Origin of the sequence: Solirubrum puertoriconensis (assembly GCF_001483135.1) — a bacterium.
Taxonomy (GTDB): domain Bacteria; phylum Bacteroidota; class Bacteroidia; order Cytophagales; family Hymenobacteraceae; genus Solirubrum; species Solirubrum puertoriconensis.
Map to the genome: position 1 here is coordinate 858,387 of NZ_LNAL01000008.1, position 57,671 is coordinate 916,057.

The 57,671-nt window shown below is 60.0% G+C and carries 48 protein-coding genes (1 of these 48 only partly in view); 32 read left to right on the top strand and 16 right to left on the bottom strand.

The features are described 5' to 3' along the window. On the top strand, positions 1-36 hold the final stretch of the coding sequence (locus ASU33_RS17955; RefSeq protein ID WP_059072201.1) for a murein L,D-transpeptidase catalytic domain family protein. Its footprint begins 804 nt before the window's first position; the window shows 36 of its 840 coding nt (coding positions 805-840); its start codon lies off the left edge, out of view; its stop codon occupies positions 34-36. A 114-nt stretch (positions 37-150) separates the two neighbouring features. Here the strand turns inward: ASU33_RS17955 and ASU33_RS17960 are convergent, their stop codons facing one another. From ASU33_RS17960 to ASU33_RS17970, 3 genes are all read right to left on the bottom strand, one after another. Then, the gene (locus tag ASU33_RS17960) at positions 151-1,212 is read right to left on the bottom strand and encodes an Ldh family oxidoreductase (protein WP_059072202.1); all 1,062 of its coding nucleotides are present in this window, start codon (positions 1,210-1,212) and stop codon (positions 151-153) included. Between the two features lie 70 nt (positions 1,213-1,282). Beyond that, on the bottom strand, positions 1,283-2,248 hold the full coding sequence (locus tag ASU33_RS17965) for a Ppx/GppA phosphatase family protein (protein ID WP_286130645.1): 966 nt from the start codon (positions 2,246-2,248) through the stop codon (positions 1,283-1,285). Positions 2,249-2,365: 117 nt separating this feature from the next. Then, on the bottom strand, positions 2,366-3,259 hold the full coding sequence (locus ASU33_RS17970) for a class I SAM-dependent methyltransferase (protein WP_059072204.1): 894 nt from the start codon (positions 3,257-3,259) through the stop codon (positions 2,366-2,368). A 97-nt stretch (positions 3,260-3,356) separates the two neighbouring features. Between ASU33_RS17970 and ASU33_RS17975 the strand changes: the two genes are divergently transcribed. The 16 genes from ASU33_RS17975 to amaB all read left to right on the top strand — a co-directional run bounded on the left by ASU33_RS17975 (position 3,357) and on the right by amaB (position 21,802). Continuing rightward, a complete protein-coding gene (locus ASU33_RS17975) occupies positions 3,357-3,839 on the top strand; it encodes a DinB family protein (RefSeq protein ID WP_059072205.1) in 483 nt (160 codons plus the stop codon). 18 nt (positions 3,840-3,857) lie between these two features. After that, positions 3,858-4,646, top strand: a complete 789-nt coding sequence (gene dapF, locus ASU33_RS17980) for a diaminopimelate epimerase (protein ID WP_059072206.1) — start codon at positions 3,858-3,860, stop codon at positions 4,644-4,646. Between the two features lie 3 nt (positions 4,647-4,649). After that, positions 4,650-5,177: a GNAT family N-acetyltransferase gene (locus ASU33_RS17985; RefSeq protein ID WP_059072207.1), complete on the top strand. Its 528-nt coding sequence runs from the start codon at positions 4,650-4,652 to the stop codon at positions 5,175-5,177. A 179-nt stretch (positions 5,178-5,356) separates the two neighbouring features. Further along, positions 5,357-6,607, top strand: a complete 1,251-nt coding sequence (locus ASU33_RS17990; protein WP_078063324.1) for a glycosyltransferase family 1 protein — start codon at positions 5,357-5,359, stop codon at positions 6,605-6,607. A gap of 78 nt (positions 6,608-6,685) precedes the next feature. Then, positions 6,686-7,882: a UDP-galactopyranose mutase gene (gene glf, locus ASU33_RS17995; RefSeq protein WP_059072208.1), complete on the top strand. Its 1,197-nt coding sequence runs from the start codon at positions 6,686-6,688 to the stop codon at positions 7,880-7,882. A gap of 75 nt (positions 7,883-7,957) precedes the next feature. Further along, on the top strand, positions 7,958-9,250 hold the full coding sequence (locus tag ASU33_RS21685) for a family 1 glycosylhydrolase (protein ID WP_216818575.1): 1,293 nt from the start codon (positions 7,958-7,960) through the stop codon (positions 9,248-9,250). A gap of 3 nt (positions 9,251-9,253) precedes the next feature. Beyond that, the gene (locus ASU33_RS21690; protein WP_216818576.1) at positions 9,254-10,195 is read left to right on the top strand and encodes an SDR family oxidoreductase; all 942 of its coding nucleotides are present in this window, start codon (positions 9,254-9,256) and stop codon (positions 10,193-10,195) included. A 196-nt stretch (positions 10,196-10,391) separates the two neighbouring features. Beyond that, a complete protein-coding gene (gene secA / locus ASU33_RS18005; protein ID WP_059072209.1) occupies positions 10,392-13,805 on the top strand; it encodes a preprotein translocase subunit SecA in 3,414 nt (1,137 codons plus the stop codon). A 116-nt stretch (positions 13,806-13,921) separates the two neighbouring features. Beyond that, the gene (deoC, locus tag ASU33_RS18010; RefSeq protein ID WP_173664845.1) at positions 13,922-14,620 is read left to right on the top strand and encodes a deoxyribose-phosphate aldolase; all 699 of its coding nucleotides are present in this window, start codon (positions 13,922-13,924) and stop codon (positions 14,618-14,620) included. Further along, complete coding sequence (locus ASU33_RS18015; RefSeq protein WP_149867291.1) at positions 14,601-15,173, top strand: sporulation protein; 573 nt, start codon at positions 14,601-14,603, stop codon at positions 15,171-15,173. The genes deoC and ASU33_RS18015 overlap by 20 nt, the downstream gene beginning before the upstream one ends. Positions 15,174-15,175: 2 nt before the next feature. After that, a complete protein-coding gene (locus tag ASU33_RS18020; protein ID WP_059072211.1) occupies positions 15,176-15,568 on the top strand; it encodes a hypothetical protein in 393 nt (130 codons plus the stop codon). A gap of 57 nt (positions 15,569-15,625) precedes the next feature. Then, positions 15,626-16,816 carry a M20 metallopeptidase family protein gene (locus ASU33_RS18025; protein ID WP_059072212.1) on the top strand — a complete coding sequence of 397 codons (1,191 nt, stop codon included), beginning with the start codon at positions 15,626-15,628 and terminating at the stop codon, positions 16,814-16,816. Positions 16,817-16,852: 36 nt separating this feature from the next. Beyond that, complete coding sequence (locus tag ASU33_RS18030) at positions 16,853-17,632, top strand: hypothetical protein (protein WP_149867292.1); 780 nt, start codon at positions 16,853-16,855, stop codon at positions 17,630-17,632. A gap of 220 nt (positions 17,633-17,852) precedes the next feature. After that, complete coding sequence (locus ASU33_RS18035) at positions 17,853-18,296, top strand: Hsp20/alpha crystallin family protein (RefSeq protein WP_059072214.1); 444 nt, start codon at positions 17,853-17,855, stop codon at positions 18,294-18,296. Positions 18,297-18,497: 201 nt separating this feature from the next. Beyond that, positions 18,498-20,000 carry a Do family serine endopeptidase gene (locus ASU33_RS18040; protein WP_059072215.1) on the top strand — a complete coding sequence of 501 codons (1,503 nt, stop codon included), beginning with the start codon at positions 18,498-18,500 and terminating at the stop codon, positions 19,998-20,000. A 203-nt stretch (positions 20,001-20,203) separates the two neighbouring features. Then, a complete protein-coding gene (gene amaB, locus ASU33_RS18045) occupies positions 20,204-21,802 on the top strand; it encodes an L-piperidine-6-carboxylate dehydrogenase (protein ID WP_078063231.1) in 1,599 nt (532 codons plus the stop codon). Positions 21,803-21,910: 108 nt separating this feature from the next. On the opposite strand, the gene ASU33_RS18050 is transcribed toward amaB, so the two are convergent. Beyond that, positions 21,911-22,471 (bottom strand): hypothetical protein, encoded by a 561-nt coding sequence (locus tag ASU33_RS18050; RefSeq protein ID WP_059072216.1) that lies wholly within the window; start codon positions 22,469-22,471, stop codon positions 21,911-21,913. 471 nt (positions 22,472-22,942) lie between these two features. Here ASU33_RS18050 and ASU33_RS18055 point away from each other — a divergent pair, with 471 nt between their 5' ends. The 4 genes from ASU33_RS18055 to ASU33_RS18070 all read left to right on the top strand — a co-directional run bounded on the left by ASU33_RS18055 (position 22,943) and on the right by ASU33_RS18070 (position 26,262). Continuing rightward, on the top strand, positions 22,943-23,509 hold the full coding sequence (locus ASU33_RS18055; protein ID WP_059072217.1) for an RNA polymerase sigma factor: 567 nt from the start codon (positions 22,943-22,945) through the stop codon (positions 23,507-23,509). 92 nt (positions 23,510-23,601) lie between these two features. Next, complete coding sequence (locus tag ASU33_RS18060; protein ID WP_149867293.1) at positions 23,602-24,351, top strand: anti-sigma factor; 750 nt, start codon at positions 23,602-23,604, stop codon at positions 24,349-24,351. 17 nt (positions 24,352-24,368) lie between these two features. Next, entirely contained in the window at positions 24,369-25,613 is a 1,245-nt protein-coding gene (locus tag ASU33_RS18065; RefSeq protein ID WP_149867294.1) for a hypothetical protein, read from the top strand. Positions 25,614-25,734: 121 nt separating this feature from the next. Next, complete coding sequence (locus ASU33_RS18070; protein ID WP_078063232.1) at positions 25,735-26,262, top strand: PPC domain-containing DNA-binding protein; 528 nt, start codon at positions 25,735-25,737, stop codon at positions 26,260-26,262. Here the strand turns inward: ASU33_RS18070 and ASU33_RS18075 are convergent. After that, positions 26,259-26,903 (bottom strand): hypothetical protein, encoded by a 645-nt coding sequence (locus tag ASU33_RS18075; protein WP_059072220.1) that lies wholly within the window; start codon positions 26,901-26,903, stop codon positions 26,259-26,261. The genes ASU33_RS18070 and ASU33_RS18075 overlap by 4 nt on opposite strands. Positions 26,904-27,055: 152 nt before the next feature. Between ASU33_RS18075 and ASU33_RS18080 the strand changes: the two genes are divergently transcribed. Next, positions 27,056-27,634, top strand: a complete 579-nt coding sequence (locus tag ASU33_RS18080) for a DUF4442 domain-containing protein (RefSeq protein WP_078063233.1) — start codon at positions 27,056-27,058, stop codon at positions 27,632-27,634. Positions 27,635-27,773: 139 nt separating this feature from the next. Here ASU33_RS18080 and ASU33_RS18085 read toward each other — a convergent pair whose 3' ends face one another. Together ASU33_RS18085 and ASU33_RS18090 are read right to left on the bottom strand one after the other, a co-directional pair. Next, a complete protein-coding gene (locus ASU33_RS18085; protein ID WP_059072221.1) occupies positions 27,774-29,315 on the bottom strand; it encodes a diadenylate cyclase in 1,542 nt (513 codons plus the stop codon). An 82-nt stretch (positions 29,316-29,397) separates the two neighbouring features. Next, positions 29,398-30,219: an energy transducer TonB gene (locus ASU33_RS18090; RefSeq protein WP_059072222.1), complete on the bottom strand. Its 822-nt coding sequence runs from the start codon at positions 30,217-30,219 to the stop codon at positions 29,398-29,400. 102 nt (positions 30,220-30,321) lie between these two features. On the opposite strand from ASU33_RS18090, the gene ASU33_RS18095 reads away from it, so the two are divergent. Both ASU33_RS18095 and ASU33_RS18100 read left to right on the top strand, forming a co-directional pair. Further along, positions 30,322-30,762, top strand: a complete 441-nt coding sequence (locus ASU33_RS18095; RefSeq protein ID WP_059072223.1) for a RidA family protein — start codon at positions 30,322-30,324, stop codon at positions 30,760-30,762. Positions 30,763-31,256: 494 nt separating this feature from the next. After that, positions 31,257-32,153, top strand: a complete 897-nt coding sequence (locus ASU33_RS18100; protein ID WP_059072782.1) for a cyanophycinase — start codon at positions 31,257-31,259, stop codon at positions 32,151-32,153. A 93-nt stretch (positions 32,154-32,246) separates the two neighbouring features. On the opposite strand, the gene ASU33_RS18105 is transcribed toward ASU33_RS18100, so the two are convergent. Further along, a complete protein-coding gene (locus tag ASU33_RS18105) occupies positions 32,247-32,546 on the bottom strand; it encodes a KGG domain-containing protein (RefSeq protein WP_149867295.1) in 300 nt (99 codons plus the stop codon). Between the two features lie 184 nt (positions 32,547-32,730). Further along, a complete protein-coding gene (locus ASU33_RS18110; protein WP_059072224.1) occupies positions 32,731-33,081 on the bottom strand; it encodes a hypothetical protein in 351 nt (116 codons plus the stop codon). 278 nt (positions 33,082-33,359) lie between these two features. On the opposite strand from ASU33_RS18110, the gene ASU33_RS18115 reads away from it, so the two are divergent. After that, entirely contained in the window at positions 33,360-34,004 is a 645-nt protein-coding gene (locus ASU33_RS18115; protein ID WP_059072225.1) for a response regulator, read from the top strand. A 111-nt stretch (positions 34,005-34,115) separates the two neighbouring features. On the opposite strand, the gene ASU33_RS18120 is transcribed toward ASU33_RS18115, so the two are convergent. Further along, a complete protein-coding gene (locus tag ASU33_RS18120; protein WP_149867296.1) occupies positions 34,116-35,132 on the bottom strand; it encodes a chemotaxis protein CheB in 1,017 nt (338 codons plus the stop codon). A 210-nt stretch (positions 35,133-35,342) separates the two neighbouring features. Between ASU33_RS18120 and ASU33_RS18125 the strand changes: the two genes are divergently transcribed. From ASU33_RS18125 to ASU33_RS18150, 6 genes are all read left to right on the top strand, one after another. Next, the gene (locus ASU33_RS18125; RefSeq protein ID WP_059072227.1) at positions 35,343-38,429 is read left to right on the top strand and encodes a chemotaxis protein CheB; all 3,087 of its coding nucleotides are present in this window, start codon (positions 35,343-35,345) and stop codon (positions 38,427-38,429) included. 72 nt (positions 38,430-38,501) lie between these two features. Next, entirely contained in the window at positions 38,502-42,017 is a 3,516-nt protein-coding gene (locus tag ASU33_RS18130) for a sensor histidine kinase (protein WP_059072228.1), read from the top strand. 78 nt (positions 42,018-42,095) lie between these two features. Continuing rightward, on the top strand, positions 42,096-43,643 hold the full coding sequence (locus tag ASU33_RS18135; RefSeq protein WP_059072229.1) for an FAD-dependent oxidoreductase: 1,548 nt from the start codon (positions 42,096-42,098) through the stop codon (positions 43,641-43,643). Between the two features lie 330 nt (positions 43,644-43,973). Beyond that, positions 43,974-45,800 (top strand): MutS-related protein, encoded by a 1,827-nt coding sequence (locus tag ASU33_RS18140; protein WP_286130646.1) that lies wholly within the window; start codon positions 43,974-43,976, stop codon positions 45,798-45,800. A gap of 63 nt (positions 45,801-45,863) precedes the next feature. Then, positions 45,864-46,211 carry a hypothetical protein gene (locus ASU33_RS18145; protein ID WP_059072230.1) on the top strand — a complete coding sequence of 116 codons (348 nt, stop codon included), beginning with the start codon at positions 45,864-45,866 and terminating at the stop codon, positions 46,209-46,211. A gap of 497 nt (positions 46,212-46,708) precedes the next feature. Further along, positions 46,709-47,077 (top strand): STAS domain-containing protein, encoded by a 369-nt coding sequence (locus ASU33_RS18150; RefSeq protein WP_059072231.1) that lies wholly within the window; start codon positions 46,709-46,711, stop codon positions 47,075-47,077. A gap of 84 nt (positions 47,078-47,161) precedes the next feature. Here ASU33_RS18150 and ASU33_RS18155 read toward each other — a convergent pair whose 3' ends face one another. The 3 genes from ASU33_RS18155 to ASU33_RS18165 all read right to left on the bottom strand — a co-directional run bounded on the left by ASU33_RS18155 (position 47,162) and on the right by ASU33_RS18165 (position 49,348). Next, complete coding sequence (locus tag ASU33_RS18155) at positions 47,162-47,734, bottom strand: DUF3575 domain-containing protein (protein ID WP_059072232.1); 573 nt, start codon at positions 47,732-47,734, stop codon at positions 47,162-47,164. Positions 47,735-48,017: 283 nt separating this feature from the next. Beyond that, positions 48,018-48,404, bottom strand: a complete 387-nt coding sequence (locus ASU33_RS18160; RefSeq protein ID WP_286130647.1) for a DUF983 domain-containing protein — start codon at positions 48,402-48,404, stop codon at positions 48,018-48,020. Between the two features lie 83 nt (positions 48,405-48,487). Further along, positions 48,488-49,348 carry an AraC family transcriptional regulator gene (locus tag ASU33_RS18165; protein WP_059072233.1) on the bottom strand — a complete coding sequence of 287 codons (861 nt, stop codon included), beginning with the start codon at positions 49,346-49,348 and terminating at the stop codon, positions 48,488-48,490. Between the two features lie 150 nt (positions 49,349-49,498). On the opposite strand from ASU33_RS18165, the gene ASU33_RS18170 reads away from it, so the two are divergent. Continuing rightward, positions 49,499-51,646, top strand: a complete 2,148-nt coding sequence (locus tag ASU33_RS18170) for an FUSC family membrane protein (RefSeq protein ID WP_059072786.1) — start codon at positions 49,499-49,501, stop codon at positions 51,644-51,646. Between the two features lie 3 nt (positions 51,647-51,649). Here ASU33_RS18170 and ASU33_RS18175 read toward each other — a convergent pair whose 3' ends face one another. The 3 genes from ASU33_RS18175 to ASU33_RS18185 all read right to left on the bottom strand — a co-directional run bounded on the left by ASU33_RS18175 (position 51,650) and on the right by ASU33_RS18185 (position 57,665). After that, entirely contained in the window at positions 51,650-52,765 is a 1,116-nt protein-coding gene (locus ASU33_RS18175; RefSeq protein WP_149867297.1) for a hypothetical protein, read from the bottom strand. Between the two features lie 190 nt (positions 52,766-52,955). After that, a complete protein-coding gene (locus ASU33_RS18180; RefSeq protein WP_059072235.1) occupies positions 52,956-55,010 on the bottom strand; it encodes a S9 family peptidase in 2,055 nt (684 codons plus the stop codon). A gap of 171 nt (positions 55,011-55,181) precedes the next feature. Continuing rightward, complete coding sequence (locus tag ASU33_RS18185; RefSeq protein WP_059072236.1) at positions 55,182-57,665, bottom strand: TonB-dependent receptor; 2,484 nt, start codon at positions 57,663-57,665, stop codon at positions 55,182-55,184. Positions 57,666-57,671: the final 6 nt, after the last annotated feature.

A 57,671-nucleotide genomic window follows, 5' to 3' on the forward strand; every position in this document is an offset into this window, starting at 1 on the left:
GAATTTGCATCCGTCGACCTAGGAGAGTCCGTGTAAAGGCCTGTTAGGTTACTAGTTACCGATACAAACGAGTTGTGAGTTAGAGGGGAAAGAAAAGGCGCATGCGGCAATAGCCGCATGCGCCTTTTCGATTTTTAACCTAGGCAATGTTTAGAGCTTCACCCCAAACTTCTCGCCTAAACCGGTGAGGTCGTCGACTACTTTTTGCAGCAGCTGAATGCCTTCGGTCAGGCGCTGTTCCGTCATGCGGCGCTCCGGGTCGCCGGGGATGAGCACCTGCTGATTGGGCACTGCCTTGGCCTGTCGGAACGTTTCGATCCAGTTATCCATGTGCGCCTTGAACTCGGCGGCGGGCCGAAAGGCATCCACGCGCATCACCCCGAAGAAATGCCCAATGCCTTGCCCCACCGGGTCGGCGGGCGGTTGCAGAAACGCCACGAACGGCGGCACCCACGGCCCGTAGTTGGCTCCCGATAGCACCGCCGACAGAATATCAACCGTAGCACCTAAGCCGTAGCCTTTGTGCGAACCGGTTTCGCCGCCCAGCGGAATCAGCGCGCCACCGTTGCGGGTTTCAGTAGGGTTGGTGCTGCCGTTGCCGTCGCGGTCTTGTATCCAGCCGGCGGGAGCGGGTAGGCCTTTGCGCTCCAGTATCTCCATTTTGCCCTGCGCAGCCGTGGTAGTGGCCATATCGAGCACAAACGGCGGCTGCTCGCCGGCCGGGATGGCTACCGAAATGGGGTTGGTGCCCAGCAGGCGCTCGAGCGAGTAAGTGGGGGCTACCAGCGGAGAGGCGTTGGTGAGGGCAATGCCAATCATGTCGTGCGGCAGGGCCAACATAGCGTGGTAACCAGCAATGCCGAAGTGGTTGGAGTTGCGCACGGCTACCCAGCCTGTGCCGGCCACTTGGGCCTTTTCGATGGCTAAGCGCATGGCCCTAGGTGCTACTACCAGGCCCAAGCCAGCATCACCATCAATCACGGCGGTGCTCGGCGTTTCGTGCACTACGCCAATGCGCGGCGTGGCATTAATGCGCTTCGCTTCCCAGAGGCGCACGTAACCGCTCAGGCGCGCCACGCCGTGCGAATCGACGCCGCGCAAATCAGCAGAAAGGAGGGTTTCGGTAGCTTGGCGGGCATCGTCGGCCGAGCAGCCCATGGCGCGGAACACGCCCTCGGCAAAGTGAAACAGGCGGGTGTACTCGAAAGTCACGCGAGAAGCGGAAGAGTGGGGTGAGGGATGTGGCCGCTTTGTGCAGCAGCCCTAGGTGGTGCGAGTTGCGTTAGGCACGCGGCGCGTGCAGCATTTCGTACAGCAGACCTTCTTTGAGTGCATACGCCGAGGCCGTGATGTGCGGCAGGCGGCAGTTCTTCAGCACAAAGTCGATGAGCACGCAGGCCACCACAATCATGTCGGCGCGTAGGGGCGTCATGCCGGGCAGCTGCAGGCGTTCGGCGTGCGTGAGCGAAAGCAGCTGATCGTAGCTGTGGTAAAAGCTATCGAGCGAAATAGCGCGGGCGGGCGGCTGGTGCGAAAAGTCCTCGCCGCTGCGTGCGGCCTGCATATCGCCCAGGGTATCAAAAGTGCCCGATGCGCCAATGAGGCTAACCGGCCTAAAGTGCTCGGCTGCAGCCAGCATAGGTGCTAGCGCGCCGCCAAGAAATTGCTGCTCGGCCTGCACATCGGCGGGCTGCATAGGGTCGTGCCGAAAAAACTGATCCAGCAGCCGCTGCGCCCCAATCTCGAAGCTGTGCTTCCAGAAAATGGTGTCGGCGTTGGCAATGATGAACTCCACCGAACCGCCGCCAATGTCCATCATCAAATGCGGCTCGGCACCTAGGCGCACGGCCTGCCGAATACCCTGGCAAATCAGCTCGGCTTCGCGGGCGCCAGGTATCACCTCCACCCGAATGCCGGTTTGCTCGAAAATGTCTTTTACCAGCTCCGTGCCGTTCCGCGCTACCCGCACGGCGCTGGTGGCCGTGGCGCGTACGTCGGTCACTTGGTGCAACTCTATTTCCTCCTGAAACGCCTGCAGTGTGTGTAGCGCCCGTTGGTATGCCGCGGGCGCAATTTCGCCCTGACTTATGCCACCTTCGCCCAGTTTCACGCCCACTTTGGTGCGTAGCAGCACAGTTGGCTCGCCCGCGGCAGGGTGCTGCGGCAGCTCTACGATAAGCAAGTGAAACGTGTTCGTGCCCATGTCAATCAGGGCCAGGCGCTGGTGGTGTGGGTGATGTTGTGACACGCGGTTAGGTAGTAAGTAGCACGAAGCGGGTTACAAGCGGCAGTACGAACGAACGAAGGCAAGCAACTATAGGCAGCAAGCAGCAGGTTGTAGGTTCAACTTGCTACGCGGGGCCTTCTAGTTGGCAAAGCGGCAGAAAGTACCTAGGGGCAGCTTACGCAGGCCTTGGTCTTGCAGGTATATCTCGCCGATTTCGCGCTGCTTGCCGAAAGGCGCGTAAATCGTGTCCATGAGGTTATCCAGGATCAACGCCGAAAAACCGATGGAGTAAAGGTTGATGACGTAGAAGTGGTCCTCGGGGTCGAGCAGCTCGCGGCACAGCTTCAGCATCTCGTTCAATTGGTCTTCGAGCTGCCACTTTTCGCCGTTCGGTCCGCGGCCGTAAGCGGGCGGATCGAGGATCAGACCTTGGTATTTGTTGCCACGCTTCACCTCGCGCTGCACATACTTAAAGGCATCTTCTACCAGCCACCGCACACCATCGAGGTTAGAGGCTTCCATGTTGTCGCGGGCCCAAAAGTTTACCTGCTTCACCGAGTCGAGGTGCGTTACGTCGGCGCCGGCGGCGCGGGCGGCCAAGGTAGCCGCGCCGGTGTAAGCAAACATATTCAGCACTCGCGGCTTGGCGGCGCGGCGCTTCTGGGTTTGCTCGTAAATGAACTGCCAGTTTGGGTCTTGCTCCGGAAACAGGCCCACGTGCTTAAACGACGACAGCCCTAGGCGGAAACGCAGCTTCAGGCCATCGGGGCGCTCGTAGCTGATTACCCATTGCTCGGCCATGCCGGGCTTCAGCTTCCAAGAGCCGCGTTCGGTAGCGGCGTTGGCGCCTTTCTCGCGGGTAAAAGTAGCGTGGGCGCGCTGCCATTCGCTGGCGGGCAGGTGCGGGTCCCACACGGCCTGGGGCTCGGGGCGGCTCAGCACGTAGCGCCCAAAGCGCTCCAGCTTTTGAAAGTTGCCGCTGTCAATCAGCTCGTAATCGGGCCAGGGACTGGTGGTCAGGAATGAGTACATGCGCTACCTTTGATATACCCCGCAAGCGGGCCGGCAAAGGTACGCTTCCTGATAACAAGCCGGTGCGCAGCGGAACAGCAACCTGTACGTGCACTCCATGAGCGAAGTCCACCGCATCATCGATCAACTCCAACTCGCCTTCGGCGGCGACGCGTGGTCGGGCCCGTCGCTGCAGGCTACTTTGCTAGGTGTTTCGGCTACCCAAGCGGCCATGCATCCGTTGCCGCACGCGCACAGCATTTGGGAGTTGGTGCTGCACCTCACCACGTGGGCCGATACGGTGCATCAGCGCATTGAGCAGCGCCAGAATGTGCCGCCCGTAGCAGCCGATTGGCCCGCTGCGCCAGCTATACCCACCGAGGCCGCATGGCAACAAGCAAACCGCGAACTTTGCCTAGCGCACGAGCGGTTAGTGGCCCAGGCCCAAACCCTGCACGATGCTGACCTAGGGCAAGTGCTTGGTACGGCGCGCGACCGGGCCGATGGTTCGGGCGTTTCGATTTACGTATTGTTGCACGGCACCGCGCAGCACTACTTGTACCACGCGGGCCAAATTGCCTTGCTCCGCAAGCTTCTCTGATTTACTTCTGCTTTCAACATGCGTTTTCACAAATACCAAGGCACCGGCAACGATTTCGTGATGATCGACGACCGGCAGCGCATTTTTCCGGCCGCCGACAACGCCTTGGTACGTCGCCTCTGCGACCGGCGCCGCGGCATCGGGGCCGATGGCCTCATTCTGCTGCGCACCCTATCCGACTACGATTTCGAGATGGTGTACTACAACTCCGATGGGTACGTGGGCTCGATGTGCGGCAACGGCGGCCGTTGCACCGTTGCCTTTGCGCACCGCTTAGGGGTCATTCAGGACAAAGCCCACTTCCTGGCGGCCGATGGCCCGCATGAAGCCAGCATCGATGCCAACGGCATTGTGCGCCTGCGCATGATTGATGTGGCCGGTCAGCAGGACACCCCCGACGGCGTGTTTCTGAATACCGGTTCGCCGCACATCGTACGCTTTCTGCCCACCAGCACACTGGCCGAATACAACGTGTACGCCGAGGGCCGCGCCGTGCGCTTCGGCGATGCATTTCGGGAGCGAGGCGGTACCAACGTCAACTTCGTAGAAGCCCCCGTAATTGACGGACAACCGTGGCAAGTGCGCACCTACGAGCGCGGCGTTGAGGACGAAACGTATTCGTGCGGCACCGGCGTAACGGCCGTGGCCTTGGCTGCTGCCCGCCGTGGCGCCGTGAGCCCGGTGCCGCTGCGCACCATCGGCGGCGATTTATCGGTGTCGTTTGAGTTGCACGCCGATGGCACCTTTACCAACGTGTACCTCAACGGCCCAGCCGAGTTTGTATTCGAGGGCGATATTGCACTATAACCGATGCTGCGCTCCGAAACGGTCTACTTACGGGCCCTCGAAGCCAACGACATAGGATTTCTCTACGAAATAGAAAACGACGCGAGCGTGTGGGGCCTTGCCAGCGACACGCTCACGCCCATTTCGCGCCACAACCTGCGGCAGTATTTGGATAATGCCGCTGCCGACTTTTACGAAGTGCGGCAAATGCGCTTGGTCATTTGTACTAACGCAAACAAAGAAGCTGTTGGCACCGTCGATTTATTCAACTTCGATCCGCACCATCGGCGCGCAGCGGTGGGCATAATGGTGGCAAATACGCACCGCCGCCAAGGCTATGCCGCAGAAGCCTTGCAACTACTACTGAAATACGCCCGCCACACCTTGCACTTGCACCAAGTGTACTGCACTGTGGCGGCTACCAACAAAGCCAGCTTGCGGTTGTTTAAGGCGGCTGAATTTCGGCGGGTTGGCGTTCGTTATCAATGGCTTGCCGATGCCGAAGGGTGGCAAGATGCCGTGGAAATGCAGCGATTATTAGCGGGCCAATAGGCCCGCTTTTTTGTTGCCCCTAGGTGTAGTAGCAGAGTGCAAGTTGCTCCAGGTAGCATCCTTTTTGAGTCGGCTTGCGTATGCTCTTATGCCGTGCTTGGTGAGCGGGTCGTGTTCTCACCGAGCCACTTGACTTCCCACCACGCCGTATCGCCAAAACACTTTTGACGCTCTTTCGCATGTCCTTACTCGATGCCACGGCCCTCGGGTCGTCTTCTGCTACCGAATCCGTTGTTAACACTAACGTTGCCCAATCGACTGACATAGCCACTACTACCAACCAGAGCGCCGATACCAACCAACTACCCGATTTGGTGTGTTTTGCCCACTTGCACTGGGATTTTGTTTGGCAACGGCCTCAGCACCTGCTTTCGCGTTTTGCTAAGCACACGCGGGTGTTTTACGTGGAAGAGCCCTGCACCCACTGGGAAGACCACCAGATGGAGCCTTGGCTCGAAATCAAAGACCGCGAAGAAGGCCGCCTGAAAGTGGTTGTGGTGCACCTGCCCGGCAACTGCGTTGATGCCGCTGCCGACGAAGTGCAGGCCCGCATTCTGACGGAGTACTTCGAAAAGGAAAACATCAAAGATTTTATTGCCTGGTACTACTCGCCCATGTTCCTGGCTAAGTCGCGCCAGCTGAAGCCCGCCCTCACCATATACGACTGCATGGATGAGCTGGCGAACTTCAAAGGCGCGCACCCCGAGCTGCGTAGCCGCGAGCAGGAACTGTTTAAGAAAGCGCAGCTGGTATTTACCGGCGGCCAGAGCTTGTACGAGGCCAAAACCAAGCAGCACCACAGCGCGCACGCTTTCCCGAGCAGCATCGACAAAGCTCATTTTGGCCAGGCCCGCAATCCCGACCTCGCCGAACCCGCCGACCAAGCCGGTATTGCCCACCCGCGGGTAGGTTTCTTCGGGGTGGTAGATGAGCGCCTTGATATTGAGTTGCTGCGCGAGCTAGCCGCTGCGCACCCCGAGTGGCAGTTTATCGTCATCGGTCCGGTAGTGAAGATCGATGCAAGCGTGCTGCCGCAAGGCGCTAACATTCACTACCTAGGCAGCAAGGATTACAAAGAGCTGCCCACCTACCTCAAAGGTTGGGACGTAGCCACCTTGCTCTTCGCCGACAACGAGAGCACCAAATTCATTTCGCCTACTAAAACTCCTGAATACCTCGCTGCGGGCAAACCCGTGGTGAGCACTCCGATCCGCGACGTAGTGCGCCCCTACGGCGAACTTGGTCTGGTGCACATCGCCGCCGATGCCCCCAAATTCGGCAAGGCCATCGAAATGGCTCTGGACGAAGTAGACGACGCTGCTTGGCTGCAGCGCGTAGATGATTACCTGGCCACGATTTCGTGGGACCAAACCTGGCAGCAGATGGTGAACCTGATGCAGGCCGAACTACGGCGCGTAGCCGCCCGCTAACATTTCCCGTACACGGTTCACGCGAACGGTTCATTCATCCTTCTTCTCAACCAATTCACCACCTGCACCTTCTGAGCTATGTTTGATTATCTGATCGTAGGAGCCGGTTTCGCCGGCAGCGTGCTGGCCGAGCGCCTCGCTACCCGGTCCAATAAAAAAGTCCTGATCATCGATAAGCGTAACCACATTGGTGGCAACGCCTACGACCACTACAACGAAGAGGGCGTGCTGGTACACAAGTACGGTCCGCACATCTTCCACACCAACTCCAAGGAGGTATTCGAGTACCTCTCCAACTTCACCGATTGGCGCCCCTACGAGCACTGGGTGCTGGCCTCGGTGGACGGCCAACACGTGCCGATTCCGATCAACCTCGATACCATCAACAAGCTGTATGGTACCAACATGACCAGCTTCGAGGTGGATGCGTTTTTCGAGTCGCAGGCCGAAGAAGTGCCGGTAATCCGCACCTCCGAAGATGTGGTGGTAAGCAAAGTTGGCCGCGAACTGTACGAAAAGTTTTTCCGCAACTACACCCGCAAGCAGTGGGGCCTCGACCCCTCGGAGTTGGACAAGTCGGTGACCTCGCGTGTGCCCACCCGCACCAACCGCGACCGTCGCTACTTTACCGATACCTACCAAGCCATGCCGCTGCACGGCTACACCAAGATGTTCGAGAAGATGCTCGATCACCCGAACATCAAGATCATGCTCAACACCGACTACCACGACATCATCAACGTCATTCCCTTCAAGGAAATGATCTTCACGGGTCCGGTAGATGAGTACTTCGATTTCAAATTCGGCAAGTTGCCGTACCGCTCGCTCGAGTTCAAGCACGAAACCCTGAACAAGGAATGGCACCTGGAGGCTCCGGTAGTAAACTATCCTAACGAGCACCTCTACACGCGCATCACCGAGTTTAAGGCGCTTACGGGCCAGCAGCACCCCAAAACCAGCATCGTGTACGAATTTCCACGCGCTGAAGGCGACCCGTACTACCCGATTCCGAAGCCCGAAAACGCCGAGCTGTACAACAAGTACAAGAAGCTCGCCGACGAAACGCCCAACGTGCATTTCGTAGGCCGCCTGGCTACCTACAAGTACTACAACATGGACCAAGTAGTAGCCCAGGCCCTAACGGTATACAAGAAGCTCACCGAAAAAGAAAAAGAAGAAAAAGGCACGGCAAAACCAGCCAAACCCGCCATTACCGGTTCGGTTTCACTGATGGAAAAGCTCTTGCCCCGCGACCCGGACAAGAAAAAGGCCTAACCTACTCACCCATTTGCGCCGACGTGTAGCTTCAGTTGCCGTGCTGCTACACGTCGCGCTTTTTACACCTACTGCATGGCAACTGTTGAACTGTGGGGCGGTGTGGAATGCACCGTCAACCGCGTCGGCGACGAGTACTACGACCAGTTGGAGATGAGCGGGCACCGCGCCCGCCTCTCCGATTTGGATCTTTTCGCCGAACTGGGGATACGCAAGTTGCGCTACCCCGTGCTCTGGGAGTCGGTGGCTCCCGACAGCCTCGACGCGCCCGATTGGCAGTGGGCTGATGAGCGCCTACCCCGCCTGCGCGACCTAGGCATCGACCCCATTGTGGGGTTGGTACACCACGGCAGCGGCCCCCGGTACACGGCGCTGCACGCCGATAATTTTGTGGCCGGCCTGGCCCGCTACGCCCGCATGGTAGCCGAGCGCTATCCTTGGGTAAACCACTACACTCCTGTAAACGAACCGCTTACCACGGCCCGCTTCAGCGGCTTGTATGGGCTGTGGTACCCCCACAGCACCGACGACCGCGTGTTTGTGCGTATGTTGCTGAACGAGGTGTTGGGTACGCGCGCCGCTATGCTGGCCATCCGGGAGGTGAACCCAAAGGCCAAGTTGGTGCAAACCGAAGACCTAGGGAAGGTACACAGCACCGGCCAAATGGCTTACCAAGCGGAGTTTGAAAACAACCGCCGCTGGCTCACCTTCGATCTGTTGTGCGGACGCATTGATGCCAACCATTACATGTGGCGCTTCTTGCGCGACAACGGTGCCCCCGAAGCCGAACTGCTCGATCTGGTAGCCAACCCGCTGCCGCCCGATATTTTGGGCATTAATTACTACGTTACGAGCGAGCGGTTTCTCGACAACGAGCGGCATCATTATCCCGAGCGCTGCTACAGCCGCAACCACCACGACGAATACGCCGACATAGAAGCCGTACGGGTACTGCCTTTGCAAATGGCCGGCATCAAGCAACTGCTTCGCGAAGCGTGGGAGCGGTACCAGTTACCCATTGCCGTTACCGAATCGCACTTGGGCTGCACGCGCGAAGAGCAGCTGCGCTGGCTGCTGCAAGCCTGGGACGAGGCCAATGCTTTACGGCAGGAGGGGGCCAACATTCGGGCCGTTACGGTTTGGTCGCTCCTAGGTGCTTTCGATTGGGACAGCCTGCTTACCCGCCGCGGCGGTAGCTACGAAAGCGGCGTGTTCGACGTGCGCAGCGGCCAACCTCGGCCTACTGCTTTGTTTAAAATGGTGCAAAGCCTCGCCCGCTCGGGCCGCTACACACACCCGTTGCTGGCCAACCCCGGTTGGTGGCAACGCGCAGATCGTTTCGTTTACCGCACTTCACTGATTGTTTGAGCTATGAGTCGTCAGCTATTCACTCCGGCATCGCAGCCACGCCAGCCCCTGCTTATCACCGGAGCTAACGGTACCCTAGGCAAGGCATTCGCTCGTGTGTGCCAGATTCGAGGCATCGACGCCGTAGCGCTTACCCGGCAAGAGCTCGACATTGCCGACCTAGGAAGCATTGAGCAGGCACTAGAGCAATACAACCCTTGGGCGGTAATCAACACGGCCGGCTACGTGCGCGTCGACGACGCCGAAACAGATGCCGAGCGCTGCTTCCGCGAAAACAGTACTGGTCCGGCCATGCTGGCCACGGTTTGCTCGGCCCACGGCGTGCAACTGCTCACGTTTTCCTCCGATCTGGTGTTCGACGGCTACAAGAGCGACCCGTACGTGGAAAGCGACAAGGCCCGACCGCTTAATGTGTATGGGCAAAGCAAGCAGCGCGCCGAGCGCGAAGTGCTTAAGCGCATGAAAGATGCTTTGGTAGTGCGTACCAGCGCCTTTTTTGGCCCTTGGGATGAGTACAACTTCGTACACTTTGTGCTACGCTCAGCCCGTGAGGGTACGGCCTTCGAGGCTGCCAACGATGTACAAATTGCGCCCACTTATGTGCCGTGCCTCGTCAATAACGCACTCGATTTGCTTATTGATGAGGAGCGTGGCATTTGGCACCTGGCCAACCAGGGGTCGTGCACTTGGGCCGAACTTGCTTGCATGGCCGCCGAGCAGGCGGGCTACAGTTCCGATTTCGTGGTAGGCCGGCCGATGGGTTCTTTCAATTTGCGCGCAGCTCGGCCGTTGCAAAGCGTGCTGAGCAGCGAACAAGGAATACTCTTGCCCCCACTAGAAGCCTCATTGCACCAATACCTGCTCGACATTGGGCACCAGCCCAGCCACGACTTTGGCCTGCTCTCGGCCGGGTGTTCCGACAAGGGCACCAAAGTGCCTAGCTAGTCCTTGGTCTGACGTAGCCGCCGACCGTTGGCGCCGCTACCTGACATCTTAACGTTCTGAACAAACCCCGCACTCTTTTTGAGGCTGCGGGGTTTGTCATTTCTAGGGCGCTTCTAGATGCGGTTAAGGCTTTTCCATCAAACCGCTTATTTTTGAGGTGCGCCCTTGGCGTTTTCAGCAAATTCTTCTACCCAGCATGTTCGATTTTATCGGGAAGGCCGTCACGAAAGTCTTCGGCACCAAGTCGGAGCGAGACTTAAAAGGCATTATCCCTTACGTGGCGACCATCAACGCCGAGTACGCCAAACTGGCAGGCATCTCCGATGACGAGCTGCGCGGCCAGACAGACCAGGTACGGGCCCGCATCAGCGAATATTTGAAGAATATCGACGATCAGATTGCCGCCCTGCACCAGCGTATCGCCGACGAGCCTAACCTCGATATTCAGCAAAAAGAAAACGTATTCGAGCAAATCGATGCGTTGGAAAAGCAGCGCAACACGCAGCTGGAAGAAGTACTGCTGGAAGTGCTACCACAGGCTTTTGCTATTGTTAAGGAAACCGCGCGCCGTTATAAGGAAAACGGCCAGCTGGTGGTAACCGCCAACGACAAGGACCGTGAATATGCCCGTCGGGCGCCGAACGTAACCATTACCCCCGATGGCAAAGCCGTATGGGCCAACCGCTGGATGGCTGCCGGCGCCGAGGTGGTGTGGGACATGGTGCACTACGACGTACAGCTGATTGGTGGCGTAGTGCTGCACCAAGGCAAGATTGCGGAAATGGCCACCGGTGAAGGCAAAACGCTTGTTTCGACCTTACCGGCGTTCCTCAACGCGCTGTCGAAGCGCGGCGTGCACCTAGTAACCGTAAACGACTACCTGGCCAAGCGCGATTCGGAGTGGAATGCGCCGCTGTTCGAGTTTCACGGCATTACCGTGGACTGCATCGACAAGCACCAGCCCAACACCGATGCCCGCCGCCGCGCCTACGCTGCCGATATTACCTACGGCACCAACAACGAATTCGGCTTCGACTACCTGCGCGACAACATGGCGCGCGACCCGGAGGAGCTGGTGCAGCGCAAGCACCACTTCGCCATCGTCGACGAAGTTGACTCCGTACTGATCGACGACGCCCGTACGCCGCTCATCATTTCGGGCCCGGTGCCCAAGGGCGACGTGCACGAGTTTCTGGTGCTGAAGCCGCGCATCCAGCGCCTTGTAGATGAGCAGCGCAAGCTGGTGCAGCAGTACTTGCTCGATGCCAAGCGCCTGATCAAAGAAGGCAATGACGGCGCCAAAGAAGGGGAGGGCGGCCTAGCGCTGTTCCGCGCTTTCCGGGGCCTGCCCAAGAGCAAGCCGCTCATCAAGTTCTTGTCGGAAACCGGCAACCGCGCCATTCTGCAAAAGGTGGAGAACTACTACCTGCAGGACAACTCGCGCCAGATGCCGCAGGCCGACAAGCCGCTGTTCTTCACCATTGATGAGAAGAACAACCAGATTGAGCTGACGGAGCGCGGCATCGACCTGATTACCGGTCAGGGCGAAGACCCGCACTTCTTTATCATGCCCGACATCGGCACCGAGCTGGCGCAGATTGAGAACAACAAGGCCATAAGCGCCGACGAGCGCCTGCACCAGAAAGAACACCTGATGCAGGACTATCAGGAGAAGTCGGAACGCATCCACACCGTAAACCAGCTGCTGAAAGCCTACACCTTGTTCGAGCGCGATGACCAGTACATCGTGACGGAAGACCACAAGGTGAAGATTGTAGACGAGCAGACCGGCCGCGTAATGGAAGGCCGCCGCTACTCCGATGGCCTGCACCAAGCTATTGAGGCGAAGGAAAACGTGCGCATTGAAGACGCCACGCAGACCTACGCCACCGTAACGCTGCAGAACTACTTCCGCATGTACCACAAGCTGGGTGGCATGACGGGTACGGCCGAAACGGAAGCCGGCGAATTCTGGCAGATCTACAAGCTCGACGTGGTGGTAATCCCCACCAATCGCGGCATTGCCCGCAAAGACCAGCACGACAAGGTTTACAAAACCACGCGCGAGAAGTACAACGCCGTGGCCGAGGAAATCCAGGAGCTGGTGAAAGCCGGCCGCCCGGTGCTGGTGGGTACTACTTCGGTTGAGAACTCCGAAATCATCAGCCGCTTGCTGAAGCTGCGCAAGATTCCGCACCAGGTGCTGAACGCGAAGCAGAACCAGCGCGAAGCCGAGATTGTAGCCAACGCCGGTTATCCCGGTACCGTTACCATCGCCACCAACATGGCCGGCCGTGGTACCGACATTAAGCTGAAAGAAACCTCGAAGGAGTCAGGTGGTCTGGCCATTATTGGTACGGAGCGCCACGAGTCTCGCCGCGTCGACCGCCAGCTGCGTGGTCGTGCGGGCCGCCAAGGCGACCCGGGTACGTCGCAGTTCTTTGTTTCGCTCGAAGACAACCTGATGCGCCTGTTCGGCTCGGACCGCATTGCCCGCCTCATGGACCGCATGGGTCTGGAAGAGGGCGAGGTGATTCAGCACTCGATGATTACCTCGTCGATTGAGCGCGCGCAGAAGAAGGTTGAGGAAAACAACTTCGGCATTCGGAAGCGCCTACTCGAGTACGACGATGTGATGAACGCCCAGCGCGAGGTAGTATACCGCCGCCGCCGCAACGCGTTGTTCGGTGAGCGTTTGGAGCTCGACGTGTGGAACATGGTCTACGACGTATCGGAAGACATCGTGGCTGGTCATAAGATATCGGGCGACTACGCCGACTTCCAATTGGCCATTATCCGCGTATTCGGCTACGACACGCACATTACTGCCGCCGAGTTTGCTGCTCAGCAGCCGGCGCAGCTCACGCAGCGCCTCTACGAGGAGGCCCTAGGTTACTACCACTCGAAGAACGAGGTGATTGGCGAGTCGGCGCTGCCGCTCATCAACGACCTGATCGAGCAGAACGCTCCGTTCGAGAACATTGCCGTGCCGTTCTCCGATCAGCGCAAGCAAGTAACGGCTGTAGCTAACCTGCGTAAGGCGCAGGCCAGCAACGGCCAGGAGTTGATGCGCGCCATGGAGAAAGTGGTGGTGCTGTCGCTGATCGACGACGCCTGGACGCAGCACCTGCGCCAGATGGACGACCTGAAGCAGGTGGTACAGAACGCCGTGTACGAGCAGAAAGACCCCCTGTTGGTGTACAAGTTCGAATCGTTCGAGCTGTTCAAGCGCATGATCAGCAAGGTGAACGAGGACACCGTAACCTTCCTGTTCCACGCCGATATTCCGGCGACGCAGGTAAGCGCTACGGCCGAGCCGGAAATCATGTTTGAGGAAGCGGTGGCGGCACCGCGTGCGCCGCAGCCTCGCCTGAAGGCCGAGAAGGAAGTGTCGACGTCGTCGTTGGGTGCAGGCCCCGAGGACCTGGACCAGGCCCACGACCTAGGCCTGGAGCCGCTCGAAAAGCAGCAGCCCGTACGCTCGCAGAAGGTTGCCAACCGCAACGACAAAGTGAGCGTGCAGTACATGGACGGCCGCATCGTGCGCGACGTGAAGTTCAAGAGCGTGGAAGAAGACGTGCTGAACAACCGCGCGGTTATCATCGATTAATACGCTGGCTAACACAAGCCCCGTACAACCGCCCCGGCCCTAGGTCAGGGCGGTTTTGTTTGGAGCAGACAGCAAGGCCCAAGAGCCTACTGTACCAGCTTCGTTACCTTTGCGCCATGCTGACCTCCGATCAATTAGCTGCCCGCATCGACCATACCTTGCTGAGGCAGGACTGCACGCACGAGCAAATCCAAAAGCTGTGCGCCGAAGCCCGCGAGCATGGCTTCGCCAGCGTGTGCGTACCGCCGTACTTTGTGCCGGTTGCGGCCGAGGCATTGCTGGGCTCCAGCGTGGCTGTGTGTACGGTTATCGGGTTTCCTTTGGGTTACAGCACCACTGCCATTAAGGTGGCTGAGGCTAACGAGGCTTTGGCCATGGGTGCTATTGAGCTGGATATGGTGATGAACGCAGCGGCGCTAAAATCGGGCGAGGAGGCAGCCGCGCAGCACGATATCCGGGCACTGGCCGAGCTGTGCCACAGCCACCAAGCCATTCTGAAGGTGATTATTGAAACGGCGGTGTTGTCGAGTGAGGAAATTCGGCGGGCTTGCGACTTGTGCGCAACGGCTGGTGCGGATTTTGTGAAAACCTCGACGGGCTTTGCCAGCCGCGGGGCCTCGGTAGAGGATGTACGCCTGATGCGCGACCAACTGCCGAGCAACATCCGTATTAAGGCTGCCGGCGGTATCCGCACGCATGCGCAAGCCGTGGCGCTGGTGCTGGCCGGTGCCGACCGCCTAGGTGCCTCCGCCGGTGTGGCCTTGCTCACCCCTCCTCAGGACGACAACTCCGCCCATGAAACGTCTGCTTACTAACGTGCTTTCGATTACCGCTTTGTTTGCGCTGGTTAGCTGTGCCGCTTCGGGGCCGGCCGCCACCACTTCCGCTCCCGATTCTTCGCGTACTACATCGGCAACGGCTGTGGGTTCTGCCACCAAAGGCAAGGGCAAAGCTGCGCCGGCTGAGGACCTAAGCAAGTACCGCCCTAAGTTTACGCCGCCGCCCGCACCTAAAGCCCTAGGTGCCAAAGCCTACGTAGCGCCTGCCAACCACGTAAACGTGCAAATAGACCAGCGCCTGCGCGACCAAGCCTACACCAACCAGAACGTGAAATACACCAGCGGTTGGCGCATTTTGGCTTACGTGGGGCTGGAGCGCGACCAAGCCATGGCTATTCGCCGCTCGGTTATCAGCCGCTACCCCGACGAGACGGATTACGTCACGTTTAAGCAACCCATTTACCGGCTGTTTATCGGCGACTACACCACCCGCCTCGATGCCGAGCGCGCTATGCTGCGCATTCGCCCATTGGCACCCAAGGCCGAGCTGCAGCCCACGCAGGTGCTCATCAACAAAACGCGCTTCTAGCTATGCCGCTCATTCGTCAGCTGCAGTGGGATGAGCTCGACCTGTTGCAGGGTCTGGAGGTGATACCCACGGAGTACGACGACGGCGCCGGCGTGCAGTACCGCGTGGAGAAGCAAGGTTTGGTGCTGCTCATCTCGCTCTGGCCGGCCACCGGCGTAGTCGATGTAACCCTGACGCACCCGGCCGCCAATGCCATTATGCTCGATTTACGCGTGGCCGTGCGGGGCACTGTGCGTTATAACAACGACAAGCGCGGCGAATACCTCGAGTTTCCCGACTGCGTGCTGGTAAGCCGCCTAGGTTTAGGCGAAGAGGAAGCCGCCTTCAGCCCCAACTTGGCTGGCCGCTCCATGTTGGTAGCGGTGCGGCCGCACGTGAGTATCTTCTTAGAGTAAGCCCTAGGTGCCGGGCTGCAGTAGCAGGGCAGGCAGCTGGGTTGTACCTTGCGGGTTATGCAGCAATTGCTTTCTCGCATTCAGGAACTAGCCGCCGCTCAGGCCACCGACGTGGTAGGGCTGCGCCACCATTTGCACGCTCATCCGGAGCTTTCGTTCAAAGAGTACCAAACGGCCGCGTTCGTAGCCGACGAGCTGCGCAAGCTCGGCCTCGAGCCGCAGCCGATTGCCAATACCGGCCTCGTGGCCCTTATCGAAGGTCGCAACCCTGGCCGCCGCACCGTGGCCCTGCGCGCCGACATGGACGCGTTGCCCATTCAGGAGCAAAACGATGTGCCATACCGCTCGCAGAATCCGGGCGTGATGCACGCCTGCGGCCACGACGTGCACACCTCCTCGTTGTTAGGAGTAGCCCGCATTTTGGTGCAACTCCGCGACGAGTTCGAGGGCACCGTGAAGCTCATGTTTCAGCCCGGCGAGGAGGTAGTGCCCGGCGGGGCATCCATCATGATTAAGGAGGGCGTGCTCGACAACCCTGCGCCGCAGACGGTGCTCGGGCAGCACGTGTTTCCGCAACTGCCGGCCGGCAAGGTGGGCATTCACGCGGGGCGCTACATGGCCTCGGCCGACGAGCTGTACCTGACCATCCGCGGCAAGGGCGGCCACGGCGCCATGCCCGATCTGAATATCGACACCGTGCTGGTAGCGGCCAACCTGATTGTGGCGGCTCAGCAGCTGGTAAGCCGCCGCGCCAATCCCAAAATTCCTTCGGTGCTGTCCTTCGGCAAAGTCATTGCCCAAGGCGCCACCAACGTCATTCCGAACGAAGTTTATATCGAAGGCACCTTCCGCACCATGGATGAACAGTGGCGCGAGCAAGCCCACGGGCACCTGCGCCAGCTTTGCGAAGGGTTGGCCACTTCGATGGGGGCAAGCTGCGAGCTGGAAATACGCCGCGGCTATCCTTGCCTCGACAACGATGTGACCGTGACACAACGGGTGCGAGCCGCCATGGTCGAATATCTCGGCGAAGAAAATGTCGTTGACATTGATCAGTGGATGGCATCCGAAGACTTCGCTTTCTTCTCGCAGGCTGCGCCGTCGTGCTTTTACCGCCTCGGCACCCGCGCCCTCGACGGTCGGTACGCCGCTTCCGTACACACGCCTACCTTCGACATCGAAGCCCACGCCCTCACGGTTGGGCCCGGCCTGATGGCCTGGCTTGCCCTGAACGAGCTGCAGGCCTAGGTGCCGCAAGGCGTAGTTGCTACGAAGAGCTAACCTATGAGTGTAAAGAAATTACTCTGCATGGCGGGGTTGTTGGTGCTGCCGGGCTTGGCCCTAGGTCAGCGGCGCATCCACAACCCCACGCAGCTGTGGCCCGAGCTGCAAGGCGAGCTGGCCCTGCAAAACAACTCGTATTTGTGGCTGAGCGCGCAAAATCAGCGGGCCGCCGAAAGCCGCTACAACAACGGCACCTTCGACTATGTGCTGCGTGCCGGCTACGAACGCTTTTGGAGCGAGCAGTGGAGCTGGGGCATAACCGGCCGCTACGCCGCCACCTCGGCCGGCGATAGTTTCACGCCCGAACTACTCCTGCGCCACCGCAGCCGCTTGCTGGGGCTTACCCTAGGGCAGCGCCTCAGCCTGGAGTACGCCTTGCAAGGGGGAGTAGCCCGCAACCTAGGTGCCACGCGCCTGCGCCTCGATGCCGAACGCATTATAACCGTTGGCAATATTGCGCTGCGGCCGCGCGTGGCTTGGGAAGGCGGCCTCAACCTTCGGTTGCAACCACCCGACGACCAGCCCGAAGAGCGAACTATCGATCAGGGCCGATTGCGAGCAGAAGTAGGTATCCGTTTGTCCGACCACTTCGACCTAACACCCTACTTCGCACGGCAGACCGATTTCACCGTCACGCAATTTCAGTTCGACGCCGATGGGAACATCACTTCGGGCGGTCGTACCAACATCGTTTCGCCCATTATAGGGCTCGATGTTCGCTTTACCTTGTTTCAGGACAAGCAACCTTTCGAACGGATACAGTTGCCTACACAGCACTAATAATGACTTTATGTCATTGCATGTGTCAAGGCGAAATCTGCATTTCAGACGATATGGTTAACTAAAGAGTAGAGTTGTGCATACCTGTTCGCAAAAGAGTAATGTGTATATAAGACATTTTGTCTGGTAGATGCGAGTGGTACGGAATTTACAATAGGAGAGACGTCCAGCACGATGCAGGACACCTTCCCACTCGAACTCAGACTACCTCCTTACAACCATGGCAACCATGTTTAATTCGCTTCCAGCGGTTCGCAATGCTCGCAGCTTCGACTCGATCGTGAACCAGCTACTGAACGATACGCTGCCGGGCTTCACCACTACCGGCACCAGCTTTATGCCGGCTGCCGATGTGCTCGAAACCGCCAACGGGTTTGAACTGCTGCTTACCCTGCCCGGCGTACCCAAAGACGCCCTGCAGATCGACGTACTCGAAGGCACGCTCACGGTAAGCGGCGAGCGTAAGGCTCCGGCTACCGAAGGCGAAAACGCCCCCAAAGTGCGCCGCATCGAGTCGAGCTACGGCACCTTCACCCGCAAGTTCCGCCTGCCCGACACTGTAAACGCCGAAGCTATTGAAGCCGAACTGACCGACGGCGTACTGCGCTTGGTGCTTCCCTTCGACACGGTTAAAACCACCAAGCGTCAGATTGAGGTGCGCTAATTGCTAGCCCGTCTGCAAAAAAGGCACCCTTTGGCGGTGCCTTTTTTGTTGGCTCAAGTGTTGTTAGTATAGCAATGCAGATGCAACCCTGTACGAAGGCTGCTGTATCTTACGTTAAAGCCTCAGGCAAGCTTTTGAAGTTCACGAAAGCTTTCGTACTTTAACTTCAGACTCTCAACTTACTCAATACCTATCTTACCCATGCAAGCCAAACAAATGATGCTCGGCCTCATGGCCTCCGCCGTACTAGGTGGGAGCGTGGCCGTGGGCGGGTACAAGCTGCTGGAACCGGACCGCTCAACGGAGCCCCAATCGGTAGCTTCTGACCCAAACGTGCGCTACACCAGCGCCCTGCGGAATTCAACTTATAACGTGCCCGAGGGCCTAAACTTTGTAGCGGCCGCTTCGGCCGTTACACCTGCCGTAGTACACGTAATGACCGAGTACGCCCCGAAGGTGGCCCAGAACGATGCCATTCGTATGGACCCGTTCCTGCGTCAGTTCTTCGGCGACGATTTTAACGGTTACCACTCGCCGCAACGTGGTCCGCAGGTAGGCTCGGGTTCGGGAGTAATCATTGCGGCCAACGGCTACATCGTTACCAACAACCACGTAATCGACAAAGCCGACAAGATTGAGGTAGTGCTCGACGACAAGCGCAAGTACAGCGCTACGCTCGTAGGTACCGACCCCACCACCGACTTGGCTCTGCTGAAAGTAAATGCCGACAACCTGCCCTACGTGCGTTACGGCAACTCCGACCAAGTGAAGGTAGGGGAGTGGGTGCTGGCTGTGGGCAACCCCTTCAACCTGAACTCAACCGTTACGGCGGGTATCATTTCGGCCAAAGGACGCAACATCAACATCCTGAGCCGCGAAGACCGCATGGGTATTGAGTCGTTCCTGCAAACCGACGCCGTGGTAAATCCCGGCAACTCGGGCGGTGCGCTCGTAAACCTGAACGGCGACCTGATCGGCATCAACTCGGCCATTGCTTCGCGCACGGGCTCGTTCGAGGGCTACTCGTTTGCCGTGCCTAGCTCCATCGTTAGCAAGGTGGTTGATGACCTGCTGAAGTATAAAGTGGTGCAGCGCGCTTTGCTGGGTGTGAACATCCGCGAGGTAGACGCCACCTTGGCTTCGGAGAAAAAGCTGAAGTCGCTCGACGGCGTGTATGTGGTGGGCCTGAGTAAGGGCAGCGCCGCTGCTGATGCCGGCCTACGCGAAGGCGACATCATCACCGAAATCAACGGTGTGAAGGTGAACACCTCGTCGCAGCTGCAAGAGCAGGTAGCCCGCTTCCGCCCTGGCGACAAGATCAAGGTTACCTACGTGCGCGGCGACGACCGCAAGACCACCAACGCTACCTTACGCAACTCGGCCGGTACTACCGACATCGTGCGCGAGGAAACCGCTGCTACCGTGGAGTATGAAGGCGCCAAGTTCTCGCCGCTAAGCCGGCAGGAAATGAGCCGCCTCGACCTTGAAGGCGGTGCTAAAATCAGCGGCGTGCGTGGCTCCAACTTCCGCGAAACCGGCATCGGCGACGGGTTCATCATCACCCGCATCGACAAGAACAAGGTGAGTAAGCCGCAGGATGTGAAGCGCTTCCTCGAAGCCGCTAAGGACAACCAAGGCGCGCTGGTGGAGGGCGTGTACCCCGACGGCCGCAAAGCTTACTACCCCATTGGGCAAGTAGATTAACTGCCTGCCTCGCATGCTAAAAGCCCCCGCCACCTAGGCGGGGGCTTTTTTGTTAGCTTTGTTTCGACACCAAAACCCGCATTATGCTTCGCCTGGCCGGGAGCTTGCCACCCGTTTGTTCCTAGGTGTGTGGCCTGCCACCCCGCAGGAGGAGCCACCACCAGCTGGCGCAGCACAACTGCCGAACCATCACAATCCCACCCATGAAACTCGCCATCGAAGAAGCCACCGCAACCGGCACCGACGTGCAAGACCACGACCACCACGGCATTCGTCAGGTGCTCCGCGAACTAGGTATTCAAGAAATCAACGCTGCCTACAGCACCGGCCTGCAATGGGGCGGCGAAGGCAACGAGCAAGTACGCAGCATTAGCTCGCCCACCGATGGTAAACTCATCGGCAAGGTGCGCATGGCCACTGCTCAGGACTACGAGCAGGTGGTGCTGCAAGCCCAGGAAGCGTTTAAAACCTGGCGCGAGGTACCGGCCCCGAAGCGCGGCGAAGTAGTGCGGCAAATCGGCAACAAGCTACGGCAGTACAAAGAGCCCCTAGGTAAGCTGGTGAGCTACGAGATGGGCAAGATTTTGCAGGAAGGCTTGGGCGAGGTGCAGGAGATGATTGACATCTGCGACTTTGCCGTGGGTCTCTCGCGCCAGCTGCACGGCCTCACCATGCACTCGGAGCGCCCCGCCCACCGCATGTACGAGCAGTATCACCCCCTAGGTGTTGTGGGCATCATTTCGGCCTTCAACTTCCCGGTAGCGGTGTGGAGCTGGAATGCCATGCTCGCGGCCGTGTGCGGCGACGTGTGCATCTGGAAACCTTCCGAAAAAACGCCGCTGGTAGCCGTGGCGGTGCAGCACATCCTGCACGAAGTGCTGCAGGAAAACGAACTGCCCGAAGGCATCTTCAACCTGATAGTAGGCGACGCTGAAATTGGCGCGCTGATGGCGGCCGACGAGCGTGTGCCACTGCTATCGGCTACGGGCTCTACCCGCATGGGCAAGAAAGTAGGAGCCGTAGTGGGTGCCCGCCTAGGCAAGGCGCTGCTCGAGCTAGGCGGCAACAACGCCATTATCCTCACCGCCAACGCCGACCTCGACATTGCCATCCGGGCGGTGCTGTTTGGCGCCGTGGGCACGGCCGGCCAGCGTTGCACCACCACGCGCCGCCTCATCATCCACGACTCGATTTACGACGATGTAAAGCAGCGCCTGCTGGCCGCTTACCCCAAGCTGCCCGTAGGCCACCCGCTGCAAGAGGGCAACCTCGTGGGTCCGCTGATCGACCAGGACGCCGTGCGTGGCTTTACGGAGGCCCTAAGTCGGGTGCAGCAGGAGGGCGGCAAGCTGCTCACGGGCGGCGAGGTACTCAGCGGTGCTGGCTACGAAACCGGCACCTACGTGCAGCCCGCGCTGGTAGAAGCCGAAAACCACTACCACACGGTGCAGGAAGAAACCTTTGCGCCCATTCTGTACCTCATCCGCTACTCCGGCGACGTGCAGAACGCCATCGAGCTACAAAACGGCGTACGCCAGGGCTTGTCGTCTTCGATCTTCTCGCTGAACATGCGCGAAACCGAGGCTTTCCTGGCAGCCACCGGCTCCGACTGCGGTATCGCCAACGTGAACATCGGCACCTCGGGTGCCGAAATCGGCGGGGCATTCGGGGGCGAAAAGGAAACCGGCGGCGGCCGCGAATCGGGTTCCGATGCTTGGAAAATTTACATGCGTCGCCAAACCAACACCATCAACTACAGCACGCAGCTGCCGTTGGCGCAGGGTATCAAGTTCGATATCTAAGCTGCCCGCAACGCGCCGCCACCGCTAAAAAACAAAGGGCTGCCCCGTATTGGGGCAGCCTTTGTTTTTTAGCGGTGGCGCACCTAGGATACTGGGCTTTGCGGCCATTTATTTGGCCAGCTCCACATCGCCGTGGCCTTTGCAGAGGTAGCCCAGTGCGCCGGAGTGCTCCTCGTTGTACATCACGTAGTACAGGCGGTAGGTTTTCCCTTTGTCGAGCTTGGGCGCGTCAAGCACCAGTGCGAAATCGAGCAGCAGGCCGGCGGCACCCGACACGGAGTTTTCGGAGCGCAGCGTGCCGGTTTGCATCACGCGGTAGCGCTTATCCACGAGCACGTAGCGGATGCGCGGCCGCACGGGGCCATTAGGCTGAAAATCGGCAGCGAAGTTGGCGAACTTGGGAGCCGGGTTGGGGTAGAGTACAAACCGCGCGTTGCTGAGCCGCGGACTGTTGGGGCCATCAATGGCGAAAGACAAATCTTTGAACAGCTCCCGCTCCTGCTTATCCCAACTCAGGTCGGTGGTCCACTCGCTGCTGTCGGTGCGGCCCGTGGTGCGGCCTTGGGCGTCGGTGCGCGTAATGCCGCCGTCGTCGCCAAAATCCAGTTTTTCGCAGCCAGCCAACGGCAAGGCCAGCAAGAGCAGGTATCCGAAAAAGCGAGTGCGCATACGCCGGTGCGGTTACAGGTGAAACAAGCCGCCGGCCTAGTCGGCGGCAAACACAGCCGCAACTTACCCCGAGTTTGGCAACGTGCAAACACCCCCTAGGGCCAGCGTACAGGCTCCGTGTGGCGGGCACGCAGGAAAAGCTATTAACAACTGATCTTACATGTCGCCGTGGCCTTTGAGGTGCAGTTGGTTCTTGGCGTCGGACACCACTTAGTACAAGCGGTAAAGCTTTCCTAGCTAATGGGTTCATAAAATCAGATCTACAAAACGCTGCTTGCTGATGCGGTGAGCTCCGCAGAACAAATATGGTCGGCGGTACCTAGGGAACTTTCAAGCTCCGTGCAACCTCAAGTTAGGTGCAGGGTCTTTGGAGTGCTGATGATCAGGAGAGTGGAAAATATCCCGACGATGTCCGACCTTTATCATCCACCTTCCGCCATTAGCGAACCTCCGCAACCAACTGCTGCGCCTATGGAAGCTGTTGCCTACGTTGATATTAATGCTCCCCTTGTGGAGCGCTGCCGCCTCGGCGACCGGCGCGCCCAAGCCGAGATTTACAAGCGCTACGCCAAAGCCATGTTCAACGCCTCGTTGCGCATAACCGGCGATTATGCCGAGGCCGAAGACGTGCTGCAAGAGTCGTTTTTGAGCGCGTTTCGCGAGCTACACACCTACAAGGGCGACTCGTCGTTCGGCTCGTGGCTGAAGCGCATTGTTATCAACAAAAGCATCAACTGTTTGCGCAACCGCCGCCTGCAGTTGGTGCCCCTAGCCGAGCAGCACGATGGTGTAGGTTCGGAGGAGGCCGTAACTCCGGGCGAGGTAGACGACGTACAGTGGCGGGCCGATGTGCTGCGCCGCTGCATACAGGAGCTGCCCGATGGCTACCGCCTCGTGCTGACGCTGTACCTGCTCGAAGGCTACGACCACGGCGAAATCGCCACCATTCTGGACATTACCGAGTCTACTTCCAAGTCGCAATACAGCCGCGCCCGTAAAAAGCTTTTGGAGCTGGCGCGCGAACACGGCTTGTCTTAATTGTTTCACTGAACAGCGGCCAGTAGGGCGCCCACCCAACCTCAACAGCGCCCCCGGCCGCGGGGAGCCACGTGCGAAAGACCATGACTGTCATGAAACCTAACTCCGGACTAGAAGGCTTTGTGGAGCGGCACCGCGCCGACTTCGACAACTTCGAGCCGCGTGCCGACTTGTGGGACGCCATCGAAGCACGCCTGGATGAGCCGGCCGACGAGGACGAAACGCCCACCCACGTTTTGCCCCTCAACCCGACTGTTTCACCCACCCACCTCGATACTCCTGCCGCTACTACGCCCTCGTTTGCGTGGCAGCGCTACGTAGCCGCCGCGGCGGTTGCCATTACGCTGCTGGCCGGCGGCTACGGCCTGCGCCGTGCCGATGAGCTGAGCTCGTCGTCGGCCACGCTTGCCAGTGCTGCCGATGTACTGCCCGCCATGGAGCAACAGCCCAGTGCTGTGGCCGAGGTAGTAGGAGCCCCCGAGCCCATGGCTGTATCGGCTGGCCAACCGGCCGAGCAACGCCTGGCTTCGTCGGTGCGCCGCATGGAGGCTTACTACGCTTCGCAGATTCTGGAAAAGCAACACGAGTTGCGCCAGCTCGACGAAAGCGCTGCGCCAGGCACCATGCCCCAGGCCGCCGACTGGATACACGAGCTGACGGCACTGGACTCGACCTACCGGCAACTGCGCACCGAGCTGTACCGCAACCCCGACCCGGATGCGGTGCTCGAGGCCATGAACCGCAACCTGCAAATCCGGCTGGATATCCTGAACCAGCAACTCCGTACCCGCGAGCAAATTCGCCAGTACCACGACGAGTCATACGCCGAGGTATCCAAATAATCCCGCTTACCCACGCCATGCGTTCTTTGCTCCGACCTTCTTCGCGCTGGGCGCTGCCGTTGCTGGCTGCCCTGGCCGCCTTTGCCGCCCCGGCGGCAGCTCAGGTGCGGGCGTCGGCACTGGTAGGCGGCTTTGTGCAGCCTTGCCCCGAGGTCCGCTATTGGGATCAGCCCACGCCCGACGCGTTTTTTCAGCAGGTACAACAAAACGGCGCTCAGCCCGATCCGGCCGCGGCTCCACTGCCCGCCTTCGAGAAGAGCCGCAAAATCAGCCGCACGTTTAAAGCTGTTCCGGGCCGTCAGTTTACGCTCGATACCCGTTACGGCCGCGTGCAGGTGAATACCTGGAGCCGTAACGAGATCAAGACGGAGGTTGACATCATTGCCCGCGCCGAGGAAGAAGCCAAAGCGCAGCAACTGCTCGATATGATTCAGGTGCTGATGCAGGAGCAGCCCGGCCCCGAAGGCGGGGTGGTGGTACAAACCCGCTTAGGCGAAATGCCGCGCGAGTGCTACAGCCGCCAGCGTCTCTACGAAATCAACTACACGGTTTGGATGCCGAAGAACACGCCTTTGAAAGTGCGCAACAGCTTCGGCGACGTAAGCCTGACCGGCGACCTTACCGGCCCTGCCGACCTAAGCGTATGCTACGGCAGTCTGCGCACGGCCCGGCTCGATGGGCCACGTAATAGTGTCCGCATCAACAACGGCGCCGCCGCGGTGCAATATGCGCGCCAAGCTACCCTCGAGGCCAACCACTCTCGCCTGCGCCTTGAAGAAGGCCAAGTGGTGGATTTGCGCAACAACGGTTCCGACATCGACATTGGAACCGTGGAAAGCTTGGCAGTGCACAGCAAGTACGGCGACGTGAACCTAGGCACCGTGCGCTCGTTGCAGGGCACCACCGGCTACTCGCGCTTCAGTGTGTATAAGGTTTCTGAGCAGCTCGACATGAAGGTGCAATACTGCCCTGCTTTTGAGGTGCGCACCACCGGCCCCAACTTCCGCCGCATCAACGTAGATGGCGGTTACAGCACCATCTTGTTGAACTTCCCCGACAACGCCGGCTTCGTGTTCGATGTAAATTCCGAAAACGGCAAGGTGCAGATGGACAAGCGCTTCGTGAAAGTAAGAACCGAGGAGAATAGCTCGTCGCTAACGGAGGTGCAAGGCCAGTACGGCGTGGTGCAAGCCCGCCCAACCCGCCCCGCGAGCAGCGTCAACATCAAAACCCGCTACAGCAACGTTAGCTTCAACCGCTAGGCCATGGCCCTAGGTGGGCTACGTAGCAACCGAACCAAGAGCCGGCACCCGCCGGCTCTTGGTTTTTTTAGCTCTTGCTATTTGCGCCGCGGCGCATGAGCTTAGGCAGTAGCTTTGCTGCATGCGCTTATTCCTGCCGTTGCTTTGCCTGATGCTAGCTTTCGTAGCCGGGCACGCCCAAACCACTGCTGCCATGCAAAGCCCAACCGTTACCAAGTCGAGCATGCATACGCTAACGCTGCGCCTGCGGCCGGGCCAAGACCTCAGGCAGCAGCTCACGGCTTTGGTAAAGGCCGAAGGGATTAAGGCCGGAGCGATGCTGACGTGCGTGGGGAGCCTTACGCAGGTAACCTTGCGCTTGGCCAACCAAGAAGTCCCAACGGAGTACCGCGGGCACTTCGAGATTGTGTCGTTGGTAGGTACGTTGGCCGAAAGCGGCAGCCATTTGCACCTATCGGTGGCCGACTCCACGGGGCGCACCAGTGGTGGCCACCTGCTCGACGGTAACCTTGTCTACACCACCGCCGAGATTGTGGTAGGAGTGCTCGACGACGTAGAGTTCCGGCGCGAAGAAGACCCAATTTTCGGCTATAAGGAGCTCACCGTACGGCCTAGGGCACACCGCAAAGCTGGTAAGCGCAAGCCTTAGTTGAGCGTGTAGCGCTCCAGTTCCAGCTTACGGTCGAGCATGTTCGAGTCGCGCTGGTAAATGTCGGTGCGCACCATCCCGATGTTGGGCTCTACGTACTCGTCGCGCTTGATAACCTGGGGCGTGGGGTTACCGGGGTATTCGTACTGGTATTCCATGCCGAACCGGCGCGCCTGGTACGTGGTGCCGTTGCAGGCTACCGGTTGCAGTGCTTCGGCGCGCGTGGTAAACACCCACAGCTTAAAAGTGGGGTATTGGTAACCAACGCCTGCGCGAATGTTGTTGTACTGAGCGCCAGGGTAGATAATTACACTACCGTTATCAGCTTTGTTGAAGTACACGTAACCGTTGGCGTGGTTTTGCACGATGGATCGGTCGCTGAGGATAAACCACTGGCTTTTGTTAATGGTGGTGTCTTTCACAACCGAGCGCACGTAGCGGGCCTCGCGGTACACGTCGCCGTTGCCGTCGTAATACGATACTTTGTACACCCATTCGTTGCCTACAGCTAGGGGCATGATTTGCTCTACGGGCGCAGGGTCGCGGTCTTTGTTGCAGGCCAGGGTACCTAGGGAAAGCAGCGCAAAAGCGGGTAAACGAAGCGAAGTAGGCGAGAATAGAGAACGTGCGGATGGTAGCATTTGCAAGCTGAATGAAGTAAGTAGAAGTGAATAGTGCCTCAAGGATACCCACTGCCGAGCTTTGGTTGCAAGTGGCTGCTGCTACTTAGGCCGCGAGTTTTTACCTAGGCTATGCAAATGCCGCTTACCTTGGGTTATCATCCGTTACGCTCATGAGCTCATCCGTACCTGCCGCTCCGGCGCCGCTCACCGATACCCCCCAATTGGCTGCATTTCGGCGTCGGCTGCTCAGCCCTGTTAAGCAGCGCCTGTTCATGCTCTCGCAGCTACCAGCGGCGGGTATTGCGGGCGTACGCGTCGAGCGCATCAGCCTTGAGGCAGCTGCCGTTTCGGTGCCGTTTACCTACTTCACCAAGAATCCTTTTCGCAGCATTTACTTCGCGTGCCAAAGCATGGCGGCCGAAATGGCCTCGGGTGTATTAGCCATGATGCACGCTACCAGCGGCACACCGGTATCGATGTTGGTGGTAGGCATGGAGGCGGAATTCCACAAAAAAGCTACCTCGCGCATTGTGTTCGAGTCGGTTGATGGGGCCGCAATTGCGCAAGCCGTGGCCGAGAGCCGCCAAACCGGCGAAGGGCGCACCGTGAGAACTGCGAGCACCGGCCGCGATGCAGCCGGAGATGTGGTGGCGGTGTTCTACATCACTTGGTCGTTTAGAGCTAAAAGGCGCTCATTTCGGGAAATAAAGCAGTTCGCTGTCAACTATTTTGGCTCATTTTCAGCCTAAGTACAACTAAGTTTATTGTGAGTATAAAATAGTATTCAATCCATCTAATGTTGTTGATGAGCTTGAGCAGAAATAACCATAAAAAAAGCCCCTTGCTGCTGCAGCAAGGGGCTTTTTTGTAAATATTAGAGAAACTAAATCAATGCCGTTCGGGCAGGTTATCTTTGGTGAGTATATCCACCAGACCATCTTCGCTTACCACAATGGCCATGCACGGATACGGACTGCTTTCCACGTAGCGAAGAGCTGAGTTGTAGCGGGCACCGCGCGTACTGGAGCCCCGGCCCGAAGCTTTGCCATCCAGAATAACGCCGATGGAGTAGCAATACGCCTCGGGGTCGATGAGCACAGCGCCATCAATGGCCGTTATCAGCCGCGTGATAAGTGGCGTGAGCGGTACGGGTTCGATTAGGGTGCATTGCAGCTTCAAGCGGTCAGCTTCGGCTAGGGCTTCGGTGGTAATTACCACCAAGGTACCCGATTGCTGCCGGCTGGCCTCTACGAGTACATCCCACAGGCGCTCTACTTTGGCTGGATCAGTAAGGCCAAACGTTTGGCGCAAGCCCTGCCGAAACTCGGAACGGCTAAGGCGGGTTTGCGGCAAGCTTGGCTGCCCGTACGACGAGCGCATGATAACCTGGCCGCCGTGCCGGAACTCCCACACGTAGTGGTGCAGAAAGCTGATGACGAACAAATCCTCGCGGCTGCTGTCGTAGTTGCCCACGTGCCTACCTAGGGCATACACGTTTTCGCCATCGGAGAGCAGGCTTACGTCGTTGCTCGTCATCTGCAGCAGCTTGCGCACGGCCCGATAGTCGGAGAGCGGCGTGGGGCAGGTAAGGGCGAAAATCTCCTGCACGTTGGGGTGGCCGCGGCGCGCGAGCAGCACCTGGCCCACACCTGCCGTGCCCTCGTAACGCAACGACGACACCGTGTTCAGGGTGTTGAACAGCTTGGCGGCGGCGGGGTCCATACCCAGGGCCTGGGCAGGCGTATCCATCAGCAGCTTACCGGCCGAGCGCACTACTTCGTCGGTATCGCGCGGGCGCAACAGCAGGCCGGCGCCGGGGTCGGGCTCGGTGAGCGACTTGATGCACTCTTCGTGGAAGCGCCGAACGGCCGCCTCAATCAGCGACGAGGCCAACGGGCGACCATCGGTGTAAAAGCGGTTGGGCTGCAACGCCGGGTGCGCCTTCAAAAACTTGCGGCGCACGCGCAGAATCGTAACGACGAAGAACTCCCCAATCAGCACGGGCCAGCCCGCAAACGAGCGCAGCGCCGAGTTTTTCTTTTCGAGCTCATCCAGCACCTCCTGCACGGCCAGGCGCAGCCCCATTCCCTCGAAGCGCCGCGTCATCATCTCGGTGGTGTAGCCTTCTGCCAGTGGCATGCTGGCCTCCTTGGCGCGGCGCAAAAACTGGCCGCGGGTCATCACCTCGCTGAACGCCTCGGCAGGCAAGCCGCATTGCTCGGGCTCGAGGCACACGGCCGGGCCGCCATCGTTCGGGATGCCCAACAGCATTACTTCGGGCTGCAAGTCCTGGTCGAGGTCGTCGAAGATACCATCGGCCATTACCTGCGCCGCCTGCTGAAAGCGGTGCTGATAGGGCCAGATGCTATATTCTAAAGCAGCAGGCACAATAATAGCCTGCGGCGAAACCACAGTGAGCGGACTAAACATGAGCGCGAGAGAAGGGGAGGGGTAAAGCTATAGTACCCGCCAAGCTAGGAATTGTTTGGTGGCCTACCGATGAGGCTAGGAGTTACAGCTGAAACACAATGGGCAGCACCATCCTTTGCCGAATGGGTTGGCCTTTGTACTTGGCCGGCTCCCATTTGGGCGCCGTTTTGATAAGCCGAATGGCTTCTTCGTCGCAGCCCGAACCTAGGCGCTTCACGGGCTTGATATTGCTGAGCGTGCCGTCTTTCTCCACGGTAAACTCCATGGTTACCCGGCCCTCCACCTTGCGCTGACGGGCTTGCGCGGGATACTTCAGGTTTTGCTGCACCCACTCGAAAAAGGCATCGGTGCCGTTCACGGGGCGCGCGGGCTCGTCGGGCGTAATAGTTTCGAAGCCGCCGTTTGGGGCCGCCGCGCTGGTGGCTGGTGTGGCCTGCGGTTGAGCGGGGGCGCCGGCAGCTTGGGCCGTAGCGCCGGCGCCGGCCGGAATCTGAAACGTGATGGGCACCGTTACGCGCTGCCGCACCACGCCGCCGCGGTGCTGGGCGGGTTTCCACCTAGGGCCGGCCTTAATTAGGCGCAGGGCTTCGGCATCGCACTCGGGCGAAAGGCTTTTGGTAACCTGCCACCCCGAGGTGTAGCCGGTTTTCTCCACCACAAACGTTACCTCGGCGGTGCCCTGTACGCCCGCCTGCAGCGCCGCCGTGGGGTAAGTAAGCTTATCGCCGAGGTAGCGACCGTAGGCCTCCACGCCACCTAGGGGCTCGGCGGGTTTTTCTACCGCGTCGTAAATGTCGGTGGGCGAGGCTTTGGGGTACTTTAGCTTTTGCTGAGCCAAGGCCGATGTTGCCGGGGCGGCACCTAGGCAAGCGAGCAGCAAAGCAAGGCGGAGCGTTTGAATCATAGCGGGGAGGATAAGGAATAGGCTGGGCTGTTGGGCTGAACAACGGTACCAGCCCCCCAGTGGGTTCAGGTGAAGCTAGGAAAAAGCCATTATTTTGGGGCCATGAGCCTGCCCGCAACCGATCCTTCCGCCCACAATTCGTCGCGCGCCCCCGAGCCGGTGGGGCTGTACCCACACGCCCGCCGCGTGGGCAATTTGCTATTCTTGTCGGGGGTGGGGCCGCGGCAGCGCGGGCAAAAGCACGTGCCCGGCGTGGAGCTTGACGAAGACGGCAACATCCTGCGCTACGATTTCGAGAGCCAGTGCCACGCCGTGTTCCAGAACGTGCGCTACATCGTGGAAGAAGCCGGTGCTAGCTGGGAAGACATCGTGGACGTAACCGTGTTCCTGACGAACATGCGCGACGATTTTCATACCTATAACCGGCTCTACGCGCAGTACTTTGGCACCAGCCAGCCCTGCCGCACCACCGTCGAGATAAACCGCCTGCCCACGCCCATTGCCATCGAGCTGAAGTGCATTGCCTGGGTAGGCGAGCGGTAGCCGCACCTAGGACGCAAAAACAACAAAACAGGGCCGCCGGAGCGCATCCGGGGCCCTGTTGCGCATTAACTGCTGGGTACAGCAAATGCAGTGCGACGGTAAAACCAGCCGAAGCAAATGCTCAACCGGCATATAGCCGCGTACCCGTAGCAAGTACCATATACCCCGTCGCGTGCTGAACGCTGGGCCGCAAGCTCACCTAATTAAACGAACAGAGTGGTGCAGGGCGTGCTGTGATTTATACGGGAATTTTGCCGGGTAAAACACGTAATATTTCTATTGCAAAGGCCTGTTGTACTACTTGCCAGCGGGGTGCGGCAAGCTCAAAAGGCCTTTCGCTGTGCTACTTGAAGCCCCAACGCCCTAGGTGCCGGCGGGGTAATTCCGGGCAGGGAGGCATCTGGGTTAAGTGAAAGCGCGGCGTTTGGTAAACCTTTGCCTGTGGCTTGGGCGTAAGAAATAACGCTCCACCAACGCTATGGAACAACGAAAACATGCCAACCAGCAAAAAAAAGCCAACTAATCACAACTCGGGCGCCAGCTGCCCAGCGCCCAAGGGTATTCTGATAGCCATTGGCGGGCACGAGCAAAAGGGCGGTAACGGCAGCGAAAAAGCAACTGCCGCTGAGCACGAAGATTTTGTTTCCGACAGCATTTTGCAGCGCTTTGTGGATGAGTTGCGCGGCGACGGCCCGGTGGTTGTTATTCCAACGGCTTCGGAAGAGCCCGAGGCAGCGGGGCAGGATTACGTGAAGGTGTTTACCGACCTAGGCGTGAAACGCGTGGAGGTGCTCGATATCCGCTCGCGCGACGAAGTGGACACCGAAGAAAACATGCGCCTGATAGCCGAGGCGGCGGGCGTGATGTTCACCGGCGGCGACCAGCTTCGCCTAACGGCCATTTACGGCGGTACCGAGCTGCTCATCCGCATCAAGGAGCGCTACACCAAAAGCCACTTTGTAATTGCAGGCACCAGCGCCGGCGCAGCTGCCATGTCCACGCCCATGCTCTACCAGGGCCGCAACGACGCCGGCTACCTCAAAGACGAGATACACGTGACCACGGGCCTGCAGTTTCTGCACGATGTGGCCATCGACACGCACTTTGTGGCGCGCGGGCGTATTGTGCGTATGGCCCAGGTTATTGCCACCAACCCCTGCTGTGTGGGCCTGGGCCTTGAAGAGGACACCGCCGTGGTAGTAACCGACGGTACCGAGCTGGAGGTAATCGGCAACGGCATTATCGTGGTAGTTGATGGCCGCCAGTGCAACGGCAACACCATTCACCTGGTAAAGCCGGGCGAGGTGTTTTCGGTGCGCGACCTGCACGTGCACCTGCTGGCCCGCGGCGAGCGGTACACCCTGCCCATTGATGCGCACATGTACCGCTAAAGACTGCCACACCACCTAAGGCACATAAAAAGCGGCCCCCGGAAACATCCGGGGGCCGCTTGGCATTCACAGCTCAGATAAGGCTAGCGGTAGTTACTGTTGCTTGTTGCGATTGGAGCCGCTTGCCTGCCCGCCTTTACGACCAGCCGCTCGCGCCTCCTCAGAGGTCCATTCGTGCCCACGCCCGCTGGCGTGCGATGCTTTGCCCCCTTCGGAGGCAATGCGCCGTTGTTGTTCGGGGTCCATGGAGGCAAAACCACGATTGCTGCTGCCCGACTTCTGGGTGCTGCTTTGGGTGCTGCTCTGCGTGCTGCGGGCTTCGCCGCCCATCTTACCAGCTTTCGAGTGCTGCTCCGACGAGCCGCCGCGCATGTTTTGGTTGTTCGTTGCCATAGCTTGGGCAGTTTTGAGGGTTGGGTAATAGGTCAGGAAAATCTAGAGTCCTTAAACGGCGTCTATCCGCTTAAGGCCGAGTCTAGATGGGATTAAAATTTTGTTGACTGGGATTTTACCGGTTTTTACGCAGTTTGCATCCGTAAAAACCCCGATGAGCTTGGCCGCAAGAGGCTCTAATGGCCTAAGCAGCAGGTTGGAGCTCGGGCACGCGCAGCACGGGTACGTGCCGGTCGATGTCGAAAAGAGCGTGCAGCTTAAGCAGCTGCAGCAGGCGGTGCAGGTGGCGGCTTACGTTGCGCAGGCGCACGGGCACGCCGGCCCGCCGAATGTGCAACAGCCCCGTTACGAAATGGCCTACGCCATGCGTGCGCAGGCAGCGCAGGCTTTGGCAATCGACCTCAATGCAAAGCGGAATGCTGGGAATGTCGCGGTCCTGGGCCAGCGAACGAGCCAGCTGAACCGGATCAACCGTGTTTAAATCAACCGAAAGAATGCGGACGTGGGGTAAGCGCTGAGAGGGGAAACCAAGCATACTTTGGTGAGCTAGGGTGATACATGAGCGGCGGAGAAGAAAAAGAGACCGACACGCACCCCGGCGGAAGAAAGGGCGCTAGTTCAAGAGTAAGATCAAAATTATCTGGTTTACGTGCAAGGGGACTACGTGTAAATAACCATTTTACTTGTCGCGTTTGCCGCAGCGCGGTCCGTAGTACTGCTGAATCTGCACCGCAAGGCAGCATTTTTCTGGCGGTTGGCGTTAATGTTGTGTCGCATCTGCCCCAGCCCAAAGTTTATCTTTCCTTGCCTGCCATGACACGTCTTATTCTTGCCGACGACCATGCCGTTATCCGCGACGGCATCAAAGCCTTACTAGCCGACGTGCCCGATTTTGAGGTAGTGGGGCTGGTAAGCAACGGGCAGGAACTGCTCGACCGCTTGGCCGACACACCCGCCGATATAGTGCTCATGGACTTGAACATGCCCGTATTGAGCGGCTTCGATACACTGCCCCTGCTGCGCGAGCGTTTTCCGGAGGTGCGGGTGCTCGTGCTGTCGATGCTCGACCACGAAAAGTACGTGCACCAAGTGTTGGAGGCCGGGGCTATGGGCTATGTACTCAAAAACGCCGGCAAAGATGAGATTGTGTACGCCATTCGTACCGCAGCAGCCGGGCGGCAGTTTTTGTGCACCGAGTTGGGCATAGGTTTGTTGCACAAGCTGGTGCAAAACCCCAGCAGCACCCCAGCCGGCAAAAAAGCCACCGACCTTTCGAACCGCGAAACCGAGGTGCTGCGCCTGATTGCCGAGGGCATGACCAACGCCGAAATTGCCGACAAGCTGTTTACCAGCAAGCGCACCATCGAAACGCACCGGCAAAACATCATCGAGAAAACCAACGCCAAAAACACGGCGGCCCTCATCAAATACGCCATGGAAAACGGCCTGCTTGCCTAACGCGCAGCGGCCCTAGGTGCCAAGCCCCGACAACCTACGCTGGCCTGTGCGGCCAAGCCAGGTTGCCGGGGCTTGCGGCGTTGGTAGGCCCTAGGTCGCCTAGGTTGTTACCTACGACGATACCTGCATGTCGCCGTGCTCGGCGGGGCGGCCGGCGGCGCCGTTCAGCAAAAACTGCCGCAACCGGTTGATGTGCACCTTTAGCTCCTCAATCCGCTCCTCCTGTTGTTTAGAGCTGAAGCCTTCGTTGCGGCGCGACATGCTGGCCAGCAGGTTTTTGCGCTCCTCGAGCATGCGTACGGCTACCCACATGCTTTCCTCGAGGCTTTCTTGGGTTACGCGCATCAGGCTATCGGCCGTAAACGCGTGGCCGGTGTGGCAGCGGTAGCGCAGCACCTCGCCGTGCTGCATTTCCCACAGGCTGCCGCCGCAATCGGGGCAGGTAAGCGGTACCTGGCGCCCTAGCTTTTCTACATCATCGGTGCTTCCTACCACGCGTTCGGCAATTTGAGCTTCCAGTAAAATATCGGGCGGTATGGCCACTTGCTGCGGGGCGGGGGCCTGCGTAAGCTGTTGCAACAGCGGCCCCATGCTGCTTAGGGGCACCACGTGGTCGATTTGCACATTGCTGAGGGCGCTTTCGGGCATGCTCGAAAACTCGGCCTCTTGGGGATCTTGCACCACGGTAATGCCGCCGGCGCGCTTAATAAACTCGAGCCCGGCCGTGCCATCGTGCAGCATGCCCGTGAGTACCACCCCAATGGTGCGCGCCCCGTACACCGCCGCCGCCGAGCGAAACAGCGCATCCACGGCGGGCCGGTAGTGGTTTTCGCGCGGCCCTTTGGTGATGAACACGTGCCCATCCTTCACGAGCATGTGCCTATCGGCGGGGGCTAAGTACAGGTGCCCGGCGTGCAGGTGCTGCCCATGCGCCCCTAGGTGGCACACCAGCTCGGTTTGCTTGGCCAGCCGATCGACGAGGATTTGACCTAGGGAATCGGGGGCTAGGTGCTGCACCACCAGCACGGCCGCTTCGAGGCTGGCGGGGAGTTGCGCTACCAAACGGCCGAGGGCTGGCATGCCGCCGGCAGAAGTTCCGATTACAATAAGGCGCGGGGGTTGATGCACAGGCTAATGAGCTAAACCAGCCCGGCACGGTGGCAACTGGGCTAGTAGGTGTCAGGAAAGAAGACGGGGTGCAGCAACGATTTGTATACGCAAGCCTGCGTAAAAGGACAATGGCACGCCACCCAAAAACGGGTACATTTGGCCGCCGCTTCCTCTTCTGTTTTCTCATTGCTGGTGCCCATGCGGCCACTGGCTTAGGCAGCCGCACGCATGCAACCCGATTCTTCTGGCGGTAACACCCCGCAGGCGCCTGCGCAAGGCACCAACCCACCCGAAGCGCCTTCGGCCGAACCCATAGCCGAGGAAATGGCCCCGGTGGTATCGGACGACGACGATGCCGACGACGCCGGACCCGACTCGGCGGAGGCAGCGCCTGCCGCCGGCGTACGGGCGCCCGCCGAAGCGGCCGAGCGTTTTCCGGTGGTAGCCCTAGGTGGCTCGGCCGGCTCTATGGAGGCGCTGGAAGAATTTTTCCGGCACTTGCCAGCCACTACCGGCGCCGCCTACGTGGTGGTTGTGCACCTAGCCCCCGATGCCGAAAGCCACCTGCCCAGCATTTTGCAGCAGCAAACCCCCATGCCCGTGCTGGAGGTAGAGGACGGCATGCGCATTCGGCCGAACCACGTGTTCGTGATACCGCCCGCCCACGACATGTGCCTCACGCACGGCGTGTTTGGGCTGCTCGAGCCCACGCAGCCGCGCGGCCACCGCTTGCCCATCGACCATTTTTTGCAGAGCCTGGCCAAAGATGTGCGCGCCCGCGCCGTGTGCATCATCCTCTCGGGCATGGGCTCCGATGGCACCATTGGCCTGAAAATGGTGATGGAAAACTTCGGGACGGTGATGGTGCAGTCGCCCGAAACCACCGCCTACGACGCCATGCCGCGCTCGGCCATTGCCACCGAGTTTGTGGATTACGTGCTGCCGCCCGCGCAGCTGGCCAACCAAGTGGTGGAGTACCTGCAGCAGCCGCTGGTGCGGCGCCCCCGCCGCGACGAGCCCGTGCCCACGGCCGCCCAGCCCAGCCACGCCCTGCAGAAGATCTTCCTGCTGATTCGCTCGCGCACCGGCCACGATTTTTCGCTGTACAAGCGCAATACCATTTTTCGGCGCATCGAGCGGCGCATGAACGCGCACCAAATCAGCGAGTTTACGCAGTACGTGCGCTACCTGCAGGACACCCCCCACGAGGTGGATTTGCTGTTCAAGGAGCTGCTCATTGGCGTTACCAAGTTCTTCCGCGACCACGAAGCCTTTGCCGCCCTGCGCCGGCACCTAGGGCCCCTGCTGCGCAGCAAAGCCCCCGATAGCACCGTGCGGGTGTGGGCCCCGGGCTGCTCTACCGGCGAAGAGGCCTACTCCTTGGCCATGGTGTTGCAGGAGTGCCTCGATGAGCTGCCCGAAAAGTACCTCAAGCTGCAGGTATTCGCCACCGACATCAACCCCGAGGCCGTGGAGTATGCCCGGGTAGGGGTGTACCCCGAAAACATTGTGGCCGATGTGAGCGAGGGGCAACTGCGGCGCTTCTTTCAGAAGCTCGACGGCAGCTACCAAGTACGCAAAGACCTGCGCGACACGGTGATTTTTGCCGTGCACGACATCAACAAGGATGCGCCCTTCATCAAGCTCGACTTGCTCTGCTGCCGCAACCTGCTCATTTACTTATCGGCCGAGCTGCAGAAAAACCTGCTGCCGGTGTTTCACTACGCCCTCAACACCGGGGGGCTGTTGTTTTTAGGTCCTTCGGAAAACCTCACGGGCTTTCAGGATTTGTTTACGCCCTTGGAGGTGAAGTGGAAGGTTTCGCGCCGCAACGATGTGCCGTATTCCATGGCGCGCATCGTCAACTTTCCGTTCTCGCTTTCGCGCCAAGCGGCGGCCTCTATCAGCACTACCACCATGAATGCTCCTGCCCGGAAGGAAGGTCCGTTTGCCACGCTTGTCCAAAAAGCGCTGCTGCGCACATTTGCGCCGCCCGCCGTGGTTATCAATACCAAGGGCGAAATCCTGTTCGTGAACGGGCGCACCGGCAAGTACCTCGAGCCGGCGCCCGGCCTGGGTGCCATGAACGTGTTCGACATGGCCCGCGAAGAGCTGGGCTTTGAGATTAGCAGCGCCGTGCACCGGGCCAGCACCCAGCGCGAAGACGTGGTGGTGGAAAACGTGCGCCTGAAAACCGACAACGGTTACCAGCTGCTGCGCCTCGCCGTGAAGTACCTCGACCAACCCGAGCCGCTGGCCGGGCTGATGCTGGTGGTGTTCGAGGAGGTGGCCCCGCCCCGCAAGCTGCGCCGCCGCCCCGCCCACCCCGACGACCTAGGCGCCGATACCATGGTGCAGGCCCTCGAGAAAGAGCTGCAATACACCAAGCAGCGCCTGCAAACCACCATCGAGGAAATGGAGTCGTCGTTGGAGGAGCTGAAGAGCACCAACGAGGAGCTGCAAAGCACCAACGAAGAGGCCATGACGAACAAGGAAGAAATGCAGAGCCTCAACGAGGAGCTGATGACCCTGAACGTGCAGTACCTCAACAAAACGGAGGAGCTGTCGCAGGCGGCCAACGACATGAAAAACTTGCTCGATGCCACGGAAATTGCCACCATTTTCCTGAACCACGACCTGGTCATCACCCGCTTCACGCCTTCGGTAAGCCGCATTATTCCGCTGCTGCCCACCGATGTGGGCCGCCCCATTACGCACTTTGCCCACAACCTACGCCGCGAAACCCTCGCCCAGGACGTGCAGCAGGTGCTCGATCGGCTTACCCCGCTCGATACCTCCATCCAAACCCACGGCGGCGAGTGGTTTGCCATGCGCATTATGCCCTACCGCACGCTCGATAACTACATCAGCGGAGCGGTAATCACCTTCACCGACATTACCCTGATTAAGCGCATGGAGCAGCGCATGCAAACCAGCGCTGCCTTTGCCGAAAGCATCGTGGAAACTCTGCGCGACCCGCTGCTGGTGCTCGACGACGAGCTGCACGTGCTGATGGTGAGCCGGCGCTTCGGCGAGGCGTTTCAGGTGGAAAACCACCTCTGCCGCGGCCGCCGCCTCGATGAGCTGCACCAAGGCGCCTGGCGCATGCCGGGCCTGCAAACTGCCCTAGAGCAACTGCTGCGCACCGGCGAAGGCTTCGACGACTTGCCGCTGGAGGGGCACTTTGCCGGCCTAGGGCCCGTGCGCATGCTGCTTTACGGCCGGCGCATTACCAGCAAAGGCGCCGATACCGGCCAGTTGCTGCTGGGTATTAGCGAGCTGCACCTAGGCGCCAGCCACACCAGCCAGGTTTAATTTGGTATATTATAGTAGCATGGCACGAGGCCGCACTCCGTCCATGGTTTCTTCGATTACTACGCCCATCCGATGGAGCCGAATCACGAACACCAGGCCGAAATGCAGCGGCGCCACCAAGAGCTGCGCGCCCGCGCCGAAAAACGGCGCAGCATAACCTCGGCCATCGTAAGCGAGCATACCCCCAGCGAAACCAGGCGGCTGGTGCAAGAGCTGCAAACGCACCAGATAGAGCTGGAAATGCAGTACGAAGAGCTGCTGCTGGCGCAGGAAGAATCGGAACGCATGCGCCAGCAGTACACCGATTTGTACGACTTTGCCCCGGTAGGCTACTGCACGCTCAGTGCGCGCGGCACCATACAGCAGCTAAACCTTCGTGCCAGTACCCTGCTGGGCTACGAGCGCGCAACCCTCAGGGGGCACGCCTTTCCGCTGTGCGTAAGCCCGGCCGAGCGGCCCAAGTTCTACGAGTTTCTGCAGCGCATGCTGCATCAGGAGGCCACCCAGCACACCGAGCTGCAAGTGCAGCGGCCCGATGGCCGCACCCTGTACGTGCGCATCGAGGGGAGCCGCTTGCTCAGCGAAGACCAGGAGCCGCTGTTCCGGCTGGCTTTGTTTGATGACACCAAGCGGCACAACGCCATTCAACAAGTATCGGCCAGCGAGGCCCGCTTTCGTAAGCTCTTCGAGAAGTCGCGCGATGCCGTGTGCCTGGTAAAAGGCAGCACCTACATCGACTGCAACGAGGCCGCCGTACGCCTGCTAGGTGCCGAGCACAAAAACCAGATTGTGGGGCAGCCCATTGGCCTGCTTACGCCCGAGTACCAGCCCAACGGCCAGCGCTCCGCCGAGCTGCAACAAAACATACTAACCCAGTTGCAGTGGCAGGGCTCGTACCGCGGTGCGTGGTTGCGCCACCGCTTTTCGGGCGAGCCGATTTGGCTGGAGGTAGTCCTGACGCGCATCGAGCTCGACGGCGAGCCGCTCATCCACGTGGTGTGGCGCGACGAAACCCAGCGCAAAAAAGCCGAGCAAGCCCTGGCCGCCAGCGAAGCGCGCTTCCGTACCTTGTTCGAGCGCAGCAACGACGGCATGCTGCTGCTGCAAAGCGGCCGCTACATCGATTGCAACGAGGCCGCTTTGCGCCTTATTGGCGCCACCAGCCGCGAGCAAATAGTAGGGCAGGTGGCTTCGGCTTTCACGCCCGAGGTGCAGCCCAACGGCCGCCGCACAGCCGAGTGGTTTGCCGAAAACGTGGCGCGCGCCATGCAAGAGGGCTCGTTGCGCTGCGAGGCCCAAATGTTTAAGCCCACCGACGAGGAAATTTGGATTGAGGCGGTGCTTACGCCCGTGCGCATTCCGGAGCATGAGCCCATCATTCACGTGGTGTGGCGCGATGTAACGCAGCGCCGCCGCAACGAGCAGCGCCTGCAAGAGGGCGAGCAGCGCCTGAAAACGGCCGTGCGGGCCGCCAACATGGGCATTGGCACCTGGGATTTTGCCACCGAGCGCTTTCATCTGGATGAGCGCGGCTGCCAGATGTTTGGCTTGCCGCTGCCCAGCGCCGACCTCACGCTGGCCGAGCTGATGCAGCCCGTGCACCCCGACGACGTGGAGCGGGCCACCGCCGAACTGCTCAAAGCGGCCGAGATCGGTAGCCTGGATGTGCAAGTGCGCGTGGTGCACCCCAGCGGCGAGGTACGTTACGTGGTAGCCACGGGCCAGGTAATCCGTAACCTGCACGGCACCCCCGAGCGCATGAGCGGCGTGCTGCGCGATATTACCGAGCGCTACCTGGCCAACCTGCGCCTGCGCGAAAGCGAGGAGCGCCTGCAATTGGCCCTCAAAGCCTCGCATGCTGGCCTCTGCCACCTCGAGCTGGCCACGGGCGTGCTGCACCTCGATGAGCAGGCCAACCGCATTTACGGCCGCCCCGCCGATGCCGGCCCCACCACTTGGGAGGACCTAAGCCAGCGCGTGCACCCCGACGACCTGGCCCGCGTGAACGCCGCCAAGCAGCGCAGCACCGAAACCCAGGAGCCCTTTAGCGAGGAGCACCGCGTGGTGTGGCCCGATGGTACCCTGCGCTACGTTGAAACCACCGGCAACGTGCAGCTCGATGGGCAAGGCCGCCAAGTGCGCCTGATTGGCTTGCTGCGCGACGTAACCACCCGCCGCGAAACGCAGCAGCAGCTCAATTTCAAGAACCGCCTGCTCGAGCACATTTTGCACAACATGCCCGTGGTGCTCACGCGCATCGCCGCCGATGGCGAGTTGCTCGAGGTGGCGGGAGCGGGGCTGCGCCGCCTAGGTGTGGCCGACAACGTCCTGAACGGGCGCAACGTGTACGAGGCCTATCCCATGCTTACCAACTCGATAAACAAGCTGCTAAGTGGCAACGAGGTGCGCTTTTTGGGCATGCCGCCGCGCCGCGAAGGCCAGGAGCAGATTTACTTTCAGAACTACGGCTTCTTCGATCGGGAGCAAAACGCCGGGGTGCTCTTCGCCATCGACGTAACGGATACCCAGCAGGCCAACGTGCAACTGAAGGCCGAGCGCGACTTTGTGAAAAGCCTGCTCGACCACAGCGGCGACGCCATCATGGTGTTCGACCGCAACTTCTACATCACCGAGTGGAACCAGCGCGCCGCCGAGCTGACCCAGATACCGGCCGAAGACGTGCTGGGCAAGCGCATTTTCAGCGACATCCCGGCGTTTGATCGGCTGGAGTTCCGGCGCATTGCCGAGCGCGTGCTGGCTGGCACCACCGTAACGGAGTACAACATTCCGTTTAAGCGGCGCCACGGCGCCTACGATGCCACCTTTGTGCCGCTTGCCGATGCCGAAGACCGCGTAGCCAACGTGCTGGGCGTGGTGCGCGATGTAACCGAGCGCAACCGCCTGATGGAGGAAGCTACCCGGCTGCGCCTCCAGCGCGAAAAGGAGGTGTTGAGCGCCATTATGCACACCCAGGAAGATGAGCGCAAGCGCATTGCCGAGGCCCTGCACAACGGCGTGGGCCAGCTGCTCTACGCCAGCAAGCTCCACCTCGACTCGACGCCCGTCGACGAAACCCACCGCACCGCCGCCATTGGCCTGCTCAACGAGGCCATTAAGGCCACGCGCACCATTTCGTTTGAGCTTACGCCCAACGTGCTCGAGGATTTCGGCCTGAAATCGGCCCTCGAAGAGCTGTGCAAGCGCATACCCAAGCACAACCTGCACGTGCACCTAAGCGTGGGCGAGCTGCCGCCGGCCATACCGCGCCTCGTGGAAACCGCGGCCTACCGCATTGCGCAGGAGTTGCTCAACAACGTCATCAAGCACGCCCACGCCCGCGAGGCATTTGTATACGTGGAGCTGCAAGGCAACAAGCTGCACCTGAGCGTGGAAGACGACGGCTGCGGCTTTGATGTGGAAAAAGCGCGCGAGAAGCGCGGGGGTATTGGGCTTTCGGGCATTCGCAACCGGGTGGGGCTGCTCGGCGGCGAGCTTACCATTCGCTCGCGGCAGGGCCTGGGTACTACCATCACGGTAGAGCTGCCCCTAGGTGAGGAAGTGAAGAAACGCAAAAACAGCAAGCCGTAAGCTCGGCACCACGAACCCAGCAGTGCGGCCAGGCGTAAGCGAATAACATCCGTTATACGCTAACACCTGAGCCGCCCTATGCTGAAACCCGACCAAACCTCCGGCGCCAACACCACCTCGTGGCTTGCCACGGCCAACCGCCCAACGTTTGAACCGCTGAAGCGCAACCAAACCGCCGATGTGGTGGTGGTAGGGGCCGGCATAGCGGGCCTCACCAGCGCCTACCTGCTGGCCCGCGAAGGCAAAACTGTGGTGGTGCTCGACGACGGCGAAATTGCCTCGGGCGAAACCGGCCGCACCACGGCCCATCTTTCCAACGCCCTCGACGACCGGTACTCCAACCTCGAGAGCTTGTTTGGCGAGGAAGGCGCCCGCCTAGCCGCCGACAGCCACGGCTCGGCCATCGACCGCATCGAGAGCATTGTGCGCGAGGAGAAAATCGATTGCGACTTTTCGCGCCTCGATGGCTACCTGTTTTTGCCGGCCAAAGGCACCGTAAAGGAGCTCGACGATGAGCTGGAAGCTGCCCACCGCGCCGGTCTAACGGGCGTAACCCGCCTGAAAGATGCCCGCGTGAAAGGTTTTAAAACCGGCGAGTGCCTGCGCTTTCCCAACCAAGGGCAATTTCATATTGTGCAGTATATCAACGGGCTGGCCAAGGCCATAACCCAGCGCGGCAGCCGCATTTTCACGCATACCCGCGTGCTGGAGGTGCACGGCGGCGACGATGCCCGCGTGGTAACGGCCGATGGCCAGGAAGTGCGCGCCAAGCACATCGTGGTGGCCACCAACACGCCCTTCAACGACCGCGTGGTGATGCACACCAAGCAGGCACCGTACCGCACCTACGTGGTTACGTTCCGGGTGCCCAAGGGCAGCATCACCAAGGCGTTGTACTGGGATACCGCCGACCCGTACCACTACATCCGCCTGCAAGAGCTAACCGACTCCGACACGCACGAGCTGCTGGTGGTGGGCGGCGAAGACCACAAAACCGGCCAGGAGAGCAACTACGAAGAGCGTTTCCGATGCCTGGAGGAATGGACGCGCGAAAACTACCCCAGCGTGCAGGAGGTGGAGTTTCGCTGGTCGGGGCAAGTGATGGAGCCCGTGGATAGTTTGGGCTACGCCGGCCGCAACCCCGTCGACAACGACAACGTGTTCATCATCACCGGCGACTCGGGCCACGGCATGACGCACAGCACCCTAGGTGCCATGATTGTGACAGACCTGATTCAGGAGCGCGAAAACCCCTGGGCCAAGCTCTACGACCCCGGCCGCGTAACGCTGAAGCCGAGCTCGATAAAGGAGTTCGTGATGGAAAACGTGAACGTAGCGGCCGAGTACACCGATTTGCTTACCGGCGGCGACGTATCGAAGGAAGAAGAAATACAGCCCGGCTCGGGCGCCGTGATTGGCCGCGGCCCGCTAAAAGTAGCCGTGTACCGCGACGAAAAAGGCAAAACCCACGAGTGCTCGGCCATTTGCCCGCACTTGCACTGCGTGGTGCACTGGAACAGCACCGAGAAAAGCTGGGACTGCCCCTGCCACGGTTCGCGCTTCGACCCCTACGGCGTGCTGCTCAACGGCCCCGCCGCCACCGATTTGCCGAAAGTGGAAGGGTAGGAGTCCCGCCGCTTCGCTTTGCCAGCGCCACCTGCCTGCCGGTAGGTGGCGTTGCTTTTCCGGACCTAGGGCAGCTTGTCATGTCGAGCGTGAGCGAGACATCAGGGGTAGGAATGCAGCGCCATCCGGAAAGCCTCAATCATTTGGTCGAAATCCAACCTCCGAAAGCCGCCTTGATGCCCTAAGTGCCGGACCCGCAAAGCCCAACGGGACGATGCGCATTCACAAGCCACTCAGATGTCTCGCTTCACTCGACATGACAAAAGGAGGTCCACAGCCGGCATCCCGACCTAGGCGTGTATTTTCGGGCTTGCACTCCACGCTTTTTCTGTGCCTGTATCTTCCGCCACCCGCCCGCTGCGCGTTTCGCCTGCCGAGGTATTTGCCGATAACCTTACCACCTACGCCGCCGAGGAGCAGCACTTTGCCACGCGGCACCGTGCCGTAGGTTGGCTGCGGGTGTTCTTGTTTGTGGCAGGCGCGGGCGGCACGTGGTGGCTGTTTGAGCAGGGGCAGAATGCCGTGGCGGTAGGCTGGCTGGTGGTGGCGTACCTGCTGTTTTTGCTGGTGATGCGCTGGCACAGCCGCATCGGCTACCAGCTGCGCCAACGCCTGCTGCTGCGCCTCATCAACCAAGAGGAGCTCGACCGCCTAGGTGGCAAGCTCGCCGGTTTCGACGAGGGGCAGCGCTACGCCGATACGGCGCACCCTTACACCGCCGACCTCGACGTGTTTGGCCCGCACTCGTTGTTTCAGTTGGTAAGCCGCACTACCTCGCGCTTGGGCCAGGATGCGCTGGCCAGTTGGCTGCAAGCGCCCGCACCGCTCGAGCAGCTGTGGCTGCGCCAGCAAGCCGTAGCCGAACTTGCGCCCGATGTAGTGTGGCGGCAGCACTGGCAGGCCCGCGCCCGGCACTTTCCGAAGCAGTCCGACGACCCACGGCCTTTTTTGCAGTGGATGCACGCCCCCGATTTCTACGCTAACCGCGGTTGGCTGCTGGGTTTGCTGCTGGTACTGCCGCCGCTGGCGCTGTTGGGCTCGGCGCTGTGGCTCACGGGGTGGTCGGGTTGGTTGGCGGGTGTGCCTTTCCTGATGATGTACGCGCTCAACTACCGCTTTCGGCAGGAGCGCGACGCCGTGTTCGAGCGTAGCATGGATATGTACGACGTGCTGCGCGCCTACCGCGACCAACTGCTGCACCTCGAGGACCGCCCTTGCACCACGCCTTACTTAACCAGCCTGCGCAACCGCCTGCTCGAGCGCGGCGCCCCGGCCTCGGGCTACGTGGCGCGGTTGGCGCGTATTGCCCAAAACTTTTCGCTGCGCTGGAGCACCCTGGCGGGCTTCTTTGCCAACAACCTGCTCATGTGGGACTTCTTTTGGATGTGGCGCCTCGAGCGGTGGAAGCACCAATTAGGCGGCGCGCTCGAGCCTTGGCTGGAGGTAGTAGCCGAAGTGGAAGCCTTGGCCAGCCTGGCCGCCACCCAATACGCCAACCCCGAGTGGGCCGTGCCCGAGGTGATGGAGGCGCCGCTAACGTTCGAGAGCGAAGCCTTGGCGCATCCGCTCATCTTCAGCCCCGAGCGCGTGGCCAACAACTTTGGCACTGTGGGCGCCGGCCGCACCGCCCTCATCACGGGTTCCAACATGTCAGGCAAAACCACGTTTCTGCGCACGGTGGGCGTAAACCTGGTATTGGCTTTGGCCGGCGGCCCGGTGTGCGCCCGCAGCCTGCGTTGCGGGCCGGCGCAGCTTTTCACGGCCATGCGCACGCAGGATAACCTGGCCGAAAGCACCTCCTCATTCTACGCCGAGCTAAAGCGCTTGCGCCAGCTGCTCGACCTCACCGAGCAAGGCCAGCCGGTGTTCTTCCTGCTCGATGAAATCCTGAAAGGCACCAACTCGCGCGACCGGCACGACGGCGCCCGCGGCCTCATCCGGCAGTTGCACCGCCGCCCCGCCAGCGGCTTCGTGAGCACCCACGATCTGGAGCTCGGTGACCTGGAGCAGGAGCTGCCGGGCTTCGTAACCAACTACAGCTTCAACAGCGAAATCATTGGCGACGACATCCGGTTCGACTATCGCCTCACGCCGGGGCTGTGCCGCGAGTTCAACGCCAGCAAGCTGATGGAGCTGATGGGTATCGGCACAAACTAGCACGGCATGCAACGCCGGCAGGGTGGGGTGGCTCTTGCCATAAACCACCAACCTATTGCCGCTATGAAAACAACTGCTGTACTCGGCCGCCTGCTCGGGAGCTTGCTGCTACTCGCTCCCCTAGGTGCCTGCGAGAAAGATGACGACGCCAAAGCCAATGTGGGGGTAGCCTACGCGCAAACCTATTGCCTCGATTGGTGGGGAGGCGCTGCCTCCCCCGAAGAGCTGGTAGCCAAAGCCACCTCGTACCTGCAGCAGCGCGGCATCAGCTTAACCAATGCCCGGGCTGCTACCGAGCGCCCCGCCGAAGTTTGCAATGCCTGCTCGTGCAAGTCGGGCGTAATCCTGCGCGGCAGCGTGCGCGAGCAAGATGTACCGGCCCTCTTGGAACTGGGCTTCGAGCGTCAGTAGCTTAAGCTCTACCGCCGTTAATCAGCTTGAGTTACCTAGGGCCAGCCACCTTTCTAGCGTAGCCAAACCCGGTGCTTTTGCCTGTCATTTTGTAAATGCCTCGCTTGGCGTGCAGCCACGGCGGGGCATTTGTGTATGTAGCAACATCCGTACTCGCCTAGGTGCTACAATATCGGGCGTAAGTACTTAACCTTCTGCCGCATCGTAGCAAATACGTAATCTGCGGATTTCAAATGGTTTAGGTTATATAACTCTGGAACTATCCTTTTAACTTTAAAGTATGCATTGGAAATACACAGATGAGGGCAGCCTCAGCTGGTACTGGGCACGTTGAGTCGGTTTGAAGACAGAGAAGGAGGAAACTTCACGAGCCACTTACGCCTACCCTTACGTATAACAGTGGGCTCTGCGCCAGCCGGGCCCTGGACCGCGCGCCACGTTACCTCCACCAATCTGCCAACAACCGCTAATCTGCACCTACGCCAATTCTTTCACCCATGGAGGTTTACCGCGAAATATTGCCCGAAAGCTACTTGCTCATCCTCGCCGACGATATACCTGCCTCCGTGGATGACGAGGATGCCTTGGACCGTGCCCTGCGCCGAGCCAGCCGCAGCGGAAAGTCGAGCGTGTGGGTTGATTGCAGCCACTTGCACCACCTACCCCCCGATGCCGCCGAGCTGCTGGGTTATTACTACCAGCGCTTGGCCAAGCACGGCATGAGCTTAGTGCTGTGCCACCTGAATGCCGAAGTGCGCGCCGAGCTGGAGGTGCTAAGCGCTACGCCGCTGCCCATCGTTGAAACCTTGCTCGACGCCGAAAAATACTGTCACCAAGAGCTGCAAAACCGGCGCTTATCGGCCTGATTGGTTTTGCTGAGCCACCCCTCCAATACGCGCAAAGCCCGGCCAATTGGCCGGGCTTTGGTGTGTTTAGTGAGCCAGGTAGGCTTAGAAGGCAATACCTACCGTAAAGCCGGGGCGCAGGCCAAAACCGCTGAAGGTGCCGGCGTCGAGCTGATCTTCGTTGGAACCATCCTCAGCCTTGGCCGAACCACCGTTGTAGCCCAGGCCCAGGTACGGGTCGATGGTGATGCGGTCTTTAAACATCCACTGGCGGCCAACTGCCACGCCGGCACCAAACGTGGTGAGCCTGCCTTTGGCTTCGCGCTCCACGGTGGTGTCGGTAACGTAGTCGTAGTCTTCGTAGGTAGTCGACAGCGACATGCTTTGGAAGCGCAGGTACGGGCCTACGTAAAAGCCGTTCATCGACGTGCCAGAGAGGTAAAAGCGGTACTCCGGAGTAAGGATAATACCCGAAAGCTTGCTGTCGCCGGGCGTCCAGCTTGTAAAGGCAAAGCCAAGTTGTGCCGAGCTGGTTTCGGATACTTTGCGCTCGTAGAAGAACGAGCCGGTTTTTACAAGCGGACTAAAGATGTTGGCTTTGAAAGCGTTGCTGCTTTGGGCCGAGGCCGCAGTAGCGCTGGCAGCCAGTACTGCAAGGCTGAGGAGAGCCTTCTTCATAACGGTATAGGTTGTTGAGGGAGAACGGACGCGAAAACCTTTTCGCGGCAACAACGTTACAAAGAGATTTATCTATATCTAAGGATAATGTTATACAAATGATGTGATTGACATTGCCGACTTTTTTGCCTTTCGTGGCCCTTTCGAAAGCAGCCACTGAAGCTTGGCGGTAGCAAGCGTAAGGGACAGCGGCCCCTGGTACAATGCACAAAGCCCGGCCCTGCAGCACCTAAGCGCTACGGGGCCGGGCTTCGCACCTGACACCAAAAGCCAGAAAGCCGACCTAGGCTACCGGCGGCCGCGATTCGACACCGCCAAACAAGTAGAGCATAAGGGCCCGCGAGTAACGAAATACCAGCGGGGTGGAGAGCAGCGCCGCGCCGCCCACCACCGAGATGTATACCCACAGCGGCGGATCGTTGGCGAGGTAATAGAGCAACACGCCCGATATCACGAAGATGGCCACCGTGAAACCGTAGCTGAAGTACATAGCGCCCCAGTAAAAGCCCGGTTCGGGTTCGTAGGCTTGCCCGCACACGGGGCAGGCCTCGGGCATATCGGCGAATTTGGAGAGGTTGAAGGCAGAACGCGAGAACAGCGGCCCCTCGTGGCAGCGCGGGCACCGAAGCCGCAGCAAAGCCCAAGTGGCCGACGATGCAGAATTAGCCATAGCAAAGCAGAATGTAACCGTGGCAAAGGTACCGAAGCCTTATACGGGGAGTACTGCCTATTTCGGGGTAGTTACAGGACAAATCAACGGCGGCCCCGGAAGGCCTCGGGCGTGAGGCCCGCGTATTTGCGGAAATACCGCGAGAAGTAGGAGGCGTCGTCGAAGCCTAGGTTGTAGGCTACCTCGGCTACCGAAAGGGCCGAATGGTGCAGCAGGCGCTTGGCTTCTACCACCACGCGCTCGTGTATCAGGTTGCTGGCGGTTTTGGCGAGCAGGCGGCGGCACAAGGCGTTGAGGTGGTTGGGCGTGAGGTGCAGCCACTCGGCGTAGTCGCGCACGGCTTTGTGCGTGCGGAAACGCTCGTTCAGCAACCGTTCGAAGGCCCGTAGCTGGTGCAGGCCGGGCTGCTGCCCCGCCGTGGGCTCGGGTTGGTGCTGCCGGGCCGCTAGCTCGAGCACCAAGTGCAGGTAAGAACGCAGCACCTCCTGTTGGTTGAGGCTGGGCATGGCGTGTTCCTGCTCCATGCGCCACAGCAGCGGGCCAATTAGCGGCTCATCGGGCGGCAGGTACAGCACCGGTTGCCCATGCGGCCCGAAGAAGGGGTAGGAGTAGAGGCGCTCGGCAGGGTGGCGCAGCAGGTAAAACGCCGGCGTAAAGAATATATCGATGCCGCGGGTGTCGTCCGACAACGACCAGCTGTGCACCTGCCCCGGTGTCAGGAAAAACAGCGCGCCCGGCCGTACCTCGTAGGTTACAAAGTCGATGGTGTGGGTGCCGTGGCCGTGGGTAAAGTAGAGCAGCACGTAGAAATCGTGGGCGTGCGGCTCGTTTACATCAGCAAAACTGGCGCGTAACTCCTCGAGCCGCTGCAACCGAAACGGCGCTTGGGGCGGCGTCTGCGGAAAGGCATCAATGCACAATACCGGTACGGCGGCGGGCTTCATGAGAGGGGTAACTACGGCGGCTCCGACAAAATACGGCAAAGCCCTCGGCTCAACAGGTATTATTTGCTTGCGTATGGCTACGTTGGCAAGGCCAAGCTGCCGGGCCCGGCTACCGCGCCTGCTACGCGGTGCCCGCCTCCGATTTCCACCATGCGCAAACACGAACGCACGCTTCAGTACTTTTTCTTCGGGCAAGACTTCGCCGACGGCCTGCGCGTGGCGCTCAGTATTCTGCTGCCCGGCCTCACATTGGCCCAGCTCGGGCACTTCGACCTAGGCCTTACCGTGTCGTTGGGGGCGGTGTGTGCCAGCATCCCCGATGTGCCCGGCCCCATTGCCCACAAGCGCAACGGGCTGCTCGTTTGCAACCTGCTGGTGTTTGCGGTGGCCTTGCTCACGGGCGTGGCCCGTATGCACGTGCTTGCCCTAGGTGCCGAAATCGTGGCGCTAAGCTTCTTCTTCACGCTGGTATCGGTGTACGGGGTGCGGGCGGGTGCCATCGGCTCGGCCGGGCTGCTGATCTTGATTTTGACCATGGACCGCGACCTGACGCCCGCGCAGCTGTTGCAGTACAGCTTGCTGGTGCTGGCCGGTGGCTTGTGGTACACGCTGGTGGCCCTGTTGGCCTACCACGTGCAACCCTACCGCCCCGCGCAGCGAGCCTTGGGCGAATGCATTCATGCCATTGCCGAGTATTTTAGGCTGAAAGCCGAGTTCTACGACCCCGAAACCAGCCTCGAGAAGGATTACCGCCAGTTGCTGAAGCAGCAAGTGGTGGTAACCGAAAAGCAGGACGCCGCCCGCGAAATGCTGTTCAAAACCCGCCAGATTGTGCAGGATACCACCGGCTCCGGCCGGCGTTTGGTGCTCACGTTTGTAGATGCCATGGACCTGTACGAGCAAGTAGTAGCCGCTTACTACGACTACTCCTCGCTGCGCCAACGCTTCAACCACACCGGGGTGCTGGCCGATGTGGCCCGCCTGATCCGGCGCATGGCCGCCGAGCTCGACCACCTAGGGCTGGCCATCCAAAGCAACCGCCCTTATGCCCACCACACCGACCGCACCACCGAGCTGGAGCAGCTAAAAGCCCGCATCGACCGCATTGGCGAGCAAGAGCCCGGCAGCAACTTGGTGCTGCGCAAACTGCTCGTGAACCTGCGCAACCTGCACCAGCGCCTCGCCGACATCACCCGTTACGCCGACCCCGAGTACCGGGCCCCGCTGGCACCTAGGGCCGGCGAGTCGGACTACTCGCGGTTTGTGTCGCGGCAGTCGCTAAGCCCGGCCCTGCTCCGCGACAACCTCACCATCAACTCGGCTACTTTTCGGCACGCGCTGCGCGTAACGGTGGCTGCGCTCGTGAGCTTTGTGGTGGCCAAGCTGCTGAATTACGGCCACCACGGCTACTGGATTATGCTCACGGCCGTGTACATGCTCAAGCCCGGCTTCAGCCTCACCAAAGAGCGCAACCTGCAGCGCGTGTCGGGCACCTTGCTGGGCGGGGTGCTCGGCGTGGCTGTTCTGTACCTGGTGCCCAGCGAGGTGCTGCAGTTTGGTTTTTTGCTGGTGTTTATGATTGTGGCCTACAGCTTTCAGCGGCGCAGCTACATGGTAATGGTGCTGTTTCTGACGCCCTACGTGCTCATCCTGTTCCACTTCCTGGGTATCCAGTACGTCAGCGCTGCCGAGGAGCGCGTGGTTGACACGCTGATTGGCTGCGCCATTGCGCTTACCACCGGCTACCTGCTGCTGCCGCGCTGGGAGTCGGAGCAATTGGGCAACTACATGCGCGATGTGCTGCGGGCCAACCGCAACTACCTGCATCGCCTGGCCGATTACCTGGCCGGCGGCAGCCTCAGCGCCATGGACTACAAGCTGGCCCGCAAGGAGGTGTACGTTAGCTCCTCCAACTTGGCAGCGGCCTTTCAGCGCATGCTATCAGAGCCCAAGCACAAGCAGCGCCACGAGGCCGAGGTGCACCAGTTTGTGGTGCTCAACCTCATCTTATCGTCCAACATTGCCACGCTGGCTTCGGCGGCCCGCTCCAATGCCTTGCCGGCCATACCGCCCGAGGGCCTAAAACCCTTGCGACAATCGTTAACGCTGCTTTCGGAAAGCCTGCGCAAAGTAAGCCCCGACACTCTTTTGCCCGAGCTGCCGCCGTTGCCCAACTTCCTAGGTACCGAGGTTAAATCGGCCCCAACAGCCGAGGAAAAGCTATTGCTCGAGCAACTGGATTTTGTGCAGAAAGTAAGCGCCGATATTCGGAAAGTAACCGATCTGGTAGCCGCCTAGGTGCTAGCGGTAGTACTCGTACTGGTAACGGAAGAGTGTGGGTGCGCCGGTAAGCCCAGTGGTAGTCTCACCTTTAATTAGTCCTTCGGGTAGGTAGGCATACACGGTGTAGCTCGTGCGCGGGGGTATGCGTACAGATGAAACTGTTTCGCGGCGCCCGATCAGTTGGCCCAGGGCGTTGTAGGTATACAGGATTTCGGTGTGCAGTATTTGCGGCTCGGCGCCGTTGCCAATGCGGGTATTGGTTTGTTCTTGCAGCAGGCGTTGCTGCGCGTCGTAGCGCCAGCGGTGCAGTAGATCCAGGTTTTGCCCACGGCGCACGGCGTCCAGCAACGGCTCAAAAGCCACAGCCATGCTCTGGGCGGGGTTGGTGGCCAGGCGGCGGGCGGGTTTCAGGGCAGCGCGGGCAGCAATGCGGCCCTGCTCGGTGGGGCGCCCCTGGTGCAATACCCGGTACCGCGCCGACGAAAAATTGAGCTTGCTCGACGTGCCCACCGAGCTGTATTGTAGGTATATTACCGTATCGGGGTGGGGCGTGTAGGTGAAGCGGTGGTAGAAACCGTTGCCGCCCCGGTCGCTGCGCATGGGCACCTGCTCGTAGCTAAGCAGTGTGCTTTCGGGCGGCGCAGGGGCCGGAGCCACTGAGGCAGCGGGTGCCGTCGTGGCAGGTTGGGCAAAACTGCCACTCACGGAAGAATATCGAACAACCTGATGCGTGCCCATGGGCACGCTATGAATTCCCACCAAGCCAGCCAGTGCGCGTGTGTTCAGCTCGCTGTCCGTCCAGGCCCGTAACAGCTGGCCCTGCTGATCGAACTCCTGGTAAGCCACGGTATCGCCGAGTTGCCCCTCGTCGTCAATACTAACCTTTGCAATTCGCTTCACTTGTTTGCTCGCCAGCAGGCGTTGGTAAGCCGAATCGGGTACGGGCAAGGCAGGCCGCACCGTTCTGATGTAGGTAGTAGTGGTTCTGCCGGCCGGCAACGAGTTATCGTAGTACAACCAGCGCGGCTCGGGTACGCCACGTCTATTATAAGTCTGTTGTATTTGGGCCGTGGCAGTACGGGCACCTAGTGCAGCCACTGCAACAAGAACACAAATGATTAAAAACGAACGCATACTCGATTAATTAGGGTAGTTGTGAATATAAAAAGCAACCCTTGCATCGGGCAACAAAATAAGTCAGCAAAATCTAAGCCGCGCTATATATGGAAAGCCTGCCGTATAGGGCAGATGTTCCAAAATGACACAGCCGCAAGCGCCTAGGTGCTTGCGGCTGTGTGGCTTAACAAAAGCTCATCAATTGATGCTATTTCGAAGCTTGCCCGTTGGGCTTCAGGTAGCGCCCCAGCCAATCGAAAAACACCCGATTCCAGAGCACCGAGTTTTGTGGTTTCTGAATCCAGTGGCCTTCGTTGGGGAAGTACAAGAAGCGGCTCGGAATGCCGCGCAGCTGCGCCGCCCCAAACGCTTCCATGCCTTGGTTTTCGGGTACCCGGAAGTCCTTGCCGCCGTGAATAACCAGCATGGGCGTATCCCACTGGCCCACAAACTTCTGCGGATCGAACTCTTGGTAGCTGCGGGCTAGCTGCTTATCCCACGGCGCGCCTTTCATTTCGTACTGCGCGAAAAAGGTCTCCTCGGTGGTAGGGTACCAACTGGCCAAATCGTAGAGGCCGGCGTGCGAGATGAACGTTTTGAAACGGCCCTGGTGATGCCCGGCCAGGTAGTACACCGAGTAGCCACCGTAGGAAGCGCCTACGCAGCCGCGGCGGTCTTTATCCACATAGGGTTCTTTGCTGATTGCGTCGATAGCCGAGAGGTAGTCGCGGATGGGCTGGCCGCCCCAGTCGCCGCTGATGGCATCGTTCCACTCGCGGCCAAAGCCGGGTAAACCGCGGCGGTTGGGCGCTACCACAATGTAGCCTTGCGCGGCCATGAGCGGGAAGTTCCAGCGGTACGAGAAGCTCTGCGTGATGGGGCTTTGCGGGCCGCCCTGGCAGTACAGCAGCGTTGGATACTTTTTGTTCGGGTCGAAATCGGGCGGGTAGATGACGTACACCTGCATCTGCTTGCCATCGGTGGTGGCCACGCGACGGTTTTCCACTTTGCCCAGCTTCACCGCGCCCATGATGTCCTGGTTGAGCTGTGTCAGCGGGGTTTCCTTGCCGTTCTTTAAGCTTACGCGGACCACCTCGGCGGGGCTTTGCATGGTGGTGCGGTTGCAAATGGCTACATCGGCGCCGGCTAGCTCAAAGGCATTGTAGTTCTGCAGCCCCTTGGTGATTTGCCGAATCTTGCCGCCCTTACTCGGCACCGAAAACAGCTGCTCGGCGCCTTCTGCCACCGCCACGAAGTAAATCGTTTTGCCATCGGCCGACCAGCGCACGTTTCCGGCGCTCAGCTCCGAACCCTTGGTAACGTCTTCGTGCCGGCCGGTTTTCAGATCGTGCACCACAATGGCGTTCCGGTCCGACTCAAAGCCGGGGGTAGCCATGCTCAACCACGCTACGCGCGTACCATCCGGCGAAAAAACCGGCTCAATGTCGTACCCTGCCAAACCTTGCGAGAGGTTTTTGGTAGAGTTGTCGCGCAGCGAGTACAAGTAAATATCCGAGTTGGTGCTTTGGGCTTCGGCTTTGCCCATGAGCTTGCGCGAGGTGTACGCCAGCAAGTAGCCATCGGGCGAAAACGCTAGCTGTTCCGAGCCGGCCAGCGGGCGTACGGGCGCGTCGTAAGGCTCCTTGTCCAGCACATCCTTGCCGTAGCCGGTGGGCTTGCCGTCGTCGCCCAGGGGCTGAAAGAACACGTGCGAAGCCTTTTCGTCTTCCCACGAGGTCCAGTGCCGGTAAAACAAATCGTCGTAAAGCTTGGCGTCGGCCTTGGGTAGGTCGGGGTAGAGGTCCTGCAAACCGGGGCGCACCTTTACATCCTGGGTGTACAGGATGAACTTGCCGGTAGGGGCGTACTTCAGGTTACCTAGGCTTTCGTCGCCAAATTCGCTGAGCTGTTGCTTGCCCGAGCCGTCGGGGTTCATGGCGTACAACTGCGTGCTGCCACCTTCATCCGACAAAAACGTGAGTTTGCCGTCGGGGCGCCAGTTCAGGGTGTTTTCGCTGTTGGGCGTGTTGGTCAGCTGCTTCACGGCACCTCCGGCCACTGGCACGGTGTAAATGTCGGCGTTGCCGCGGTTGGCCATCAGGTCGTAGCGCGTTGCGGTGAAGGCCACCGTTCTGCCATTCGGCGACACCTGCATTTCACCTAGGCGCCCCAAGCGCCAAAGCAGCTCGGGTGTGAGTGTTTGCTGTGCCGTTGCAGCCAAGGATACACCGACCAATAGGGTCAGCAGCAGCGGTTTTTTCATGGGAAGTGGGAGGGAGCGGGTTGACAACGGCAAGGTAGGCATGCGGCGCCTAGGTGCAGAAGGTGCAATGGGCAAAACAGGCAGCGCTTTTTCGGAGGGCATAAAAAAGCCCCGCTGCGCGGCTTCTGAAAAGCCAAGCAGCGGGGCTTGCTTACCGCGGGGTGCAGTGAGCTACAGCTTCACTCCAACCGAGGCAAACCACGTGCGGCCATCGGCCGGCAGCAGGCCGGGGCCGGGGTAGCCGCCAGCACGGCGCGTGAAGTAGTACTTGTTGAAAACGTTGTTGACGCCGCCGCGCAGGGTAAAGCGTTTGGCAAAGCGGTACGTGGCTGATACATCCGTAACGGAGTAGCCTGGCACGCGGCCGGTAGTGGCGGCAGCGTTGGGCAGTACGGTGTTGTTGGCATCGGCAAACACGGCCGAAACGCGCGTGAGCTGGGCCGTGGCCGAGAAGCCGCGGTGCGCAAACGTGCCCCCAAAGCGGTGCGTGTACTTAGGCGCGTACTCCACCCGGTTGTTTTTCAGGTCGCCTTCCTGAATGCCGCCATTTGCCAGCGTAGCCGTGCGCAGTTGGGTGTAGCGGGCATCTACCAGCGCCGACGAGGCAAACACATCGAAGTGCGGCCGGGTTTGGTCGCCGGTAAGGGCATGAATCAGGTCGAGCTCCACGTAAGCCTCCACGCCCTTGTGCACGCTGGTGCCAATGTTGGTGCGGAATTGCTGCGTTTGGCCGGCCGTGCCACCGGGTACCGGGCGTCGGAGCGTGCCGATGCGGTCGTCGTAGCGCAACCAGAATGCGTCTACATCAAAAGTCAGCACATTGGCCCACGTGCCGCGGTAGCCTACTTCGGCATTGAAGCCGTTCGAGTCGCGCAGGTTGGAGTCAATCACGTCCGACGTAGCCGGCGGGGTCAGGTCGCCGAAGGTTACCGGGCGGAATGCGCGCGAGTAGTTGGCGTACAAGCTGGTTTGCTCGCTTACGCGGTATTCGGCGCCCGCACCGTAGAGGAGTACTTCGCGGCGCGAGTTCTGCGCAACGCGGTTTTCGGAGCCGTCGGCATTTAGGCTCAGGTAGCCGCGGCCTTCGTTGTCGATAACCTCCAGGCGCAAGCCCGGCGTGAACGTGAGGCGCGAACCCAGGCGGAAAATGTTCTCGGCGAAGGCAGCGTAATTGAGGGTGCGGAAGTGCAGCTCGCGGCCAAAGCGCGGAGCTTGCAAATCGAGGTTGAAGTCGGAGGTCGTATCGCCGCGGCCTTGCTGCTGGCGCCGCAGGTTGGCACCCGCCGCGCGCAAACCTACGGCCAGCGTGTGCTGCTGGCCCAGCAAGCCGTAGTCGGTAAGCAAGCGCAACTCGGAGCCTAGGTTGCGGTACCGGTCGCGGTCGATCTGCCGGTTGGCTTGCAGGCCGGTAGCGGGCAGTACGGCATCGGGCGTGTTCACGGCACCGGTAAAGCCGATGGAGTTACGCTCGCCGAGCAAACCAAAAGTTTTCAGGCTTAGGCGGGTGCGATCGGAGAACTGGTAATCGGCCGTGAAAGCGGGCACCGTCCAGGGTGTGCTAAACCAGTTGCGGTTGCGGCTGCTGCTGCGCAATTCGCCGCGGTTAAACTGCTCGTCGGTGAGGCCGCCAGGTTGCTGAATCACGTAGCTCAGGTGGCTGATTTCGGCTCCAAGGCGCAGCTTGCTGGTAGCCTGAAAATTGACGTTGGCGTGGGCGTTGCGTACGTTGAACTCGGAGTTGTCGCGCCAGGCGCCACCTAGGCGCTGCTGGAAGTAGCCGTAGTAGTTTACCTTGCCCACGGTGCCGCCCAGCGAGTTGAAGGAGCTAAACAAGCCGTTGTTGCCCACGGTGTTGTTCGTTTCAAACTCGATTTTTTTGTCGCGCGGGCCACGCTTCAGCTCGTAGTTCAGCAACCCGCCGAACTGCGGCCCGTATTGCAGCGAGCCACCACCCCGAATGATCTGAATGCGCTCAACCGCCTCGAGGGGCGGGTTGTAGTACGCCTCGGGGTAGCCAAACGGGTCGGAGCTAATGTCCATGCCGTTTTGGCGCGTGTTGAATTCCCAGGAGCGGTTTGGCGACAAGCCGCGCGTAGCCACGTTAATCTGTTGACCCGAGCCGTCGCTTTCCCACACCGTTACGCCCGGCACCTTCGCAAATACCTGGCGCGAGCTGTTCATTACCAAGTTAGCATCGAGCTTGTCGAGCTGAATTACTTCGTTTTTCTTGCCAGCCGTGAGGGTGGTGCCATCTACCTCCGGCGCGAAGGGCGTTGCCTTGGCCGTAACCGTAATGCCGGCCAGTTCGCGCACGCTCTCCTCAATGGTGAGCTGCAACGAGTGGGCTTTGCCGTTTTCCAGCGTAAGGGTTTGCGTTACGGGTTTAATGCTGAGCCCGGTTACGGTAACGGTGGCTTCGCCAGCAGGCAAGCCGTACAAACGGAAGCCGCCGCGCGCATCCGTTACCGTGGAGCGGTCGTGCACGCTTACCAGCACCCCTTCAACGGGCTGGCCGCTGCGGTCGAGCACGGTACCCGTAAGCGAAGCGCCGCGCTCCGGCCCGTTAGTGAAAACATTCGAAGTAGTATAGGTAGCAGCCAAAGCTGGCGCGGTAGCGGCTAGTAAGCAAGAGAGCAGTAAAGGTGTTGTTGACATAGAAAG

Bases quoted from the DNA above. Each gene is read 5' to 3' on its own strand.
- ASU33_RS18035 (WP_059072214.1), top strand. From the start codon at position 17,853: ATGGCAACCATGTTTAATTCGCTTCCAGCGGTTCGCAATGCTCGCAGC.
- ASU33_RS18095 (WP_059072223.1), top strand. From the start codon at position 30,322: ATGAGCCTGCCCGCAACCGATCCTTCCGCCCACAATTCGTCGCGCGCC.
- ASU33_RS18065 (WP_149867294.1), top strand. From the start codon at position 24,369: ATGCGTTCTTTGCTCCGACCTTCTTCGCGCTGGGCGCTGCCGTTGCTG.
- ASU33_RS18145 (WP_059072230.1), top strand. From the start codon at position 45,864: ATGAAAACAACTGCTGTACTCGGCCGCCTGCTCGGGAGCTTGCTGCTA.
- ASU33_RS18135 (WP_059072229.1), top strand. From the start codon at position 42,096: ATGCTGAAACCCGACCAAACCTCCGGCGCCAACACCACCTCGTGGCTT.
- ASU33_RS18155 (WP_059072232.1), bottom strand. From the start codon at position 47,734: ATGAAGAAGGCTCTCCTCAGCCTTGCAGTACTGGCTGCCAGCGCTACT.
- ASU33_RS18050 (WP_059072216.1), bottom strand. From the start codon at position 22,471: ATGCGCACTCGCTTTTTCGGATACCTGCTCTTGCTGGCCTTGCCGTTG.
- ASU33_RS17975 (WP_059072205.1), top strand. From the start codon at position 3,357: ATGAGCGAAGTCCACCGCATCATCGATCAACTCCAACTCGCCTTCGGC.
- glf (WP_059072208.1), top strand. From the start codon at position 6,686: ATGTTTGATTATCTGATCGTAGGAGCCGGTTTCGCCGGCAGCGTGCTG.
- ASU33_RS17985 (WP_059072207.1), top strand. From the start codon at position 4,650: ATGCTGCGCTCCGAAACGGTCTACTTACGGGCCCTCGAAGCCAACGAC.
- ASU33_RS18080 (WP_078063233.1), top strand. From the start codon at position 27,056: ATGAGCTCATCCGTACCTGCCGCTCCGGCGCCGCTCACCGATACCCCC.
- ASU33_RS17970 (WP_059072204.1), bottom strand. From the start codon at position 3,259: ATGTACTCATTCCTGACCACCAGTCCCTGGCCCGATTACGAGCTGATT.
- ASU33_RS18020 (WP_059072211.1), top strand. From the start codon at position 15,176: ATGCCGCTCATTCGTCAGCTGCAGTGGGATGAGCTCGACCTGTTGCAG.
- ASU33_RS18125 (WP_059072227.1), top strand. From the start codon at position 35,343: ATGCAACCCGATTCTTCTGGCGGTAACACCCCGCAGGCGCCTGCGCAA.
- secA (WP_059072209.1), top strand. From the start codon at position 10,392: ATGTTCGATTTTATCGGGAAGGCCGTCACGAAAGTCTTCGGCACCAAG.
- ASU33_RS18100 (WP_059072782.1), top strand. From the start codon at position 31,257: ATGCCAACCAGCAAAAAAAAGCCAACTAATCACAACTCGGGCGCCAGC.
- ASU33_RS18070 (WP_078063232.1), top strand. From the start codon at position 25,735: ATGCGCTTATTCCTGCCGTTGCTTTGCCTGATGCTAGCTTTCGTAGCC.
- dapF (WP_059072206.1), top strand. From the start codon at position 3,858: ATGCGTTTTCACAAATACCAAGGCACCGGCAACGATTTCGTGATGATC.
- ASU33_RS17990 (WP_078063324.1), top strand. From the start codon at position 5,357: ATGTCCTTACTCGATGCCACGGCCCTCGGGTCGTCTTCTGCTACCGAA.
- deoC (WP_173664845.1), top strand. From the start codon at position 13,922: ATGCTGACCTCCGATCAATTAGCTGCCCGCATCGACCATACCTTGCTG.
- ASU33_RS18130 (WP_059072228.1), top strand. From the start codon at position 38,502: ATGGAGCCGAATCACGAACACCAGGCCGAAATGCAGCGGCGCCACCAA.
- ASU33_RS18055 (WP_059072217.1), top strand. From the start codon at position 22,943: ATGGAAGCTGTTGCCTACGTTGATATTAATGCTCCCCTTGTGGAGCGC.
- ASU33_RS18185 (WP_059072236.1), bottom strand. From the start codon at position 57,665: ATGTCAACAACACCTTTACTGCTCTCTTGCTTACTAGCCGCTACCGCG.
- ASU33_RS18115 (WP_059072225.1), top strand. From the start codon at position 33,360: ATGACACGTCTTATTCTTGCCGACGACCATGCCGTTATCCGCGACGGC.
- ASU33_RS18090 (WP_059072222.1), bottom strand. From the start codon at position 30,219: ATGATTCAAACGCTCCGCCTTGCTTTGCTGCTCGCTTGCCTAGGTGCC.
- ASU33_RS18105 (WP_149867295.1), bottom strand. From the start codon at position 32,546: ATGGCAACGAACAACCAAAACATGCGCGGCGGCTCGTCGGAGCAGCAC.
- ASU33_RS18150 (WP_059072231.1), top strand. From the start codon at position 46,709: ATGGAGGTTTACCGCGAAATATTGCCCGAAAGCTACTTGCTCATCCTC.
- amaB (WP_078063231.1), top strand. From the start codon at position 20,204: ATGAAACTCGCCATCGAAGAAGCCACCGCAACCGGCACCGACGTGCAA.
- ASU33_RS18175 (WP_149867297.1), bottom strand. From the start codon at position 52,765: ATGCGTTCGTTTTTAATCATTTGTGTTCTTGTTGCAGTGGCTGCACTA.
- ASU33_RS18015 (WP_149867291.1), top strand. From the start codon at position 14,601: ATGAAACGTCTGCTTACTAACGTGCTTTCGATTACCGCTTTGTTTGCG.
- ASU33_RS18180 (WP_059072235.1), bottom strand. From the start codon at position 55,010: ATGAAAAAACCGCTGCTGCTGACCCTATTGGTCGGTGTATCCTTGGCT.
- ASU33_RS21690 (WP_216818576.1), top strand. From the start codon at position 9,254: ATGAGTCGTCAGCTATTCACTCCGGCATCGCAGCCACGCCAGCCCCTG.
- ASU33_RS18170 (WP_059072786.1), top strand. From the start codon at position 49,499: ATGCGCAAACACGAACGCACGCTTCAGTACTTTTTCTTCGGGCAAGAC.
- ASU33_RS18040 (WP_059072215.1), top strand. From the start codon at position 18,498: ATGCAAGCCAAACAAATGATGCTCGGCCTCATGGCCTCCGCCGTACTA.
- ASU33_RS18025 (WP_059072212.1), top strand. From the start codon at position 15,626: ATGCAGCAATTGCTTTCTCGCATTCAGGAACTAGCCGCCGCTCAGGCC.
- ASU33_RS18030 (WP_149867292.1), top strand. From the start codon at position 16,853: ATGAGTGTAAAGAAATTACTCTGCATGGCGGGGTTGTTGGTGCTGCCG.
- ASU33_RS18060 (WP_149867293.1), top strand. From the start codon at position 23,602: ATGAAACCTAACTCCGGACTAGAAGGCTTTGTGGAGCGGCACCGCGCC.
- ASU33_RS18085 (WP_059072221.1), bottom strand. From the start codon at position 29,315: ATGTTTAGTCCGCTCACTGTGGTTTCGCCGCAGGCTATTATTGTGCCT.
- ASU33_RS18160 (WP_286130647.1), bottom strand. From the start codon at position 48,404: ATGGCTAATTCTGCATCGTCGGCCACTTGGGCTTTGCTGCGGCTTCGG.
- ASU33_RS18165 (WP_059072233.1), bottom strand. From the start codon at position 49,348: ATGAAGCCCGCCGCCGTACCGGTATTGTGCATTGATGCCTTTCCGCAG.
- ASU33_RS18110 (WP_059072224.1), bottom strand. From the start codon at position 33,081: ATGCTTGGTTTCCCCTCTCAGCGCTTACCCCACGTCCGCATTCTTTCG.
- ASU33_RS18075 (WP_059072220.1), bottom strand. From the start codon at position 26,903: ATGCTACCATCCGCACGTTCTCTATTCTCGCCTACTTCGCTTCGTTTA.
- ASU33_RS21685 (WP_216818575.1), top strand. From the start codon at position 7,958: ATGGCAACTGTTGAACTGTGGGGCGGTGTGGAATGCACCGTCAACCGC.